Source organism: Brachyspira sp. (assembly GCF_029258575.1).
In the GTDB taxonomy this organism is placed as follows: Bacteria; Spirochaetota; Brachyspiria; order Brachyspirales; family Brachyspiraceae; genus Brachyspira.
In genome coordinates this window covers 1-57,671 of sequence record NZ_JARHYI010000154.1, presented here as the reverse complement: position 1 = coordinate 57,671, position 57,671 = coordinate 1, and the positions used below count along the sequence as shown (strand labels likewise).

Genomic DNA, 57,671 nt, shown 5'->3' with positions numbered 1-57,671 from the left:
AATACAATAAAAAATATAATACTAAATTCGGGACTTTTAATATTGATAAAAATTATATAGAAAATCTATGTGCCAGAATAGAAATGGATATGGAAAAATTCAATAATTCAATAGGTACTCTCGGAGGTGGAAATCATTTTATAGAGATAGGGGAGTCTTTAAATAAAAGTTATTTTCTTACAATACATTCTGGTTCAAGAAATTTCGGAAAAATGATTTGCGAATATCATATAAGAAAAAATAAAAAAAGAATAGAAGAAGCAAAAGATTTTATTAATAGTGTTCATAATATAGAGGATAAAAATACAAAAGAATATAATGAGTACAGCGAAATAATAAAAAGCGGTGATTATATATATGGCAAAGCTATGTTTGATTACTGCATAGATATGGTAACAGCACAGTATTATGCAAAGGTAAATAGGGAAACTATGCTTCAAATTATAAAAGATGCTCTTGATATAAAAACAGATTATAGCTTTTCATCAGTACATAATTTTATAGATTTTGAAGATTTTATCATAAGAAAGGGAGCTATAAGAAGTTATAAGGGAGAAAAGATGATAATACCTTTTAATATGCGTGATGGTATACTTATATGCGATGGTAAAAGCAATGATGATTGGAATTATTCGGCACCACATGGAGCAGGCAGAGTTTTATCAAGAATGCAGGCGAGAAAGCAAATAAATATGAAAGATTTTGTTGATTCTATGAAAGGCATTTATTCTAGCAGTATTTCAAAAAATACATTAGATGAAGCACCGCAGGCTTATAAAAATTCAAAGAAAATAGAGAAACTTATAGAACCTACAGCGGAAATAATAGACAGATTAAAACCTATACTCAATATAAAATCATCTTAAAATATTGATTATACATTATAAGATTTTGTTACATAATATAATGTTATATATTTTATCATCAAAATTTGTGATTATTTGGTAAAAAATCATATTATTGATGATTAAAGATAAAATTAATATCAAAAAATGTATACAATTATAAAAAAAATTATTATACTTAATATAAGACTTTATAATTTATATATGTGATACAAGTATACATAATATTATAATATCAAAAAATTTTAACAATCTGGAGTCTTTATTATGAAGGATAAAATTTTCGGTGTATTACAAAGAATAGGAAGATCATTCATGCTTCCTATAGCTGTACTTCCCGTAGCAGGTCTGTTTCTTGGAGTGGGAAGTTCATTAACTAATACCACAATGCTTGAAACTTATAATTTAATGGGTATTTTAGGTCCTGGAACTATTGCCTATGATATATTATCGGTATTGAGTGAGGCTGGTAATATAATATTTGCCAATTTACCTATTATATTTGCTATGAGTGTAGCTATAGGTATGGCAAAGAAAGAAAAAGAGGTTGCTGCTTTATCAGGTGCTATAGCATTTTTTGTAATGCATGCTTCTATAGGTAAGATGATAACAGTTATGGGGGGAGCTGATAAACTTTTAGCTGGTTCTACTACTAATGTTGTTGGTATATTATCGCTTCAAATGGGTGTATTCGGTGGTATAATAGTTGGACTTGGAGTCGCTGCTTTGCATAACAGATATTATACTATAGAACTTCCTCAAGTATTATCATTTTTCGGCGGTACAAGATTTATTCCTATAATATCTTCAATAGTATTTTTAATAGTTGGTATATTGATGTATTATGTATGGCCTCCTGTACAGGTTATAATGAATAAATTGGGAGATTTAATAGCTGGTTCTGGTTATGTGGGTACATTATTTTATGGTATAATAGAAAGAGCATTGATACCTTTCGGACTTCATCATGTATTCTATACACCATTATGGCAGACTTCTTTGGGTGGTACTATGATGATAGATGGTACATTAGTAGAAGGTGCTCAGAATATATTCTTCGCTCAATTAGGCTCTCCTACAACAACTTCATTCAGTGTTGAAGCTACTAGATTTATGACTGGTAAATTCCCATTTATGATATTTGGGTTACCAGGTGCTGCTTTGGCTATGTATAGAACTTCTAGAATTGAAAAAAGACAGGTTGTAGGTGCTTTACTTTTCTCAGCAGCTTTAACAGCAATGCTTACTGGTATTACTGAACCTATAGAGTTTACATTTATATTTGTAGCTCCTATATTCTATGCTATTCACTGTTTACTTGCTGGTGTATCTTTTATGCTTATGCATATACTTAATGTTACAGTAGGTCAAACTTTCTCAGGTGGTTTAATAGATTTATTTTTATTTGGAATAATACAAGGAAATGCTAAAACTAATTGGGTATGGATTGTAATAGTAGGTGCTGCTTACTTCTTTATATATTATTTATTATTCTCTACTTTAATAAAGAAATTTGACTGGAAAACACCTGGAAGAGAACCTGATAGTGAAGAGCCTAAATTGTATAGAAGAGCTGATGTAGCTGCTGCTAAGGCTGCTGCAAGTGGTGAAGCTGTTGATACTAATCCTTTATTCCAATATGAAGAAGCTCCTTTAATCACTGCAGGACTTGGCGGTAAGAAAAATATAAGCGATGTTGACTGCTGTGCTACAAGACTTCGTATAACAGTATTTGATCCTAGTAAAGTTAATGATGCTTCATTAAAGGCTAGCGGTGCTGCAGGAATCATTAAGAAAGGAAACGGTATACAGGTAATATACGGTCCTAAAGTTACTGTAATAAAATCAAAATTAGAAGATTATTTACAGGATCCTATAAGTGATCAAGATATATCAGATAATGGAGATTTAGAAACTAAAAAGGAAACTTCAGATAATAAAAAAGAAGAGAAAAAAGAAGTTTCAAATAAAGTTGCTTATAAGGTATATGCTCCTATAAATGGTAAAATAGTAAAATTATCAAATGTACAAGATGAGGCTTTCTCAAGCGGTGCTATGGGTAAGGGTGTTGCTATTGAACCTACTGAAGGTAAAGTATATGCTCCTTTTGACGGTGTAATAGAAACTGCTTTCCCTACTAAACATGCTATAGGTTTAACTTCTGATAATGGTGTTGAATTATTGATACATGTAGGTATGGATACAGTTAAGTTAAATGGAGAACATTTTACTTCACATATAGAAGAAGGACAAAAAATTAAGAAGGGTGATTTATTATTAGAATTTAGTATTGAAGGTATTAAAAATGCAGGATATCCTGTTATAACACCTATTATAGTTACAAATTCTGATGATTATTCCAATATAGATGAAACTAATTCTAGTTCCATAAATGTTGGAGATGATTTACTCGATATAAAAAATTAAAAAATAACTAATTTATAATAATAAAAATGAGGCTTAATTAATTTTAAGTCTCATTTTTTATGATTTTTTTTAAATTTCATATTAACATAGTATTTTTTAGTAAAATTATGTATACAAAAAATATACTTGACAATAAAAATAAAAAATTATACTATTTATTGAGTTTTATTCGGAGAAATATATATGAATGATAAAAAGAAATATCTATTAATGCTAAAATTTTTAATTCCTTTTTCTATTTTTATAGCGATTATTGTTACAGGATTGATTTTATATTTTATACCTCGATATAAGAATGAATTTTCTTTGGATATAAGAGGAGGTATATATGAAAATAAAACTTTAGTTACAAGCTGGATTAGTTATTTTAATTCGCAAATAGATGTTTTAAGTTCTTATTGTATGTATGAAACAGATTATACTCAAATGCTTAATTCTTTTAAGGAACTTAAGAGAAAAAGAAATGATATCAAAAATATATATTTTGCTGATACTGTTCCATATAAAGACGGAGGTACATTAGTAGTAGTATTTGGAGATAAATTAGTAGATTTTGACCAGACTACAAGAGAATGGTATATTGAAGCTGTTAAAAATCCTTCTTTATCATATACAAGTTCTCCTTATGAAGATGCTCAGACAGGAGATATTGTTATAACTATATCCAGAGCTATTATGTCTAATGGTTTACTTAAAGGTGTAATAGGTATAGATATATCATTTACAGGAATATCTCAATTACTACTTTCTGATAATGAAAGTAAATTTTTTATAGCATTGAATGACGGAAGATTTATCACTCATAGTGATAATAATTTGTTATTTAATGAACAGAGAACTATTTATACAGAATTTAATGCTCCTCAGCTTGACAGTGTTAAATTAGGAAAAGATAAGTGGACAGCCGTTTATAAAATAGATGATACTCCTTGGCTTATTGTAGGAAATGGAAGCAGTAAAAGACTTAATTCTAGAATATTTACATTGTCTATTATAATGGTAATAGTAGCTTTAGGTTTCTTGTGTATTCAGTTCTTACTTGTAATGTTTAATGTTAATCCTTTATCTCAGACATTGGACAGGGCTATAGAGGTTATTAGAAATATGTCTGATAAGCATTTCAATGCCAATTTTGATGAAAAATTATTGAAAAAATCTGATCAAACAGGTGTTTTGGTTAATAGTATTAAAGATATGCAGAAATCTCTTGGAAGTTCTATTCATTTTATTCAAGAATCACTTCATTTTATTAATAATGAAATAGATACTGTATCAGAAGGCACTATGAATTTATCGTATAGAAGTACTACTCAGGCTTCATCTCTTGAGGAATTATCAAGTTTAATAGAATCATTATCAACATCTCTTGATGAAACTAATGTTCATTCTGATGATGCTAAAAATATGAGTACTAAAGTTGTAGATGCTACAAAAATAGGTGTTGAATCTTCTTCTGAAATTATAAATAGTATGAATGAAATATTAGAATCGAGTAAAAAGATAGCAGATATGACTAAACTTATACAATCAATTGCCTTTCAAACTAATATATTAGCTTTGAATGCTGCTGTAGAGGCGGCACGTGCTGGAGAGCAAGGTAAGGGATTTGCTGTTGTAGCTAGTGAAATACGTTCTCTTGCTCAAAATGTAGATGAAACTGCTAAAAATATAACTGATACTATTAATGATGCTTTAAGTAAAGTAGATATAGGAAATCAGGCTGTAGAAAAATCATCTAAGATACTTGGTGATATTGAGGCTTTGGCTCAAGATATGCTTACTAAATTGACTTCAATATCTGAACGTGCTGTTGTGGAGGCTGATAGTATTAATCAGATAAATATTTCTGTGATACAATTAAATTCTATAACAGGTGAAAATAGTACTTTGGCTGAATCTAATGCAAGTTCTACTAAAGAAGTGAGAAGTAAAATAGAGGATATGGTTACTCAGATTAATAGTTTCAAATTTTAATTGAATTTTATAAAAGAAATGGCTTTAATTAGTCATTTCTTTTTTATTGTTTTCAGCACAAAATATATAATGATATAATAAATATTATAGTAATATTTTATTATATTATTATAATTTTCATACCGTTTCTAATTGTAACTTTTTGCAATGCAGTATCATTATATCTTATTATAGAATAAACTCTTTTCTCTTTCAAAACATTAAAAGCATAATCTTTACAGACTATAGCAGTTTCTGTTACTAATCCCATATGCCAATAATTTTTATTAAATAAATATCCTATTTCAAGAAGTGCATCATTATCATTTATTTTTTTATCTATTTTTTACATATTTTTACATAGTAAGTTCAGCTTTTCCTATAAATTCATTATTTTCTTTAACTAATAAGCTCATAAAACAAAACCATAACTTTTATATCTTATTAATTGATTTTCAAAGCATTTTTTACCTCTTCATCACAAAAGCATGTTCATAAGCATATATTGTTTCTTTATCCTGAAGTATAAAACATAATCCTTTATAGTCATCTTTACTATCATTTTTTATTCTCTTAGAATAAGTATTTCACTTTCTAATATTTTTTCATATTAATAGAGCCAAATTAAATAATCATAGAAAAATCTAATAAAAACTATGTAGGGGAGTGTAATAATTAAAAAAAAAATTATTTTTTTCTTTTTTAGGTATTGACAAAGTACTGAAATATGTTAGAATATACTAACAAATGTTAGAGAACATTAATGATGTCAACAACTTTGTATCCCTAAATTGATACAATATATTTTATAACCTTCATTTAATTAAACTGTGAGCCCCTATTAAATAATAGGGGCTTATTATTTTAACAAAATAACATATATAAATTATTTTTTATAATTTGTAATATTTTAGAATTTCATTATGATATAAAAATATAGTATTAAAATATAATTTGAAAGGAATAATAACTATAGTACTTCTTGTATTCTCAAATGCATTTATTATAATGACTTGGTAGTGAGATAAAAAGTTTTCCTAAATTATCATTATCTATGATAATATTGATAAGCTGGAGTATTGCATTATTTGAATATTGTTTTCATGTTCCAGCAAATAGAATAGGTTTTCAAGGAAATGGAGTAGCTTTTTCTCTTATTTAGCTTAAAGTATTGCAGAAAGTGATTACATTAAGTATATTTAGCATTTTACTTTAGTATTTTTTAAGACTAAAACTTATTTTATATGATTTTTATGTTTTATATTGCATTATTTTTTATAATGGCAATGTTCTAAAAATTTGTAAATTCATTGCTATAAACTTTGCCAATATATGAATCGCATACTATTATCATGTCTGATACATTTAAATTTATAAAAATTTTAGTTATAGGCTTTAGAGAATGATATGATTGTCTTTATATTTTTATTATATCAGGTATTATTATAATAAATATAAAAATGGCAATTATATTTTTAATAATAGCTTTTATCTTTATATAATTGCCTTTTATATTAATTATCTTACTTCATGTTTTTTTACTCTAGCATTTGCAATATGCTGATTTTCCCATTCATTCTGTATCAAATTAATTCTTTTTTGTACAGTATTTCTATTTATATTTGCCCTATTTATAGAAGCTAATGTAACCATATTAGGTTTTTCTTCCGATACAAGTTTCATAACGGCAACACCATTATCCAATCTTATAACATCACTAATTTGATTTGTTTGAAGAGAGAAAGCATGCATATAAAAAGCTTCTGAAGCAGAATCTGGTATTATAGCACCCTCTACAGTATTTAATCTTCCTTGATTATAAGAAAATGCCTGAGCAGGTTTATAATATTTAATATATCCATTACCATTTAAAGTTTGTAAATTATTAATGCCTGATACTGCAGCTTTCAATACTTCAGCTTGTTTTGTTTTTTCAGCCTCTAAAAGTGTATTTATATTAACATTTAGATATTCTCTTTTTAATACTTCTTTATTAACATCTGTATATTTTTCAGGTATTCTGATATCATTAACTAATACAATATAGTAATAACCATTAGCATATATAGGTTTTAAAAGATTATTTCCTTTATTATCAGCAAAAATTTTATTAGCAAAATCTTCAGAAGGCATTTGCATTCTTGTAATATATCCTAATTTATAATTATTAGTATCAATACTCTTTTCCATAGCACTTTTTTCAAATAAAGTTATATCATCTTTTAGAGATTTATGTAAATTATCAGCTACACCGCCACTTTCTAATATTATCCAAGAAATATCAGCCTGAGCAAAATTAGTTTTATTATCATTAAAATATTTTTCCAAATCTGCATCAGATATATCAGTAGATTGAACTATTTCTGCAGCATTTATATAAACCATTTCAATATCTCTTCTTGTAAGATTCTTTTTGTATTCTCTTTGCACTTCTAAAGAATTTAATTTTACAGAAGCAAATAATTCTGAAGAAACAGTCTGTGCTAATATATTTTCTTTTAAATCTTTTTCTATTTTTACCTTTTCAGATTGAGAAGAGTTTTTAATGAACGATTCATAAGCCATTTGATTATAAACACCATTATTATCTATGAATTCACTTTTCATAGCTTCAACTATAAAATTATCGCTTACATCAATATTTTTTTTTGCTATATCATTCAATAAAATTGATGAAACTGCTATTCTAAATGCTAAATTATCTATATAGTCATACATCTCATTATTAATTTGTATTCCTAACTGTTGATAATTAGTTTCTATCTGTTTAAAAGCTTTTCCATAAGGACTGGTACTTGTATAGTATATAGGTTTTCCATTAACTGAACCAATTGTAGGAGTTTTCTGACTTCCTCTAGTATCTACTACTAAAAAATAAATTATCAAAAGTATTGAAACAGCGGATACTCCAAGCCATTGTAAAGTTTTTACTACTGTGCTTTTCTTTTTAGGTACAAATTTTTTATTAGATGACATTTGTATATCCTTAATTTTTAATTAAAAAATTGATTATAATCTAATAATTATATAAGAAGAGTTTAAAAAATTCAAGTTTTTATAAAATTAAATTTCTTAATTATTATGATAGATAAATTATATAAAAATAGCTGATAACAAAAATTAATATAGTTATCAGCTAGCTTTTTATAAATTAATAATTAGGTGCTTTTGAAGTTATTTTTACATCATGTACATGACTTTCAGCCAAACCTTGATTTGTTATTCTTATAAATTCAGCCTTCTCCTGAAGCATTTCTATATTTTCAGCACCTATATAGCCCATTCCAGCTCGTATCCCTCCAACTATTTGATATACAACATCAGAAACATGACCTTTATATTCTGTAACCCCTTCAATTCCTTCAGGTACAAATTTAGATTTATTTATAACCTCACTTTGGAAATATCTGTCCTTACTTCCATGTATCATAGCACCAACAGACCCCATTCCTCTATAAGGCTTATATTTTTTTCCATCTATTATAATTACCTCCCCCGGAGCTTCATAAGTAGATGAGAAAAGCCCCCCAGCCATAATAGCATCAGCACCTATAGCAAATGCCTTTACAATATCTCCAGAATACTTTATTCCTCCATCAGCTATAGCACCTACCTTATTTTTTTTAGCTATATCAGAAGCATCGTATATAGCAGTAAGCTGTGGCACCCCAACTCCTGCAATGATTCTAGTTGTACATATAGAACCAGCACCTATTCCTATTTTTATAGCATCCACTCCAGCATCAATCAATGCTTTAGCTCCATCAGCAGTTGCTATATTTCCAGCTATTACCTCAACTTGTTTGTATTTATCCTTAATTTCTTTTATAGCATTTAATACATTTTTGGAATGTCCATGAGCCGTATCTATAACTATTAAATCAACTTTTGCTTCTATAAGTTTTTCTATTCTCTCATATCTATCTTCAGATATTCCTATTGCTGCAGCAACTACTAAAGAACCATCGATTGACAGTGTAACATTTTCTTTATTTTCTATATCTTTAAAGTTTTTTACTATCTCAACTTCTTTGACTTGTTGTTCTAAAGGCATATTCTTATGTATTACTCCCAAACCACCACATAATGCCATAGCAATTGCCATTTTAGACTCTGTTACAGTATCCATTGGTGAACTTATTAATGGAATGTTTAATGTTATTTTTTTTGTGAGTTTTCTTCTTAAAGAAACATCTTTAGGAAGTATATCAGATTCTTTTGGTACTAATAATACATCATCAAATGTTAATGCTTCTCTTATTTTAATAGACATAATTATTTTCCTTTTTGTTTAGATATGAATTGAATAAAAAATATTTTAATTAGCCATTCTATAGTAAAAACTTCTTAATTGCAATTCTTTTTTGTATTAAATATCAATATTTTTGAAAAAAAACTATAAAAGGTGTTATATGTTCATTAAAATATAATAATGTAAGTATTTAATAATTTTTTATTTTTAAGTAAAATATATTTATAAATCAGAAAAACAATATTACGCTATAAAGAAGGTTGTGGATAAAATGACTGTTGCTATAAAAGATAATAATTTATTTGATGTATATAAAAATTATTTTAATTATGATCATTTTAATTTAAATTGTTTTGCAGGTATAAAAAGAAGTCAAATTTTTTCATCTTAATTGATGAGGCAGGGATGGATATGTAGTATTTTTAAATTATTATGATGCAATTTATAATTCATCACATGATTATATTGTTAGTTTTGATTTATTGATACTTTATTATTTATTAGAAAGAATTATTTTTATAGAGAAATGCGAATAGAGGCTATAATTTTTGAATATTTAGTTCTTTTATTGATTATACTAAAAAATTAATAGTTTAAAATAAGAAAGAAGAGGGAGATAATAATTTTCCCTCTTCTTTTTTTATTAAGAAATAATTGTTAAAAACGATTAATAATTTTCAACACGTACTTCAAAGAATTTCTTAGCATGTTTACAAACAGGGCAAAGTGCAGGAGCTTCTTCGCTTTCTACTATGAAACCGCAGTTTCTACATTTCCACTGAACTTTAGTAGCTTTTTTGAAAACGCTTCCGCTTTTTACAGCTTCTCTTAATTTAGCATAACGTTCTCTGTGATCTCTTTCAACATCACCGATTAATTTCATAGAACGAGCTATTTCTTCAAAACCCTCTTCAGTAGCTTCTTTAGCCATTCTTGGATACATATGTTCATACTCTTCATTTTCACCTTCCCAAGCAGATTGTAAGTTTTGAAGAGTATCACCTATACCATTAAGGTATTTGAAGTGTATTTTAGCATGTTCTCTTTCATTTTCAGCAGTTTCAAGGAAAATAGCAGCAATTTGCTCATAACCTTCATTTCTTGCTACGCTGGCAAAATAAGTGTACTTATTTCTAGCCATAGATTCTCCAGCAAAAGCTTCATGTAAATTTGCTTCAGTTTTTGTACCTTTTAAATCCTTCATTTTAATTCTCCTAAAAAAATATAAATAATTAGTTTAAACTAAATTATTTTGCAAGTTTGATTCTTTCAAGAACATAATCCCAATTTACTAGATGATCAACAAAAGTAGTTAAGAAATCAGGTCTTCTGTTTTGATAATCTAAATAGTAAGCATGTTCCCAAACATCGCAAGTTAAAACACCATGTATTTTGTCAGCTACAGGGTTCATAGCATTAGAATATTTTCTAACTTCTAATTTACCATTATTCATAACAAGCCAAACCCATCCTGAACCGAATTGAGTTTTACCGCCTGTAGTGAAAGCTTCTTTAAAAGCATCAAATGAACCGAAATCTGCTTCAATTTTTGATTTTACTTCAGCAGGTATAGCTACGTCTTTTTTTAGCATTTTGAAGAATTCTTCATGGTTATAAACCTGTCCTGCATTGTTAAATACAGCTTGTTTATCAGCATTGTTATATGATAAAGTTATTAATTCTTCAATGCTTTTACCCTGTAATGATGCATCTTTAGATACTAAATCATTAAGAGTTGTTACATAAGTATTTAGGTGTTTTCCATGGTGGAAATCTAAAGTATTAGAAGACATATGTGGTGCTAAATCTTCTTTTCCATATGGAAGTTTCATTAATTCAAACATAATTTTACTCCTTCATTTTTTATTTTAATATAAACTTCTAATATAATAAACTATTTTAAATTAATGTCAAGTAGTTATTAAATAATATTGATAACTTATTGATAAAAATTACTATTAAATGAGTTAAAGGCATACCAAATTAATGGCATGCCTTTAATTATATTGATAATTAATTATAAAAATTAATTAGTTGTTTCAGTATTTTCTGTTGCAGGAGTTTCTGTAGTAGTACTAGGATCAGCAGCCTCGTTTTCATAATCTCTGTAAACAGCTCTTGGTTCTCTGCTTAATACTTCATCTTCAGTATTACCATAAACGAAACCTAACTCGTCATAGTATTTAGAATATGTAGTTCTGAATCTGTCAGAAGTAGTGTATAATATTTTATGATATTTAGTGATTAACAACTTATATTTAGCTGTTTTAATACTTTCATCTTCAGTTTTTAATGTAGTTAAATCCCAAAGGTTATTGAACATTTCATTCAAGAAATAAACTTTACTTACATCACTATTTTGATTGATAGTAGCTAAGTTATAGTTAACACCAGCTAAATAAGTGTTTAACATGATCATTTTTTGAGTATCATTTTCACCTGTAATTTCATTGTCTAAAGCTTTTAGTAAATGATATCTGCTTTTTGCATAGTAACCTGCTGTACCTTTGAAAAGATTAAAAATACCTGCATAAAGATTTAATTCATAGTCTGATTGTTTTAATTCATTAGTTTTACCAAGTATTTCATAAATAGGCTTTATTTCATTATAAATTCTAAAAGATTTATCTAATTCATGAAGAGCCATATCCACATTATTATCATTAGCGATAGGTTTAGCAACTAAATCGTAGAAATAAACAGCATTGTAGAACATTTCATTAGTATCAGTAAAATTAACATTAGTATAACGCTCTAGTATTTTATTAGCTTTATAAAGTACTCTAAATAGATAATCTTCTCTTATTTTTGTAAGATTAGTTTGAAGAAGATTATATTCTTTGTCAAGAGCAACGTCATCAGTATTTCTTAAATCAGTAAATGAAGGGGCAAACGATTTTATTCCATCTACTGTGTTAGTATCTCCTGCAGCATTCTGATTTTCAGTAGCAGCAGTATCAGTAGTTTGTTCAGTAGCAGCAGTAGTATCTGCAGCATTTTCATCCTGTGCGTATGCTGGGCTTAAAGCTAGAATCATTACGCTTAATACAAGAAATAATTTTTTCATGTATAACTCCTATAAATTTTTATTATAATTGTGTAACCACATATAAATGTTGCCTAAAGTTTTATAAAGCAGCATTTTAGGTTGAGTATTTGTATTAATTAGGGTATTGACTGCTAAATCTAACTCATCAATAGTCCATACAATACTTTCATCTGAAATAGAACTTGGAAGAATATAATCTCGGTTTTCTATTTCAAGATATTTATCTTCTAAAGACCTTTTTAGAATATTAATCATTTCTTTAATAGTATCAACAATCTCATATTCGCCTTCACATAATAGTGTTGTTAGTGAGGCTATTTGAGAAGGGGTATTATTTAAAGCAGCGCCCATAAAAGATAATAATACTTTGTGTATATTATCGCTTGTATTTGATTTTTTGTCAAGTACATATTTTACAGCTTTGGATACACTTCCATAAGAATTTTCCAATACAAGGGCAGTTTTTTCTTCATTTAGTCTTAATCTCTTCATTAATATAGATCTTAATGTATTTTCGGATAAAGAAGAAAATTTTAATTCCATCATACGAGATCTCAGAGGTTTCATACCATCCTGTATCAACTTATTGGTATCAGATGTTATTAAAATAAATATATTATTATCCGAAGGCTCTTCTAAAGTACGCAAAAATATATTAGGAGCTCTTTTATCCATTAATTCTATACCTTCTATAATAATTATTCTCTTACTTGATATTCTCGGCTTTCTATATGTTAATTCTATAATATTTCTTACCGTATCCAATGGTATTACAGTATGTATGATATTATAATATATTTTTTTTAAAGCATTGAAGAAATCTCCTTCTATTGAGATTTTCTTTTTAGTACCTTTATTTTTTGCTATATTTAAAGCCTCTTTGGACTTATTTCTAAATATTGAATCTATAAACTCTACATTATCTGCATTTAATTCATTTAATGTATAATTCACCGCCAAATAATAAGGCTCTATTAGGGCATATCTTGATGTTTCTTTTTTGTTTCCAAGCATATATTCTTTAGGTTCACTATTTGGATAATTGTCATAGCTGTCAAATAGCATAGATTCCACTTTATATAGTATAGAACGGCAGGCAGAGTAAAAATTATTAAATAAATGCGGTAACTTATATTCCAAATATTGATTGAAATAAATCTCAGCATTTCTAAATCTCTCATCAGTTGCGGCTACTATAACATCAGGATGTTTATATTGATCTATCATTTTGCATGATTTGCATTCATCGCAGTATGTTCCATTGCCACTTTCACATAAAATTGCTTTAGCATAATTTAAAGCACTTTCAAATTTGCCTACTCCTTCATCTCCATAAAATAAATAGGCATGATGAAGTCTGCCACTTTTGTATATACCTGACATTATTTTAAGCGGAGTTGTTTGTCCTAATACTTTAGCCAATATTAACCTCTGATATATTTTTGAATTTATACATATATAAAGCATAAATAAATTTATATCAAGAATAATTTTTTTAGTATTTTAAATTATAAGTATATTTATGACGATATTTTACTGTTATCTTTTATTTTTTTTTATAAAGTTAACAATATAAATTCAAGGAATATTGTAATGGGTTTAAATGATGATATGTTAAATGAAAGAAAAGATTTTAATGACGGTAATGATGAAAATAAAGTTTTTGATATCATTCAAAGAATAGATAAATTAGAAAAAAATATAGAATCTATTTCTAAAGATATGCCTGTAGAAGAAAAAGAAAATTTTATAAAAGATATTTTAAAAGATGAAGAGTTTGTAAAATCATTATTAGAAACTTTAAATAAAAATGATTTAGAAAATAATGCTATTTCTGATAAATTAGAAGAATTGTATAATATCATAGATGAGAAAATAGAAAAAAATAATGCCAGTTACAATAATATAATGCTTGAGCAGAATTTGAAGAATTTTAAGGAATTTTCAAATATAAAAAAGAATCATAAAGATTTAGAAAGTTCTGTAAATGAAAATTATATTAAATATAATGATATTAGTGATAAATTAAATTCTTATTTAGAAGAATACAAAAAAGAAATAAGTAATTTGAATGATAAATTAGAAAGCAGTAGAGAAGAACAATTTAAATCTATAGAAGACTCAAAAGAAGTATTGAATAATCTTAAAGAAGAACTTTATAATAATTTAGATGAAAAGATAGATGAGAAAATAGAGAAAAATAATGCCAGTTACAATAATGTGATGCTTGAACAGAATTTGAAGAATTTTAAAGAGTTTTCAAATATAAAAAAGAATCATAAAGATTTTGAAAATTCTGTTAATAAGAATATCAATAATATAATTAATGATTCTATAAATAGAAGTAATATAAAATATGATGAGCTTATAAATGGAATTAATGATAAATTGGGTTCATATGCAGATGAGTATAAAAAAGAAATAGATAATTTGCATACTAAGTTAGAAGAAAGTAAAGAAGATCAAATAAAATTATTAAAGAAAGAAAAAGAAGATTTAAGTAAAAATTATGATAATATTATTAAGGATATAAATGAGAAAATAGATAGAAATAAAAATAAATATGATGAAAAAATTTCTTCTGTAGAAAATCAATTCGGTACAGTAATGTTGGATCAGAATTTAAAGACTTTCAATGAAATTGATGATTTGAAAAAGAGTCAATCTGCTTTGGAAGAAACTGTAGAAAAAGTTGATAATGCTATAAGTTTGAATAATATAAAATATGATGATTTGATTAATGATGTTAATGAAAAATTATCAAATCAATCAAGTAAACATAGAAAGGAAATAGATAATTTAACTAATATATTGAATGAGAGTAAAAAAGAGCAAGCTAAATTTCTAGAAGAAGAAAAAGATAATTTTAATAGATTTAAAGAAGAATTATCAAGTAGTGTAGATGAGAAAATAGAAAAAAATAATACTAATTATAATAATGTAATGCTCGAACAGAATTTGAAGAATTTTAAGGAATTTTCAGATATAAGAAAGAATCATGAAAATTTGGGAAATTCTATTAATAAAAATATTTCTGATATTAATAATTCTATATCTGATATTAATAATTCTATAAATGAGAACAATTCCAAATATGATGAATTAATTAACAATATTAATGATAAATTAAATACTTATTCAGATGATAATGAAAAAAATAAAAAAGAAATAGATAGTTTGAATACTAAACTAGAAGAACAAAGTAAATTTCTAGAAGAAGAGAAAGATAATTTTAATAGATTTAAAGAAGAATTATCAAGCAGTGTAGATGCCAAGATAGATGAGAAAATAGAAAAAAATAATACTAATTATAACAGTGTGATGCTTGAACAGAATTTGAAGAATTTTAAAGAGTTTTCAGATATAAGAAAGAATCATAAAGATTTAGAAGAGGAGATTAGTAAATTTCTAAATAAAGATAATTCCCAGTTTGATGAATTTACTAATATTATATATAAAAAGCTTGAAAATCAGGAATTGAAAAATGATGAGTTTATCAAGTCAGTAAATGATCTTTTAGATAGCAATAATATAAAGTATGAACAGTTATTGAATATTGTAAATAAAAAATCTGAATCATATAAAAAGAATACTAATTCTAATAAATCACATAATTCATCCAATGATGATTTGATTAAATGTATCGAAAATAGGGAAGTTGTATATAATAATAAAGGATTAAGCAGCAAAATTAATGATATAACTATATTATCTATTTCAGTTTTAGCTGTTATGATAGCTGTATTTTTAGCGTATAAATTATTATAATAGTGTATTAATTTATGGATAGTTTTTTGGATAATAAATTTCAATTAGATAAATTTTTATATGAAAAAGAATATTTATCATTAGGGTACAAATATATATGTGGCATTGATGAAGTTGGAAGAGGCTGTCTATTTGGAGTTGTTACGGCTGCGGCAGTTATAATGCCTTTAGAACTCAATGAAGATATTGAATTGATTAAAGAAAATATAGTAGAAGAAATTGATGATTCTAAAAAAATTACCGCAAAAAAAAGAGAAGAACTTTATTATAAAATTATTGATAAAGCTTTATGCTATAGTGTTTATTCTGTTGATTCCAAAACTATAGACGAAATTAATATTTATAATGCTTCTAAATTGGCAATGACTAAGGCAGTTGAAAATTTAAGTATAAAACCTAATATGCTTTTAATAGATGCTATAAAATTAGATACTGATATAAAGCAATGTTCTATAATTAAAGGGGATTCTAAATCTTATAGTATAGGATGTGCAAGTATAATTGCTAAAGTAACTAGAGATAAAATGATGAATGAACTTCCTGATTTTTATCAGAAATATAAAGTTTCTAAAAATAAAGGATACGGCACAAAAGAACATATTAAAGCTATAGAGATGTACGGACCTAGTGATATGCATAGATATTCATTTGAGCCTATAAAATCCAATTATAATAAAAAAAGCGAAGAAGATTTATTATTATAATGCACTTGTTTTTGATAAATTTTATGATAATATATTTTTATGATTAATATGCCTAAAGAAAATAATATAAAATTAATAGTAACAGATTTGGATGGAACATTTTTAAATGAAAATAGTTCTATCAGTGATTATAATAAAAAAGTTTTTCAATCTTTAATGAAAAAAGGAATAGAAATAATACTTTCTACAGGAAGACCATTTAATGGTATGAAGCGTTATAAGAATATGATTGAAAATGATAATCATTCTATAGTTTTTAACGGAGCTGTAATAGCAGATACTAATGGTAATTTTATTTATAATAAAGTAATGGATTCTTCTACATCAAAATCAATTTGTGCACTTTATAATAAATATGATGTTTATCTTCATGTCTACAGTGGAGGAAGATATATAGTATCCGAACCAGATTTTTATTATAAGAGATATATTGAAAGAGAAAAAATTACAGATGCTATTGTAGGACTTGATAATGTTAATGATTTTGAGTTTAGTAAGATGGTGTTTATAGGGGATAGAGATAAACTTGAAAAACTTCAAGATGAGATAAGAAATAATTTTAATGTTCATACTTCATTTTCTCATACGAATTTTCTTGAGGTTTTAGCTTATGGTATAAATAAAGGCAATGCTTTGGAATGGTTATGCAATAAAAAAAGAATAAAAAGAGAAGAGGTAATAGCTTTTGGAGACAATTATAATGATATAGAAATGATAGAATATGCTGGTATTGGTGTTGCTGTAAAAAATGCGGAAGAAGAAGTAAAAAGAAAAGCTGATTATATATGTTTAACTAATAATGAAGACGGTGTAGGACGATTTTTAGAAGATTTTTTTTCATTGAAGTAAAAATATATATTTAGATTTTTTATAGTTTGAGTATTGACTTTTTTTTCTTTTATGTTATAATTTTTTCAATGTCTATGCGGGAATAACTCAGTTGGTAGAGTTTCTGCTTGCCATGCAGACTGTCGCGGGTTCGAGTCCCGTTTCCCGCTCATTAATAAGCCCCAATAGATATTTTTTTTCTATTGGGGTTATTTTTTTTATTTTTTAATTTTAAAAAGGTATATTAAAATGGATATTAAAGATTTACAATTTGAAACTTCAACTGATGAAAAAGATTTAGTTACACTTAAAATTACTATTTCTAAAGATGCTTATGATAAAGAATTAGAAAAGCAAATAGAATACTATAAGCCTAGAGTAAATGTTAAAGGTTTTAGAGTAGGACATGCTCCTAATAATATCATACTTTCAAGATATAGAGAAGCTTTAGAAGGTGCTACTAATGAAGTTTTTGTAGAAGAGGCTTGGAATACTTATCATGATGAAAAAAATGTTAAGGCTTTAGGTACTCCTAAACTTCTTAATTTAGAGAAGAAAGACGACGGACTTTATCTTGATTATGAATATTATCCTATACCTGAATTTGATTTGCCTGATTTAGCTTCTATAAATGTTGAAAAAAATAAATATGATGTTGATGATAGCGTGATAGAAGAAGCTTATAAACTTTCCCTTCAAAGATTTTCTCATTTTGAAGAAAGCGATTTGAAATCTGAAATAGGCGACAGAGTTTCTGTAAAAATAGAATTTGATGATGAAGCTAATAAAAAATATAATAAAGAACTTACAGTAGTAGCAAGTAAAGATGAGAATGAGAGTATATTTGCTAGAAATACTATAGGTGTAAAAAAAGAAGATAAAAAACTTCTTAAAACATATATTGACGGAACTGAAGCCGATTTTATAATGAATATAGTAAAAGTAGAAAAACCTGATATGAAAGATGATTCAAAAGATGAAGAAAGACAGAAGGTAAAAGAATCATTGAAAGAGCATTTAGTAAAAAGAGCAGAAGAGAGAGCTAATAGAGAACTTATAAATGAAACTTTATTTGATAAATTAATAGAATTAGTTAACATTACTCTTCCTAAAGGATATTTTGAAGAACAGCTTGAGATATCTTTGAATGAATTTGAAAGATCTATGTCAAGTAGAGGAATGACTAAAACAGATTTCTTAATGTCAGTTGCTAAAACAGATGATGATATCAAAAAAGAATATGAAGAGAATGTTAAAAAGCAAATAACTTTTGATATGATTATGGCTAAACTTTCAGAAACTTATAAAGATTCTATAACTGTTAATGAAGATAAAGCTAAAGAATATGCTAATAGAATGTATCAATATCAAAGTTATATGGGACTTTCTAAACTTCCTAAAGAAGAACAGCAAAATATAGTTAATTATATAATGCGTGATGCTCATACTAGAGCTACTTCTGAAGCTATAATGGACTATGTTAAAGAGCATGTTAATGTTTCAGAGAAGGCTTCTGTTAAGTTCCAGCCTGAAGAAAGTGATGTTTGGGGCGGATATTAATAAATATATAATTTAATAATTAAGAGGTTAATACAAAATATGGATAAAAATTATATGACTATACCTTATGTAATAGAGCAAACAAGTAGAGGAGAACGTTCCTACGATATATATTCAAGACTTTTGAAAGATAGAATAATATTTTTGGGCGGAGAGATTAATGATGATGTTGCTAATGTAGTTATAGCACAGCTTTTATTTTTGGAATCAGCTGACCCTGAAAAGGATATTTCTTTATATATAAATAGTCCAGGAGGAGTTGTTACTGCTGCTTTGGGTATGTATGATACTATGCAGTATGTAAAACCAGATGTTGCTACTTTATGCGTTGGTCAGGCCGCTTCTGCAGGTGCTTTGCTTTTGGCAGGAGGTGCTAAAGGTAAAAGATTCGCTACTGCTAATTCAAGAATAATGATTCATCAACCTTCAGGCGGTTCTAGAGGTATGGTTACTGATATGGAAATACAATTAAAAGAAACTATTCGTTTGAAAAGCATATTAAATAATATTATGGCTAGTCATACTGGTCAGGATATTAAGAAGCTTGAAGCTGATATGGATAGAGATTATTTTATGAGTGCTGATGAGGCTAAAGATTACGGCATCATTGATAAAGTTTTTTCAAGCAGAGAATAATTAATATTTAAAATATAAAGTAGAGCTAATATTCTTTTTATTAAGTTTATTAGCTTTTATTTTTTTACTTTTTATTTTTATTTTTTATTGCAATAGTTATATTTTAATATAGAATATATAAACTTAATTAGAATTATTAATATTGGAGAGATATGTCTAAAAAAGGTAATGATAAAAAAGAAGTTTGTTCTCTATGCGGAAGAGAGCTTAAAGAATTAAGCAGATATATTGAAGGAAATGAAGGTTATTTATGTTTTGATTGTTCTTCTATAGCAAATGATTATTTTAATATGAATGTTCAGAAGAAAAAATCAAGAGAAAAAGATTATGAAATAAAGATATTGCCTCCAAAACAAATAAAATCTTTGCTTGATGAATATGTTGTGGGGCAGGATTATGCCAAAAAGGTATTATCCGTAGCAGTTTATAATCATTATAAGAGAATAACGCAGAATTCTGAAGATAAGAATGAAGTTGAAATAGAAAAATCTAATGTTCTTTTAATAGGACCTACAGGAAGCGGAAAAACATTATTGGCTAGAACTTTAGCTAAGGCTTTGAATGTACCTTTTGCTATTGCTGATGCTACCACTGTAACAGAAGCTGGTTATGTTGGTGATGATGTTGAAAATATTCTTCTTAGACTTATACAGAATGCTGATGGAGATATAAAGCTTGCTGAAAAAGGAATTATATATATAGATGAAATAGATAAAATTTCTAGAAAAAGCGAATCGCGTTCTATAACTAGAGATGTTTCAGGAGAAGGTGTACAGCAGGCTTTATTAAAGATTGTTGAAGGGACTGTTGCAACTGTTCCGCCTCATGGTGGAAGAAAGCATCCTCATCAGGATAATTTACATATAGATACATCGAATATACTTTTTATATGTGGTGGGGCTTTTATTGATATAGAAAAATCAATTGCTGAGAGAACTTCTAAAAAGGGTTTAGGTTTTGCTGCAGAAGTTAATTCTATGGATAATCTTAATTATGATGAGATAATGAAAAGTATTGCTACTGAAGATTTGGTTAAATACGGGCTTATTCCTGAACTTATAGGAAGACTTCCTGTTATAGCTACTTTAGAAGAGCTTAAAGAGGAAGAGCTTTTAAAAATATTAAAAGAGCCTAAAAATGCTTTAACCAAGCAGTATCAGAAATTATTTTCTTATGATAATATAGAATTAAAAATAGATGATGAGGCATTAAAATCTATAGTGAAAAAAACTATGGAAGAGCATACAGGTGCTAGAGGATTAAGAGCATTATTTGAGAGAGTTATGCTTGATGCTATGTATGATATGCCTAGTGATGATAAAGAAAAACAGATATTTGAACTTAATAAAGAATATGTTAATGATAAATTAGGTATTGAGGCTGAATAGTATTTTTATCAATATTAAAATTTTATCATGTTAAATAAATAATAATTAATTAAATTTTATTATAGGGGTTTTGAATGTTACCAGTAAATGATTTAAGAAAAGGCGATGCTATAATTTTAGACGGAGAAACTTATTTAGTAGTAGATGCTCATTTTCACAGAGCACAGCAGAGAAAGGCAAATGTTAAAACTAAATTAAAAAATATGCTTAAAGGCAATATGATAGAAAAAACTTTTTCATCTACTGAAAGTGTTGAAGAGGCTGATTTATCATATAAAAAAGCACAGTACATTTATGAAGAAGGCGATAGTTATGTGTTTATGATACTTGATAACTATGAACAAGTTCATGTTAATGCTGATATATTAGGCGATAGCAAATATTATTTATTAGATAGCAGTGAAGTAGATTTACAGTATATTAATGATGAAGTTACAGCAGTTCGTTTCCCTATACATGTGGTATTAGAAGTTACTTATACAGAGCCTGGATTTAAAGGTGATACTACAGGTTCTACATTAAAGCCTGCTAAACTTGAAACTGGTATTGAAGTAAATGTACCTTTATTCATAAACATAGGAGATAAGATAAAAGTTGATACTAGAGATGATAGTTATGTTGAACGTGTAAATAAATAATGTTTTACATATTATATATTATATTGGCTTTCATCATATTCGTAACTATATTTTTGATAAAGGCAAATTTTATATTATATATTGCAATAGCTTTTTTTATACTTCATATTATATTTACTAGATCTGTTATTATAACAATAAAAAAGCTATTGTATTTATTTCCTTATTTTCTTGCTATATTTATAATTCAGGCTCTAAATTCTAGAGGGGAATATTATAATTTATTTGGTTTTTATATTGATAAAGTGGGTGCTGATTTTACAATCATATATTTTATGCGTATAGCTTCTGTTCTTTATTTTTTATCAATTTTTTTAATCATTATAAAAAAGCTGAAAATACCTAATGGAATGTTTTTTGATGAGATGATAAGAATAGGTGTTTTTATGAAAATAGTAAAAAAATCTTTCTTTGTTGAGTTTAATAAAATCAGAGATAAAAATAAATCTTTTAAGGATAAAGTTAATTTAATAAAAGATTTACTTGAGAATGTTTATAATGATTCTTTTAAACTTTATCCTTATGATATGCTCATTTCATATTATAGAAATTCAAAAAAATAAGTTTTTTATTTTATTTTCTTTACAACCCCGCCCTTTATATTTTCTGCTTTATTTTGTATTAAAGTTATCATATTTCTTTTTATTTTATTAAAAAATTATAGCTTCCCGCCCTAGTGTTGAGTAAATTTGTTATCTATATTAACGCACGCTGAATGCATTTTTTTATTTTTAATTAATTTATAATACAGTTTTGATTATATTATAAATTTTACTAAACGTGCGTAAAAGAGATTATAAATCTAATAACAACTAGGGTGGGGCATGCTTTTTTTATTTAGCTTGTAAATATTGTATAGCTTATAATTTAAAGTTGATTTTTAATCTAATGGGTGGGGTATGTAATTGATTTTAACAAAAAAGGAAATCAGTATAACCGACTTCCTTTTTATATAAATTTATTTTTATTAATTATTTTTCTAAATAAGAATAATGGAATCTGTATTTAGCTAGAGGATCGAGTTTATAATCTTTAAGCTGTTTAGATACCATCAAAGCATTTGCTCTGTAATGTATAGGTATTATAGGCATATCATACATAAGTATTTTTTCAGCATCATGAAGAGCTTTCATTCTTTCTTTAGCATTGACTATATGTTTAGAGCTTTCAAGAAGTTTATCATATTCAGGATTATTGTACCCTGGATTACTTGGAGCATAGCTGAAATATAATTCAAGCATAGTCATAGGATCATTATAATCACCAGTCCATCCACTAAGCACCATTTGATAGCTTAAATCCCTAAAACTCTGTAATATAACAGACCATTCTCTAGGAACTATAACAGCATCAACCCCAATATTTTTCCACATCTGCTGTATAGCTTCTACCATAACAACATTTCCATCATTAGCTACCATAACTTCTATAACAGGATAATTCTCTCCATTAGGATAACCAGCTTCAGCCATTAATTTTTTAGCTTCTTCTATATTTTTCTCATAATCATTGCTTTGTACACTAATGTAATCTCCTCCATTAGCTCTAAACTCTCCCTCATAATCTCTTATTAGAGGAGGTACAAAAGCACCAGCAGGCTTCTGTCCTGATTTATTTATAGAATCAACTATATAATTTCTATCAATAGCAAGTGCCAATGCTCTGCGTACTCTTGAATCACTGAGAGCTTCATTTGTGAGATTCATTTCAAAAAATACAGTACCATAAGCCTGATTCATTACTATTAATCCTTCTTTCTGTAAATTATCTACTTCTTGAGTAGGAACTAAATTAGAAAAATGTATTTGTCCGTTTCTCAAAGCAGCTAATGCCGTATTTTTATCAGCTATCATTGATACAGTAATTTTTTTTGCAATGATTTTATCTTTATCATAATAGTTATCATTTATTTCCATTACTATTTTATCATCTCTAATTCTTTCAGTCATTTTATATGGACCATTTCCTATATAGCTTGCAGGAGTAGAAACCCAATCATCTCCGTATTTTTCTATTATATCTTTTCTCACAGGTACAAACATATCGGAAAGTTCCAAGAAATAGGCAGTTGGATTTTCTAATGTGATTTCTATAGTGTAATCGTCTATCTTTTTTATTCCCAATTCTTCAACACTAACTTCTCCTTTTGATATTTTTAAAGCATTTTTCACAGGGGCCATGAGCGAAGCATAAGGAGCAGCAGTTTTTGGATCAATAAATCTTCTATAACTGTATACAAAATCATCAGCAGTAAGAGACATTCCATCAGACCATTTAGCATTCGTTCTCAAATAAAATGTATAAGTAATACCATCTTCACTCATTTTGTAATTTTCAGCAATTGCACCTACTATTTTCCCATCTTTATCTTTTTTCATAAGTCCTTCAAAAAAGTGTCTTATATAAACTGTGCCAGCACTAGCTGTATTAAGATGAGGATCTATAGTTGCAACTTCTCCTCCTAAAGATATTACTATAGAATCATCTGAAGAAGATTTTTTAGATGAACAAGATAATATTAAGAATGATAATACAATCATTGATATTATAATTTTTTTCATTTTTATATCTCCTAAATATTTATTTAATTTTTTATATATGAATAATGAAATCTATATCTACCAAGCGGATTAAAAACAGCATCTTTTAATTTCGGACTTATCATAAAAGGATCCATTCTATAAATTATAGGTATTATAGGCATATAATCAAATAGTATATCTTCAGCTTCATGTAAAAACTTCATTCTTGTTTCTTGATTATTTGTTTTAGATGCTTTTTCTATTAAATCATTATATTCTTTACTATTAAATCCCGTATGATTTACTGAACTTAATTCTGAGAAGAAATTAAGCATTGCCATAGGATCACTATAATCTGCAGTCCATCCTGTTCTTGCCAAATCATAATTTTTTTCTGCCATAGCCTGATATGTAACATTATATTCTTCAGATTTTATAGTAACATCTATATTTAAATTCTTTTTATACATATCCTGTATAGCTTCGCATATAGTAGTAAAATAACCTGGAGTTGTTCTTATTTCTAATACAGGGAAATTTTCTCCATTTGTATATCCAGCCTCTTCCATTAATTGCTTCGCTTTTTTGATATTTTCTTCATAATTATCATAATCTATATAATTACCTCCATTTTCTCTGAAGTCTCCATTATAATCATCCATATTAGGAGCTACAAATGCACCTGCAGGTATCTGATTCATTTTTGTTATATTTGATATTATATATTTTCTATCAAATGCAAGCGATAGAGCTTTCCTAACATTTTGATTGGTTAATACACCTTTAGATGAATTTATTTCAAGAAAGTAAATTCCATAAGCAGGCTCTTGAAGTATATATTTTTCTTTTATTAAGGCAGGTATCTCAGCTATAGGAGCCTCTACAACAGAAAATTGTAAATCTCCTGATTTCATAGCAGCCAAAGCAGTATTAGAATCGTCCATTATAAGTACATTTATCTTTTTTGCAATTATTGAATCTTTATCATAATAATTAGTATTAACTTCCATTACTATTTTTTCATCTATTTTTCTTTCTGTCATCATATATGCCCCATTAACAATATATGTTTCAGGGCTTCTGCTCCATTCATCACCGTATTTTTCTATTATATCTTTTCTAACAGGAAAATATGGGCTACTTACTGATATATATTCCAAGAAATAAGGAGTAGGATTTTCCAATACAATTTCTAAAGTATATTCATCTATAGCTTTTACTTTTAATTCATCAATTGGTAATTTTCCGCTTAATATCAATCTTGCATTCTTTATAACATTAAGCATATGAGAATAAGCTGCCGCTGTTTTAGGATCAGCTGCTCTTTTTAATGCATATGTAAAATCATAAGCAGTAACAGGCATTCCATCAGACCATTTAGCATTAGTTCTTATATGAAATGTATAAGTTAATTCATCTTCAGATATATCCCAGCTTTCAGCCATTCCAGCTACTACATTATCTTTATTATCTCTTTTAGTTAATCCTTCAAAGAAATGAATCATATATATGGAACCAAAACTTAATGAATTAAGAGTTGGATCCAATGTTCTAGGTTCTCCTCCTAGATTTATAGATATTTCATTGTTTTTTGTTATGTTGTTTTCTTTAGCACATGAAATTATGTAAAAGATTAGAATTGAAAATAATATTATATTCTTTTTCATTTATAAATCCTCATATATATTTTATATAATTTATTAATTTTATAGATTTTAGAACTATTATATACATTTTTTTATCTATTGCTAGTATTATATTATTTTTTATTATAAGTTTTTATTAATGCTTAATGATATGTGTACATTATACCCCTATATGGTTTAATTGATATGTTTGTTTATATTGTATTTTTATAATTCTTTTTATATCATAAATAATCATTAATATTAATCATATTATTTTTTATAGTAGTATATTTAAAAAACTATAACAAGTTTATTTGAAATATATAATATTTACAATTTGGCATAAAATATGTATAAATTGCTTTATTATATTATAAAGTTTGTATAAAATATTCCTTTATATTTTTATTTTATGTTTTAATATATAATTTTATCACAATAATTCTTATATGAATGTATTCATAAGTATAATAAATTTAATAATAAAAAAGACATTTTATTATTAAAAAAAACAAAAAAAAATAATTGTATATAGAAAATCAATTGACAATTAAATTTTATTTTACTATACTAGAGTTTATTAAAACAACGATTAATTTTTTAAATATTTAAGTGGGGAGTTTTTTATGGATTTTAAAGCATTATACAAACAAAAATTAACAACAGCAGATGAAGCTGTTAAAGTTATAAAGTCTGGAGACTGGGTTGATTATGGCTGGGTAGTTGCTACAGTAATAGAATTAGATAAAGCTTTAGCAAAAAGATTGCCTGAATTAACTGATATTAATTTAAGAGGCGGTATATTAATGTGGGAGCCAGAGATTTTTAAGATAGAAAGTCCAGAGAAACATATAACTTGGAATTCATGGCATATGTCAGGTTTAGAAAGAAAAGCAGTAGACAGAGGATTCTGTTTCTATGATCCTATTCGTTATTCAGAAATGCCTAGATATTATAGAGATTTACCAAGAGGAATAGATGTAGCAATGTTCCAAGTATCAGAGATGGATGAGAACGGCTATTTCAATTTTGGTCCTAATGCTTCACATATGCAGGCTTTAATAGAAAGAGCTAAATGCGTAATAGTAGAAGTTAATAAAAATATGCCAAGATGTTTAGGTTCTGCTAATATAGGCGGAGAGGCAGTTCATATAAATCAAGTAGATATGATAGTAGAAGGAAACAACCCCCCTATAAAAGAGATGCCTGCAGGCGGAGCTACAGAAGTAGATAAAACAGTAGCTAAACTTATAGTAGAAGAGATTCCTAATGGAGCTTGTTTACAATTAGGTATAGGAGGTATGCCTAATGCTGTAGGTTCATTAATAGCAGAATCTGATTTGAGAGATTTGGGTGTTCATACAGAGATGTATGTAGATGCTTTCGTTGATATCTCTTTAGCAGGAAAAATTACTGGTTCTAAAAAGAATATAGATAAGGGAAGACAAACTTATGCATTCGGTGCTGGTACTAAGAAATTATATGATTATTTACATAATAATCCAGAATGTTTATCAGCTCCTGTAGATTATACCAATGATGTAAGAGTAATATCTTCTATAGATAATTTCATGTCAATAAACAATGCTGTAGAAGTAGACTTATTTGGTCAGGTAAGTGCTGAGTCTACAGGATTCAAACATATAAGCGGAGCAGGTGGACAATTAGACTTCGTATTAGGTGCTTATTTATCTAAAGGTGGTAAGAGTTTTATTTGTTTATCTTCTACTGTAACAGGTAAAGACGGACAATTAAAATCAAGAATAGTTCCTAGCTTTGCTAATGGTACAATAGTTACAGATACTAGATCTAATACTCATTATGTAGTAACAGAGTATGGTAAAGTAAATTTAAAAGGTTTAAGTACTTGGCAGAGAGCAGAAGCTTTGATTTCTATAGCTCATCCAGATTTAAGAGATGGCTTAATTAAAGAGGCTGAGAAAGCTAGAATTTGGAGAAAAAGCAATAAATAAATTTGAATATTGAATATCATTTTTATATACTATTAATTAAATAATATTGTTATAAGGAGAAGCAAATGTTTAAAACAACAGAAAAGCATGAACAACTTCGTGCTAAAATTAGGGCATGGGCTGAAGAAGTAATAACACCTATAGCCCATGAGTGTGACCAAACAGGTAAGTTTCCAACAGAAGCTGTGAAACAATTAGGTAAAGCTAAATTAGATATAATGGGATTGCCTTTTGACACTAAATACGGCGGTGCAGGATTTGATAATATTGCTTATGCTATAGCAGTTGAAGAACTTTCAAGAGTTGATGGTACTATGGGCGTAATTTTATCAGCTCATTGTTCTTTAGGAAGTTATCCTATTTTTGCTTTCGGTACAGAAGAGCAAAAGAAAAAATATTTAGTTCCTCTTGCTGAAGGTAAGAAATTAGGTGCTTTCGGTTTGACTGAGCCTGAAGCTGGTTCTGATGCAGGTGGTACAGAAACTACTGCTGAATTAAAAGGTGATCACTACATATTAAATGGTGAAAAAATCTTCATCACTAACTCTATAGAAGCAGAAACTTATGTAGTATTTGCTGTTACTACTCCTGGTATCGGTACTAAAGGTATCAGTGCTTTCATCGTAGAAAAAGGTTGGGAAGGTTTTGAGTTTGGTGAAAAATATGATAAATTAGGTATTCGTGCTTCTGCTACAGCTCAATTACTATTTGACAATGTAAAAATTCCTAAAGAAAACCTACTTGGTAAAGAAGGACAAGGTTTTAAAATTGCAATGCAAACTCTTGATGGTGGTCGTATAGGTATTGCTGCTCAGGCATTAGGTATTGCTCAAGGTGCTTATGAAGCTGCTATAGCTTATTCTAAAGAAAGAATACAGTTTGGTCGTCCTATCGCTCAGCAACAAGCTATTGCTTTCAAACTTGCTGATATGGCTACTAAATTACGTGCTGCTAGACTTCTTATATATAGTTCTGCTGCTATGAAAGACAGACATGAGCCTTATGGTACTGAGTCTGCTATGGCTAAATTATACGCTTCTGAAATAGGTTTGGAAGTTGTAAACCAAGCACTTCAAATCCATGGTGGTAATGGATTCATCAAAGGTGCTTATATAGTAGAAAGAGCTTATCGTGATGCTAAGATTTGTACTATTTATGAAGGTACAAGTGAAATACAAAAAGTTGTTATTTCTGCATCTATACTTGGTAAAATGCCTAAATCTCCTGTTGCTGTTGCTGGTCCTATGGTTAAAAAAGGTCCTATCACAGGTGAAAGAAGAAATATCATCTTCAAAGAAGGTTCAGCTCAAGATAAAGTTGATGCTTTAGTAGCTGCTCTTAAGAAAGACGGAATAGACTTCTCTGTAGGTATCGATATCAATACTCCTATTATCAATGCTGAAAGAGTAGTAAGTGCTGGTAAAGGTATTGGTGCTAAAGAAAATATGAAATTAGTTGAAGATTTAGCTAAAGCTGCTGGTGCTGCTATAGGTTGTTCACGTCCAGTAGCTGAAGAATTGAAATACTTACCTATCATTAGATATGTTGGTATGTCTGGTCAAAAATTCAATGGTAACTTATATATAGCTTGTGGTATTTCTGGTGCTAACCAACACTTGAAAGGTATTAAAAATGCTTCTATTATTGTTGCTATCAATACGAAAGGATCTGCTAAAATCTTCAAAAATGCTGACTATGGTATCGTTGGAGATGTGAAAGAGATTCTTCCATTACTTACTAAGGCTCTTGATACAGGTGCTAAGAAACCTGCAGAAGTACCATTCAAGAAAATGAAGAAAATTACTCCTAAGAAAACAATCGAAATACCTAAAATCTATGTATGTTCTGGTTGTGGTTATGAGTATAATCCATTCATTGGTGATCCAGAAGCAGAAATAGCTCCAGGTACAGACTTTACAGCTCTTCCAGATGAATGGATATGTCCTGAATGTAGTGAAGAAAAATCTACTTTCATTAAAGCTTAATAAAATATATGCAATAAATTAAGAAGGAGGCAAAATAATGCATTGCGTTAGAAAAGTTACTGATGATTTATATTGGGTTGGAGCGAATGAACATCGTTTAGCTCTATTTGAAAACGTTCACCCTTTAACTAAAGGTGTTTCATATAATTCTTATCTTTTAATGGATGACAAAACTGTTCTTTTTGATACAGTTGACTGGGCTGTTTGCAGACAATTCCTAGACAATATAGCTCATGTTCTTAATGGTAAAAAATTAGATTATATGATTATTAACCATATGGAACCAGATCATGCTGCTTCTATAGAAGAAGTTTTGCTTCGCCATCCAGAAACTCAAGTTATAGCTACTGAAAAAGCTTTTATGTTTATGGATCAGTTTGGATTTACTATTGCTGAAGATAAAAAAATCCAAGTTAAAGAAGGCGATTCTAAAAAATTCGGTAAGCATGAAATATCTTTCGTTGGTGCTCAAATGGTACACTGGCCTGAAGCTATGGTTAGCTTTGATACTACTAATGGAGTATTATTCTCTGCTGACGCTTTTGGTACTTTCATTTCTTTAGACGGAAGATTATTCAATGACGAAGTTAATTTCGATAGAGATTGGTTAGATGAGGCTAGAAGATATTATACTAACATCGTTGGTAAATATGGTCCTCATGTACAGCATTTACTTAAAAAAGCTGGCGGTATTATTGACAAAATTAAAATGTTCTGTCCTTTACATGGACCAGTTTGGAGAAGCAATTTAGGTTATATACTTGATAAGTATAACAAATGGAGTACTTATGAGCCTGAAGAAAAAGGTGTATTAATCGTTTATGCTTCTATGTACGGTAATACTGAAGATATGGTAGGTATTTTAGCTTGCAGATTAGCTGAAAGAGGAATTACTAATATATCTATGTATGATGTATCAAAAACTCATGTTTCTTACTTGATTTCTGATACTTTCAAATTGAGCCATATTGTTTTAGCTTCTGTTACTTATAACTTGAACATATATCCTCCTATGAAAGATTATCTTCATGACATGGCTGCTCTTAATGTTCAAAAACGTAAGTTCGCTATAATTGAAAATGGTTCTTGGGCTCCTAAATCTGGTTCTTTGATGCAGGAATTTGTTGAAAATAACTTGAAACAATGCGAAGTTTTAGATGCTCAGATTTCAGTTTCTTCTTCTTTCAAATCAGCTAACGTTGGTGAGATGGATGCTTTAGTAGATGCTTTAGTAGAATCTATTAATAAATAATCTTAGATTTTAATATCTATATCAATAAAGTCCGATTCAGGTTTCAAACTTGAATCGGATTTTTTATTAAATAATTTTTTAATTTTTACGAAAATAAAAATAATATAAAAAATAAAGTTTGAAATATGTAATTAATATAATTTTAAGGAAATAATTTGTTATGGTGAGTATTAAAAGACAAAGACAGATTAAATTATTCTTTATATTATCTATTATATTAATTGCATTAATATCTATATTCCTTATAATAGGATATTTTCCTTACGGTTTGCATAAAAAAAATATGTCTGAAATTAAGATGCCTAAAGATAATATTGCTTATGTAAGTGTAAAAAGTTTAGATAAAAGTATACTTAAATTTTCTGATTCAATATATGCTTATAGAATATCTCATGATGAATCTATGTATGATTTTTCTATTTTACTTAGAACTGTAGATGCTTTTTCTCAAAAAATAAAAACAAATGAAAATTTTGTAATTAGATTGGCTTCTAAACCTATATTAAAAAGAAATGCTGCTTTACTTTTTTGGGGATATAATGGTAATTTAAATAATGCTGAAATTTTTTATTTATTTGATGTAGGAAAATTGAATGCATTTATACTAAATTATTTTTTCAATTTAAAAGAAGTTAATATAAATAATACTATATATGAAGTAAAGAAAATTAATTATAATAAAAATAAAATATATGCTTTAGATAATGGAAATCCTTATTTGTTTTTCACATTTTATAAGGGGCTTTTAATATCATCTAAAAATTTTAATCATATTAAAAAATTAATTGACTTCTTAACTTCAAATATAAATGGTCTTAATGAAATACAATTATTAAATAGAGTAGGAAGTCAGTATGATTCTGATATTGCTTTTTATATTAATAAAAAATTATTTGATTATAATAAATGCGAGGGATCTTTATTATTTACACCATTAAATTATTTTGTTAATGTTAATAATATATATGGAAATGTGAAAATAAATAATGATAATGGTTTAATGGATATTTTTGTAGATTATGAATATGGCGGTTCAGATAGATATTCGCTTTATAATTTAGACGGGCAGATAGATATACAAAATTATTTATCTAAAGAAAGTACTGTTATGTATTTTGGTTTAAAATCATATTTGGCGGGGCTTTACCCTATAATATACAATGATTTGAAAATTAATCATAATAATAAACTTTCTTCTGAATTATATAATCTATTTACAAAAATGAATGATATTTATTCATTTGGAAGTATTATAAATGATTTATACGGAGAGATGGCTATTGCTTATATAGAATCAAAAAAATCTGAATTGATTTACCCTATTATTATTTGTAATATTGAAAATGATACTTCTTTACTTCCTAAATTGGAAATAAAATTATTAGAAAAATATCCTGATTTAATAAAGAAAGAGAGAAATTATAATAATAAATTTATATATTCTTATGATTTAAATAATGGAAATAAACTTCATTATACTTTTATAGATAAAGTATATTTTGCTAGTGAAGATGAAAGAGCTATAGAAACCGTAATAGATAATAGTTATGAAAAAGAATCTTTAGATAATTATATAAAATCTCAAATTTCTAAAAATATAAATCCTGATTATATATTCACTATACAGCTTTCTAAATCTCAAAATATATTAAGATATTTTAATATACCTCTTAGAACTTGGAGTTATCCTAATACTATTATAGTAGGATCCGCTATCAATTCTAATTATACTCATATTAATATAGATTTTAAAGCTAATTTTAATAGTGTAAATAAATAGTTATCTGAATTATAATAGTTGATAAATATGATTATTTATATATAATTAATTATTATTTTTTTGGAGTGAAATTTATTTTATGTCAATAATTGATAAACTGTCATTGGTTGAAAATACATATGAAGATATAGTTCAGAAACTTAATGATGCTAATATAAAAGATAATAGAGTAATACAAGATTTGATGAAAAAAAAGTCTGAAATAGAGGATATAGTAGAAGAGTATAAAAAACTTAAAGTAGTATTGAAAGAAATAGAAGAATCTAATGATATTATTAATAATCCTGATACTGATAAAGAGCTTAAAGATATGGCATTGTTGGAAATAGAGGAGCTTAATAAAAAGAAAGAAGATATAATAAATGATCTTAGACTTCTTTTGTTACCTAAAGATAAAAATGACGGTAAAAATATCATTGTAGAAATTAGGGTAGGTACTGGAGGAGATGAATCTGCATTATTTGTGGGAGATTTATTTAGAATGTACACACGCTTTATAGAGAGAACAAATTTAAAAATGGAAATAATAGATACAAGTCCTACAGAGCTTGGTGGATATAAAGAGGTAATATTTTCAGTATCAGGAAAAGATGCCTATAGAACATTAAAATTTGAAAGCGGTACCCATAGAGTTCAGAGAATACCTACTACCGAATCAGGGGGAAGGATACATACATCTGCTTCTACAGTTGCCGTTATGCCTGAAGCTATGGAAAGCGATGTTGTTATAAAAGATGAGGATATAAGAGTTGATATATTTCGTTCTAGCGGACCTGGTGGGCAGTCGGTTAATACTACAGACAGTGCTGTGAGGATTACACATTTACCTACGGGATTGGTTGTGCAGTGTCAGGATGAAAAGAGTCAGCATAAAAACAAGGCAAAAGCTTTAAAAGTTTTAAGGGCTAGAATATATGAAAAAGAAGAGGCTGAAAGAAAGGCTAAAGAGGCTAAAGAAAGAAGGGAACAGATTGGCTCTGGAGATAGAAGTGAGAGAATAAGAACTTATAATTTCCCTCAAAATAGAGTTACAGATCATAGAATAAATGTTACTTTATATAAGCTGGATAGATTTATGGACGGTGAGATTACAGAGATAACTGATGCTTTATTTAAAAAAGAACAAGAGGATATGCTCGCCTCTTATTCGGATTAATTATTTTTTGGATATTTTTTATGATGAAAGATATTGAAGATATTTTAGGCGAAGAGAAAATTATTCTCGATATTCATGATGATGATCCTATTATTAGATATATAAATAGTTTTGATAATGTTTTATATTCTGATTATTTCTATAGTACAGATTCTGATTCTTGTATTGGATTATTTGCTTATATTAAAGATGATAAGTATTTATTTGGGGAATTCGGTTTTTTCAAAGAGAATAGAGAGGAATTAAAATTTGTAGTTAGTGATTATCCTGTTCATGCTACAGTTACTAATTATGAACTTACTAATGATAAATTTAATGATATACTTAATTTACATAATATATTTATGGAGCAGTTTTTTTATTTGCTTGGAAAAAATAAATTGAGCGATATTAAAGCTATGTCTTTAAAAAAGATATCTTTAGATGAGTATATAGAAATTTTTCCGCATAGATATATAAATAATAGAATTAAAATGAATAAAAAAAAATACCATCAAATTTATTTTGATGGAATATATGAATATTTATCCTATAGATGTAGCTACTGCGGTTCTACAGATTTTTATAGAATAATAAATAATGATATTAATAATTTGAAGAAGATAGATATTGATGAATTATATGATAATAATATTCAAGATGGTTTATATATTTGTGGTGCATGCAATTTGATATCAAGAAGTCCTAATAATATTATGGATTATATTTAAATAATTTTTATATGATAAGAGGTAAAAAATGAGCTTTTTAATATTAGCTGATAAATCTTTTAATAATGGGTTTTCTAACAAATTTGATGATATCTTTAATGATAAGATTAATATTTTAAAAGATAAATTAAACTGTGATGTTAAATATATAGAAAATAATGATATTGAAAAGATAGATAATTATTTGAATAATATATATAAAGAAAGTGAAAATTATGATAATATAATTTATATACCATGTAATATGCCTTTATTTAATATAGATGAAACTGTAAAGCTTAGTAAAATACATGAAGATAATATATCTTATTTCAGTTATGGAGAAAACTATCCTTCTGGAATAATTCCTTTTATAATAAGAAGAAATGCTTTTGAAAAATTATTTAATATTATAAAAACAAAGGATATTAAAGTATCTGAAAATGCTATAAGTAATATTGTATTTGTTGATCCGAATTTTTTTGAAATAGAAATATTAATATCTGAACATGATATGAGATATTATAGACTTTCTCTTTTTGCAAATAGTAAAAGAAATTCTATTTTGATAGAAAAACTTATTAATTATAAGAATTATGATGAAATGGTAAAGGTAATAGAAGAAAATCCAAGTATTAGAAGAACATTACCTTCATTTATAGAGATAGACATAAATAATAAGCAAAATGTTATTAGTAAGTATTTATTAAAAAGTCAATTTTCAATTTCAAAAGAAGAAAAGAATATTACATTTGAAGAGTTTAAAATTATTTATGATAAGATTTATGATTTTTGTGATGATTTTCATATGTCTATAGGAAGTTATTATGAACCTCTTTTAAATAAAGATATTTTTGATATATTAGATTATTCTACTAGAAATAAAGATGTTAATATATATTTAGAAACTAATGCTTTACTTCTTGATAGTGAAACGGCTAAGAAATTATTATCTATGCAGTCTGATAGAGATAATTTGCATGTTATTATACATTTGGATGCGATTGATGAGAATGTTTATAATAGTATATATGATAATAGTGATATGAAAACTATTATATCTAATATAGATTATTATTTGCTTAGAGAGCCTAAAAATACTTATTTGCAAATAGTAAAGCAGAAGGATAATTTTGATTATTTGTCTTCATATTATAAATATTTTGATAAGTATAAAAAAATAGAGATTATAATGCAGAAATATTATACTTATAGAGGCATTGTAGAGGATAATAGGGTAGGGGATATGGCACCTCTTATTAATATAGGATGCTGGCATTTGGCTAGAGATTTATTTATAGATTCTTATGGGGATATTTATATTTGCCGATTTGATATAAATAGAGAAAAAAAGATAGCTTCTATATATGATGAGAGTTTGGAGAATATATGGAAGTCATTAGAAAATTATTTTATAGATAATGCTTGTAAGAAATTAGATTTTTGTAAAAATTGTGATGAATGGTATTTATATAATTTTTAATTATGGGAAATATATTAGTAAAATATTTAGAATTTGTTTTGGCTTGCTATGTAGTAAGATTTTTATCAGTTAGATTTGTATCGGAATTTCAATTTGTGAAAAAATTTTATTATAGAAGAGAGATACTTCCTGGTGTTAGAAATTGGAATAATAGAATGAAAATGCTTTATTATATTGAGTTTTTTTCTTTTATACAAAGTGTATTAGTAGCTTTATTTTTTATAGTATTTTTTTACTTTATTCCTTTAAAAGATCATGTTAAACTTATAATATGTTTTTTGATGTATTCACTTCTTATTATTGCTGATAAGGTAAGATTTTCTATAATGCTTACCAATTATCCACATTCGCTTTTAATGATGGATACAGCTATATTTTTATTTATAAGTCTTTTGCAATTTATAGTTATGGCGTTTATGAATGCTACATTACATTTTTAATTTTGTTCTATAGTAATAGAAGCACCTATATCCATAGAATGTGTTTTTCCTTTATATGTTACTTTTTCAGATATAATGGAATTGTCTATAAAAGCATTTGACATATTAACTTCTTCAAATATAATGCAGTTTTTTAATATAGAATTTTCTATTTTAGAATTTGTTCCTATATGTACATAAGGACCTATTACAGAATTTTCTATTTTTACATCTTTATCTATAAATACAGGAGGTATTATAGCAGTATCTTTTATACCTTTACTTAATATTTCATGTTTAATTATATTTCGGTTTGTTTCTATCATAGTAGATTTTTCACCACAGTCATACCAACCATCTAATTTGAATGTTTTAAATAAAATACCTTTTTCTATCATATATTGCAAGGCATCGGTAAGCTGATATTCATTTTTTGTTTTTATATTATTTTTTATAATGTATTCTATTGCTTCAAACAATTCTTTTGTATTAACGATATTGTACATACCAGTAAGAGCCAAATTACTTATAGGTTCTTGAGGTTTTTCTATCAATTTTGTTATTACTCCATTTTCATTAAGAATGGCTATTCCAAATCTGCTAGGATTATCAACTTCACATACTCCAAGAGCATTTTCATTTTTACTCACTATATTAGATAAATTCAATTTGAATATAGTATCTCCAAGAATAATAAATATTTTATCATCATTATTTATATAATCTTTTGTGAGATATATAGCATGTGCTAAGCCCTTATATTCTTTTTGTTCTACAAATGTTAATTTAATATTTTTGTATTTATTAGTTAGATATTCTATCATATGGTCTTTTAAATATCCAACTATAAATATTATTTCATCTAAATCACCTATTGAAGATATTTCTTTCATTATAAAATCTATAATAGTAGCCCCTGCTATTGGTAGTATTGGTTTTGGTTTTGTAATGGTATGAGGTCTTAATCTAGTACCTTCCCCAGCTGCTGGTATAATAACTTTCAATTTTTAATCCTTAAAAAAAATCTTTTATATATAATAATATATATAAAAGATTTTTTAAATCAATATTATTTTTTTATTTTATTAATTGTATCAATAGAGAATTCGATAATTCTTCATTAGAACCATTTAAATATTTTACTAATTCCAAAGCAAAAAATACTGTAGTAGCAGGTCCTTTTGAAGTTATAACATTATCATTACATACCACCAAATCTTTTTCTACATACTCTCCACCTTTTACCATACTTTCACAGCTAGGATAGCAAGTATATTTTCCTTTAATTACTCCAGCCTCTCCTAAAACTATAGGAGAAGCACATATTGCAGATACTAATTTTTTATCTTCATACATAGTTCTAAGTTTTTCTATAATTCTCATATCAGATTTTAAATTATTCATTGCTCCCATTCCACCTGCAAGTGCTATAGCATCAAAATCATAATTCATTATTTTTTCTAAACTAGTATCAGCTTTAACATTAATATTATGAGCTCCATTTACTTCTAAATTATCAGTTAAAGAAGCAGTTACAACCTCTATATTTGCTCTTCTTAAAACATCAATAATAGTTATAGCTTCAATTTCTTCAAAACCTTCAGCCAATGGAACTAAAACTTTTTTTGACATAATTAATAAACTCCTTTTATAATAATTTAATATTATAATATTTTATATTTTCAATATTGCAAGTTACTGTTTTACAAGTTTAATTTTTCTATAGCTTTTTCATATCCTAAATCAGAAGATTTTTTTAAATATTTTTGAGCTTTTGAAATATATTTTTCTTTTCTTTCATTTTCTTTTTCATGATCTGAAATTATGGTATATAGTTTATATAAATCATAGTATGCTATATAATCTTCTAAATTAAATTCTAAAGTTTTCTTTAAATATTTAATAGCTTTTTTATATTTTTTCTTTTTTCTATATATAACAGACATCAAATAATAAGCATCTGAATATGCTTCATTTTTTATAAAAACTTTTTCCAAATCTTCTATTGCCTTATCATATTCTTCTTTTGCTATATAAATTTCTGCTCTGTAATAGTATACATCGCTATCATGGGGATATATTTCTATAGATCTATTATATGTATCTATAGCTTTATCATATTCTTTTATATCATAATATATTCTAGCCAAATTATGATAGGCGTCTAAATTATTATTATCCAGTTCTATAACTTTATTCAAATCATCAATAGCTTCATTATATTTTTTATTTTGAATATTACTCAATGCACTATAAAAATATTTATTATCTTCACTAATCATATTATATACTTTCCTAATTTTATATTATAATTATCAATTATATAAAAAATAATAAGTGAATGCAAATTTATTTTAACATATATTATCAATTTTATAGCTCTTTTATTAATTTATAAGCCTCTTCAAATCTTCTTTTTATCTCCTTCCAATTTTTTTCTTCCATTAGATTTTTAGGACATAACCAAGAACCGCCACATGCAAATACATGTTTGTTTTGTAAGTATTCTTTTACATTATTAATACTTACTCCTCCCAAAGGCATAAATTTTACACCAGTATGCTGATAAACAGGAGCTATATTTTTTATCCAGTCTATTCCTCCAAAAAGTCCTGCATGAAAAAATTTGATATATTTATGTCCGTAAACTAAACATTGTTCAATCTCAGAAGGTGTTGCAGCACCTGGTATATAATCATAATTTTTATTTTTAGCATATTCCAGCATTACAGGTTGGAAGCCCGGACTTATTATTATATTTGTACCTAAATCCAATATTCTATCAACTTGTTCAGTATTCAAAACAGTGGCAGCAGCTCTTGGAAGTGATGGATAGTCTTTAGCTAATATTTCTAAAGCCTTATATCCATATTCAGTTCTAAGTGTTAATTCTATAGAAGGAAGAAACTCCAAACAAAGTTCTGCTATATTTCTTATTTCTTCTTCATTTTCTACAACTACTACAGGTATTATTTTATTTTGTATATATTGTTCTAACATATAAAAAAACTCCGTGAAATATATTAAATTAATGTTTATAATTTATCATATTTAACTGTTAAAATAAATATTAGAATTATTAAAACATATATTTTCTATAATATTTCCTAAATATTTAATATCATTTGGAATTTCTCCATTTTCAGCCCATTGTCCTATTATATTGCATAATATTCTTCTAAAATATTCATGTCTTGAATATGATAAAAAACTTCTTGAATCTGTAAGCATTCCTACAAATAAACCTAATGAACCTGTGTTTGCAAGAATTGTAATTTGTTCTTCCATACCGTCTTTATTATCTAAAAACCACCAAGCCGAACCGAGCTGCATTTTTCCTTTAATTCCTTCTTCCTGAAAACATCCCATAAGTGCGGATATAGGATAATAATCTTTATGATTAAGACTATAGAAAATAATTTTTGGAAGTCCACTTTCATTATCAGCATTTTTCAATAACAATGAAAGTTTTTCTATTATATTAGAATCTCCTATAGAATCATATCCTGTATCTGTTCCTAATTTTTTGAACATTATTTCATTATTGTTTCTCATTGCTGAAATATGTATCTGCATAACTAAATTTGATTCTTTATATTTTTTTATTAATTTCATTAGTATATAAGTTTTATATTTTTCTATATCTTCTAATGTTAATGTTTCTTTTCTTATAGCCTTTTTAAAAATATCATTAATATTTTTTTCATTCTCTAAATTGAATGGAACTCTTGATAATGAACAATCACTTGATACACATCCTAAACTTTTGAAATAATCAATTCTGTTATATAATGCTTCAATTAATGATTCTATATCAATTATCTTTACTGAGCTTAAATCTGATAGTTTTTTTATATATTCACTGAAGTCAGGCATTTCTATATTTATATATTTATCAGGTCTGAAAGAAGGCAGAACTTTCGTATCTATTTTTCCTATTTTTGCATTTCCTTCATTTATTAATTTATGATATTCTAAATTATCAGTAGGATCATCTGTTGTTCCTATAGTGTGAACTCTAAATTTTTTTAGAATATCTTTAACAGTCATATTCTGCAATTTTTTATTAGCTTCATTCCATATAATATCTGCATTATCATCATTGATTATTTCATAAATATCAAAATACCTCTGAAGTTCTAAATGACTCCAATGATATAGAGGATTTCCTATTAAATTTGGTATAGTTTTTACCCAAGCTCTAAACTTATCATAATCAGATGCATTTCCTGTTATAAATTTTTCTTCTATACCATTAGCCCTCATCATTCTCCATTTATAATGGTCAGCATAAAGCCATATTTCTGTTATATTTTTAAAAGTTTTATTCTCAGCAATTTCTTTTGTATTTAAATGGCAATGATAATCAAATATAGGGCATTTTTCTGCAAAATCATGAAAAAGAGTTTTTGATGTTTCATTATACAGCAGAAAATCTTTATCCATAAAAGTTTTCATAATGTTATCCTTTTGTTTATGTATATAATAAAAATATATTTTTAATTATTTGCTCATTTTTTCTATTGCTTCCCATAATCCTTGTAAATAAACAGCTCCTAATGCTCTGTCATAAAGTCCGTATCCAGGCATTGATACCTCGTCCCAAATAGCTCTTCCATGATCTGGTCTGAATGGTCCTTCAAAATCTATATCATAAAATGCTTTCATAATAGCAAACATATCCATAGATCCGTCGCTTGATAAATGAGCTGCTTCTTGGAATTTTCCAGGAGCAGTATGCTCTAGATTTCTTACATGGGCAAAGAAAATTTTTCCTTTCAAACTTCTTACTATATCAGGTATATCATTTTTAGGATTAGAACCTAAAGAACCTGCACATAATGTTACTCCATTACAAGGGCTATTAACACTATTAACCATTCTTAAAATATTTTCTTTATTTACTATAATTCTTGGAAGTCCGAATACAGGCCAAGCAGGATCATCTGGATGTATAGCCATTTTTATATCATATTTTTCACAAGTAGGTATTACAGCATTCAAGAAATATTGTAAATTTTTAAATAACTTTTCATCATCAATACCTTTATACATTTCAAAAAGTTCTTTTAATCTGCTAAGTCTTTCAGGTTCCCAGCCTGGCATTACAAAACCGTTAGAACTTGAATCAATTTGTTCAAACATTTTCTGAGGATCTATTTTATCTATTTCATCTTGGTCGTATGATAAAACGGTTGAACCATCTGGACGCATTTTTGATAAATCGCTTCTAGTCCAATCAAATACAGGCATAAAATTATAACATACTAGCTTAATTTCAGATTTACCTAACACTTCTAAAGTTTTTATATAATTTTCTATATATTTATCTCTGCTAGGAAGACCTATTTTTATATCATCATGTATATTCACACTTTCTATACCATATATTTTCAAACCAGCATCTTCAACTTCCTTTTTTAAATTTTGTACATCTTCTTCTTTCCAAATATCCCCCACTTTACTATCATATAATGTTGTTATTACGCCTTTTATTCCGGGAATTTGTCTAATTTGTTTCAAAGTTACAGAATCAAAATTCTTTCCGAACCATCTTAAAGTCATTATCATAATAAAAATTCTCCTTAATTAATATATTTTTTCAAGCATTCTCTAACAGCATTTTCACTGCATATCATTTCAGCAAAATATCCTTCTATTTTATTACCTAGATTGATTTTTTCATCATATAAATCAACAGCAAATATTATTTTATTAGATAAAATAGGTTTTAAATTATTTCCTATAGATTTAGTATCTTTAAATTTTATATTTTTTATATAAGTTTGTAATTCTTCAAGCATAGGATCAGGACTTATATTCATTTTCTTTCCATTATCATCTATACCCATTAAATATCTTAACCAAGCAGCTATGGTTAATGGTATGCCTATTAAAGATGATGTATCAAGCCCATTTTTTATATAAGATTTTAATGTTTCTCCGTATCTTATAGGTATTTTCTGAGAAGTGTCTGCTGCTATTCTTTGAGGAGAATCTGGTATATAAGGATTTACTAGACGCTCTTCAATTACTTCATTTATAAAAGCTCTTGGATTTAAAATTTTAGGATCATCTACTACTTTCATACCTTCATCATATCCTATTTTTTCAACTAATTTTTTGAGCATAGGATTCTTCATCTCTTCATATATAAAATCATAATTGAGTAAGCATCCGAATACTGCTAAAGCTGTATGTAAAGGATTTAAACAGGTAGTAACCTTCATTTTTTCTGAGGTTTGAACAGTTATTCTATCGGTTAGGTATACTCCTGCTCTTTCTAATGCTACTCTCCCATTTGGAAATAAATCTTCAATTATTAAATATTCTGATACTTCAGCATTGACAAAAGCAGCCATATCATTATGTCCAATTTTGAATACCGCCATATCATCAAGTCCTATTTCCTGTAATTTTTTGTATATAATTTCTGAAGGTCTTGGAGTTATTTTATCAACCATGCTTAAAGGAAAACCAACCTTTTTATTGTCTTCAAGGTATTTTATAAATCCATCATCTGCAAAACCTTTTTTTATCCATTCTTTTGCTATATCAGTAATAGATGATTTTAATTTATCTCCATTATTAGAGCAGTTATCTATACTAAGCATAGCTATAGGGTAAGCTCCGTTTTTATAACGTTCTAAGAGCATTGCAGTAGCTATACTCATTATATTTTTTGCTTTTTTAGGTTCATTATTAACATCTTCTTTAACTGTACTATTATAATTACCGTTTAAGTCTTTTATTGAATATCCTTTTTCAGTAATAGTAAAACTAACTATTTTAAGGGAACTTGATATAAATATTTTTTTTAATTCATCATAATAGTTTATGAAATCGGCATGCAGTATATCTGTAATGCTTCCTATAACTTTTTTATCTATATCTCCGCTACTAGTTATGAATGCTGATAGTGTTAGATTATCAAAAGGCTTATAAACTTTATCAATCATTTCATAATCATTATCCATTCCAGCGGCATGCGTATCAACAGCAATTATTCCAGTATCTATAATATTATCATTTAGAAGACTATCAGCTATTCTGGCAATAAAGCATCTGAATATATTTCCTGCTCCGAAATGTATCCAAGATGGATTTTTATTAGTATTTTCTCTTATTTTGTTTATATCATATTTAGGAATTTGTATCCCTGCATTTTCCCAGAAATCTATATTATTTAAATTATTAATATTTAACTTAATCATTTTTATGCCTTAATTTTAATTTAAAAGTCCAGCTATTTTAGGTAAAAATAAACTTATAGATGGGACAAAAGTAACTAATAATAGTATAATTACTAGCACAGCAAATATAGGAATCATTTTAGGTATTACATCTTCTATTTTTTTACCTGTTAAAGAACATCCTACAAATAAAGCATTACCAACAGGAGGAGTCATCATTCCTATGCATAAATTAAAAGCTAATATTGTACCAAAATGTACAGGATGAATTCCTATGCTTTTTACTATAGGAAGAAATATAGGTGTAAATATTAATATTGCAGGAGTTATATCTATAAAACATCCTACTATTAACAATATAACATTTATAATTAAAAGAATAATTATTGGATTAGAAGATATTGATAATAGAGCAGTTGCCACAATTTCTGGTATATGTGAATAAGAAAGTATCCATGACATTATAGATGAACAAGCCACCAAGAATAAAGAAATACCTGAAATAATAATAGTATCTTCTATTATAGAAATTAATTTTTTAAAAGTTAAACTTTTATAAATTAAAGATAATATTAAACTATATAATGCAGCTATACCAGCACCTTCTGTTGCAGTAAATACTCCTTTAACTATACCCCCTATAACAATGACTATCAATAATAAACTTGGTATAGCTTTCCAAATTATAATTAGGCTTTCTTTTATAGTTATCTTTTCTCTTGTAATTTTGGTTTTATTTTTAATAGATGTTAATATACATACAAGCATAATACCTAATCCCATTAAAATACCTGGTATATATCCTGCGAAAAATAGAGCTGATATAGATGTGCCTCCGCTTACAAGAGAATATACTATAAATATATTGCTTGGTGGTATTAGCAAACCAGTTGTACATGAAGTAATGTTTACAGCTGTACTAAAAGACATATCATAATTATCTTTTTCTTCAAGCGGTATTATTATTTTTCCTACAGCAACTTCTGCTGCAACTGCTGCTCCTGATAGTGCTCCAAAGAACATATTTGCTATTACATTAATATGCCATAAAGGATTTGGTAATTTTCCAGTAAATAATTTTGAAAAATTTATTAACCTTATAGCAAGTCCTCCAGTATTCATTATAGAACCTGATAATATAAATAATGGAATAGCTAATAAAGGAAATGAATTTAATGAATTAATCATAGCCTGCACTGATGTTAACATTGACATGTCTAAAGGTAAATGCATTATCATTACTAAAAAAGAAGATAATGCTATAGTTATTGATATTGGAAGACCTAGCAGTAAAAATACAGCAAATGTTATTATTAGTATAATAATAGATATTATCATTGTTGTTCTCCTTTATTAAGTAGATTTAACAACATAAAGTATAATTGATAAAAAGTGGTTATTATTCCGCTTATTGGAGCTACTATATAAACCCACCATATTGGTATTGTTAATACAGATGATAATTGTGTTTTTGTTATTAGTATCAATTTAAAACCACCAATAGTCAAAACTAATACAGAAAATATTAATACTAATATATTTATTAATATATTAACTATTTTTTTTAAATTCCCTTTAAATTTATCTAAAATCAAAGTTAAAGCTATATGTCCTTTTCTTCCAAAAGTATAACTAGCACCAAATAATCCTAGCCATATTAATAGGAATCTAACCAATTCTTCTGTAAAAACAAAAGGATGCTTTAATAAATATCTAGAAAAAACTTGAAGGCATATACAAACCAGTATAGATGAAACTATAAAGAATAATAAAATAAATAGGCATTTATCTATATAAGATTTTATTTTATTTAAAAATGTCATTTTTCTTCCTTAAATAAATATTTTTATTTTTCCATGCTTTTTATAAAATCTAATATACCTTTTAGTTCTGGGTTTTTTGTATATAAATCTTCATGCATTTTTAATACAGAATTTCTAAATAAAGTTGTATCAGGTTTTACTATTGTAACACCATATTCTTTAACAGCTTTTTCCATATTCATTTCTTCACTTTTTTTCCATATTTCAGAGAAAAATTCTTCGGTTTCTCTAGCAGCATCTCTAAACATTTGTTTATCTTCTTCAGATAAAGAATTCCAGAAAGGAGCACCAACAGTTAATATATCTGAAATTCTCATATGTTCTGTTAATGAATAATATTTAGCTACCTCAGCATGTCCCGTTTCAACAAAAGAAGGAAAATTATTTTCGGCTCCGTCTATTACACCTTGCTGTAATGATGTGTATACTTCACTATAATTTATAACTACTGGACTTCCACCAAGAAGTTTTATCATTTCTATAGAAGTAGGTGAATCCTGAACTCTGATTTTTAAACCTTGTAAATCTTTTGTAGTATTTATAGGTTTTGATTTTGTATATATATTTCTTGAACCGCTTTCCAATGCCATTAATGATATGAATCCGTCATTTATTGTAGATTCAAAATATTTAGTTATCTCTTGGTTTCTCATAACATTTGTATAATGTGTATAGTCTTTAAATATATATGGTAAATTTAAAGCTAAAAACATAGAGTCAAAACTTTCTAATACAGCAGCATTTATATGTGCAAATTGTATCACATCAGATTTTGCTAGTTCCAAAGATGCCTTTGAATCACCTAATTGCGAAGATGGATATATTTCTATTATATATTTACCAGCACTTTTATTACTTACTATTTCAGCAAATTTTTTATCTGCTATATCTAATGGATATCCATCAGCTTGCGGATGGGACAGCTTTAATACTCTAGTTCCATTCTTATTGTTAGAAGAATTACTGCAAGATATAATTAATCCCATAATAAATATAGATAATATTAAAAATATTTTTTTCATGTTTTTCCTCCGATTGTTTCTTATTAACATACTAGTATTTTAGTAAAAATATTTATTGTTGTCAATAAAATACTTGTTTTTTTAAAAAAAAAATTTGACAAAATAATTTTGTTTATCTATATTATATTTTTATAATATTTATAAAAAAGGATTAATAATGATAAATATATTATGTTATGGAGATAGTAATACATTTGGATTTGTTCCAGTTATTATGGAAAGGTATGCTGTGAATGAAAGATGGACAGGTATACTTCAATATATATTAGGTGATAAATATAGAATTATAGAAAATGGATTATGCGGAAGAACAACAATGTTTAATGATCCATGTAAATCATCAAGAAATGGACTTCATTCTATAGATGCCACTTTGGAAATAAGCAAACCTTTAGATTTAGTTATAATATCATTAGGGACAAATGATTTGAAAGTGAAATATTCTGCTCCTTCAAATACAATTACACAGGGAATAAAAAGAATAATTTCAGCTATAAGAAATTATGATTATGAAATAAAATGCAATGTGCCTAAAATTTTAGTATTAGCACCTCCTCCTTTAGGAGATAAAGTAGAATCAGTTAATAATTTTTCAGAATTTGATAAAAACTCTATATCTGTATCAAAAGAATTATCATCAAAATATAAGTTATTATCAGAACAGGAAAATGTATATTTTTTTGATTTGGGAAGTATTATTAAATCTAGTGAAGAAGATCAAATACATTTTACTAAAGAATCTCATAAAATAGTTGCCGAACATTTAGCAGAAAAAATAAAAAATATTTTTGAAAAATAATATCTTGAAGTTTATTACTAAATAATATATCCTTAATAAACATTTTTGTAATTTAATATTTATTAAGGATATATTTTTAAATTATGCCTAAAGCCAAGAATAATAATGCTGATAATTTAATAATATTAGATAGAGAAATCAATGAACCTATAGGGGATTATGCTGTAAGATGTTTAGAATACAATATTATAAATATGAGTTTATTGCCAGGTACTTTTATTAGTGAAAAAATCGTTAGTGAGGTGTTATCTATAAGCAGAACTCCTATAAGAGAAGCTTTTTCTAGGCTCGAAAAGTTGAATTTAATCGAGATATATCCTCAGAAAGGAACTATGGTATCATTGATAGATACTAGTATAGTTGAAGAAACTAGTTTTATGAGAATGGTTCTTGAAAAAGAGATAATAAAAATTGTTTGTAATAATCATACAGAAAAAGATTTAAAATTATTAAATAGAAATATAGAACAATATGGAAAGCATATAAATACTAATAGATTCTACGAACTTCTTAAATTGGATAATGAATTTCATGAATTACTATTTTCAATAGCAGATAAAAAATTAACTTTTAATTTAATAAAAGATTTTATAAAACATTTTAACAGAGCTAGAATATTTAATATAATGAAAATGGACAGAAGAAGGACATTAATGGAGCATAAAAATATACTTCTTTTAATAAAAGAACAAAATATAAAAAAATTAATACCATTAATGGAAGTACATTTAACTCATGTTAAGGATGACATGGATTTTTTAAAAACTAAATTTCCTGAATATTTTAATTAATTTATCTTTTAACATCTAATCCATTTTCAGACTTCATTAAATTTATTACTTCATCTTTTGTAGTCAAATTCCAATCGCCTGGTATACTATGTTTTATACAAAATGAAGCAGCTGCAAATTCTAATATATCCTGATAATTATCAAAAAGATGTATACCTGATAATATACCTGCGGCAAATGAATCTCCTGTTCCTATTCTATCAATAATATTTTTTATATAATATTTTTTTGATTTGTATATATTTTTATTATTATATAATAAAGCTGATATATTATTATGGTTTGAATCTATAGTTTCTCTTTTTGTTGTTATTACAGTTTCTAATGAATATTTATTAATGAGTTGATCCATAATTGTTATATAATCCTTATCAGAAATATCTGAATCTACATCAATATCACTTTCTATACCTAATATTTTTATGGCATCATATTCATTGGCAAATACTATATCAGAATATTTTACAATTTCAGGCATTACATCTTCTATTTTTTTACCATATTTCCATAACTTTTTTCTATGATTTATGTCACATGAAACTTTTACATTTCTTTTTTTAGCTTCTTTTACTGCATATAATGTAAGATCTGCTGCTGTTTTACTTATAGCAGGTGTTACTCCGCTTATATGAAAATATGAGGCATCCTTAAAAACCTTATCCCAATCAAAGTCTTCTATTAATGCCTGAGAAATTGAAGAATATTCTCTGTCATAAATAACATTTGAGCTTCTATAATTATTTCCAGGATCTACAAAATATATACCAAGTCTTTTTCCTTCCCAAGATATTGCAGAAGTATCTACGCCATGACTTAAAAGCAATTCTTCTACTTTTTTTCCTATTGTATTATTAGGCAGTGCAGTTACATATCTACTTTTTAAACCAAAAATGGAAGCTAAAACACAAATATTAGCTTCAACACCTCCAAATGTAGCATTAAGTTTTGATGATTGGAATAGTCTTTCATTATCTATTGATGATAGCCTTAACATTATCTCTCCAAATCCTACTATATATGACATCTTATTACCTCTTTAATCTATTTATTAATATACTAGTATACCAATATATCAGATATTAATATGATAGTACACTAAATATCAATTGTCAAATAAATATTGAAAAAAATTATTGATAAAAAACTAATAATGAAAAAACAAAAAAAGCCTGAATATTTATATATTCAAGCTCTTATATGATTTTAGAAAATGATTATAGATTTTCTTTTAATATACTGATAATTTCTTCTTTACTTAATACCTTTCCGTAAGAAAGCACTTTATCGTCTAGAACTAATGCAGGAGTAGACATTACTCCATAAGAAGCTATTTCTGCCATATCTTCTACATGTTTAATAGCTAAATTGAGTTTTGCTTCTTCTATAGCTGCTATAGTATTTTCTTCTAATTTTTTACAATTAGAACAACCTGTACTTAATATTTTAATTCTTGCCTCTGCAGGCGTTTCTTTATTATTTTCCTCTTCAACGAAGGGATTAGTAGGTGCTCAGCCGCATCCGCTACCGAATAAAATATCTTTTAATGACATATTTCCTCCTTAAAATAAAAACTAAAAAACTATCTTATTATATTTTAACAATTTATAGTTTTTCTTTTAAAATATTTATTATTTTATTTTTATCCAAAACTTCCCCATAGGATATAAGCTCATCATTCACTATAAGGGCAGGTAAAGTCATAACACCATAGTAGGACATACTGCTTTTACTGTCTGTATATTTTATTTCTAAATCTAAATCTAGATACAATATAGCTTTTCTTAAATTATCAAGCATATTTAATGAATCTTCATTATCATTTCCTAAAAGAAGTATTTTTTCTACCTCTCTTTTTATACCCTCCTCCTCTAGAGGGTCAGGCATACAGCCTCATCCAAATTGTATTTTTTCTATAGCCATAATATAGCTCCAACTGTTTAAATACATATTATAGGTATATTAAAATAATTGCAAATTTAAAATTAAAAAAATTATATAGTATCTAATTAATTATACTAATATATTTAATAAAAATCTAATAATCATTATACCTAAAGCTAATATGCTGGCAAAAAATACTAATAAAGGTATTTTACAACTCTTTTAGTATAATAATAAAGGAAGTGATAAAACAGCAACAGCCATCATAAATGAATAAAATAGCATCGATTCCAGCTCCTTTTTGTCGTTTGCATTTTTACTCTCCTTGATATTATATTTTTTACATTTATATTTCTTTTGTATAGTAATTTAATAACTCTTTGCATTCTCTAAAGATTTTTTATTAATTTTGTAATAAGTTCATTTACCTTCTTTTCTTGATATTAGTACTTTAGCATAACATAATATTTTCATATGATGAGATAATATATATTGTACTATTTTCATCAGTTTATCGATAAATATAATTATGTTTTTTGATTTTTTATATTATTGAAATAATAGGTACAATGATATAATATATTTTTATTATATATAATATGGAGTTTAATAATATGCAGATTAAGAATTTTGGAGGCGGATATTTACTATATGAATTAAAAAATAAAAATGGTATGATATTAAAGCTTACAGATATAGGTGCCTCAATAACAGGTGTATTTTTCAAGGATAAAAACGGTAATGAAGTGCAGGCAGCATTTGGAAGCGATGCTTATTCATTTTATTTAGAGCCTCATGATTATATAGGTGCTTCTGTTGGAAGAGTAGCCAATAGAACTATAGATTCAGAATTTATACTTGACGGTAAAACATATAAATTAACTAAAAATGATAATGGAAAGCATCATCTTCATGGAGGTGCTGAAGGAATATCTTTTAAAAAATTTGACTCAAAATTATTAAATAATAATTCTATATCATTTACATATTTTTCCAAAGAGGGCGAAGAAGGATATCCTGCAAATGTTAATATAGAAATAGTATATACTTTGACAGATGATAATGAAATATTAATAAACTATTTTGCTGATGCTGATGCTCCTACACCTTTAAACTTTACTAATCATGCCTATTGGAATCTTAACGGAGAGGGTACTATATATGAGCATGATTTATTTATAGATTCTTCATTTTATTTACCTGTAACAGATGAATGCGTATCAACAGGAGATATTTTGAAAACAGAGAATACTCCTTTTGATTTTACTAAGACAAAGAAAATAGGTGCTGATATAGAAAAGACAAACGGATATGATAATTGTTTTATTTTTAATGAAAAAAATATATTATCTAATACAAACAATGAAGAAAATAATTTAAATAAATTAAGGGCTTCATGCTATAGCGAAAATACAGGAATATATTTGGAGCTTTATACCACAAAACCTGCTATGCATTTCTATTCTGGAAATATGCTTAATAATAGAGCAGTTAGAAATACTGTTTTGAATAAGCATAATGCTTTTTGTTTTGAAACAGAGTTTTTACCTGCGGCTATGAATTTCCCTCATTTTCCAAGTATTATATTTGATTCTAATAAAAGCTATAATCATAAAACTATATATAAATTATCATTAAAATAAAAAATATTTTGGAATAGATTATGGATAAGAATAAAAAGTCAATTATAATAGAACATTATATTGAAAGGGTAAAAGATTTTAATATACCTGAATATAAGGTATTGGATTGGGAATCTGAAGAAGCTCAGTCAGCAAGATTTAAAACTTTATTGGATCATTTTGATATAAGGAAATCTATACTTCTTGATGTAGGCTGCGGTTTGGGGCATTTAGCCGAGTATTTAGACAGGCAGAATATTAATCTCTATTATATAGGTGTAGATATAATGCCCGAGATGATTGATAGGGCTAAGCATAAAATTTTTAAAAATATTAATCCTCAATTTATGACTATAGACTTCTTTCAAAATTCTGATATAGAAGATGATTTTGATTATATATATTCTTCAGGTATATTCAATCTTAATCTAGGTAATAATGAGGAGTTTTTAAGAAATGCTGTTAGCGATTTTTTGATTGCTGCTAGGAAAGGTGTATGTTTCAATTTGCTTGATATTTCTTGCAAAGAAAAATACGGAGATAAATACTATTATTATAAAAAAGATGAAGTATTTAATATGATTTGCGATATAGTAAAAGATTTGGATTTAAAATGCAAAATAAAAATATCTGACGAATATTTATCGAATGATTTTTCTGTGTTTATAGATATGCTTTGATTTTCTTTTTTTATAAAAAATAAAAAGGCTGTTAATTTTTTTATTATCAGCCTTTATTTTATAATTTTATTTGTTATTTTTATCTTCTTTTTATGGTTCCATTGTTTTGGTAAATTTCATTTATATGAAAACTTTAGCTGATAAAAATATAAAAGAAACTTTGTATTTTTATAATGAATTTGAAAATGTTGATAAGTTTTTATAGTATAATTGATACTAAAAATGCTTTCAATGAAGGTTTAAAAAATTATCAGCAATAAAAATATAAGGAAGCTATTGATTTATATACTGAATCTATTAATTTAGATAAATATCATAAATCACCTTATTTGCATAGGTCTTTGGCAAAATCAAGATATTAAAATAAAAATACTATTTATAATTTTCACTTGAAAAATATATGAATTTGCAATATAATTTTTTAGATTAAAAATATGTAAACTAAATTTAGTAGTATCAAACTACGGAGTGTTAAACATGGAATATAATTTTACTACCATTGAAAAGAAATGGCAGAAATTTTGGAAAGATAATCAGTCTTTCAAAACGGTATCTAAACCTACAGACAAAAAATATTATGTGCTTGAAATGTTTCCATATCCATCTGGTAAAATACATATGGGACATGTTTCTAATTATACTATAGCTGACTCTATAGCTAGATACTATAAACTGCTAGGATATGATATTTTACATCCAATGGGCTGGGACGCTTTCGGTATGCCTGCTGAAAATGCTGCTATAGATAATAAAACTCATCCTGCAAAATGGACTTTGAAAAATATAGCTAATATGAAAGAACAGTTAAATTTATTGGGCTATTCTTATGATTGGGACAGAGAGGTTACCACTTGTCTTCCTGATTATTATAAATGGGGACAATGGTTCATATTAAAGATGTATGAAAAAGGACTTTTATATAGAAAAGGCGGAGATGTTAATTGGTGTGATCATTGTAATACAGTACTTGCTAATGAACAGGTTACTGTTGAGGGTACTTGTTGGAGATGCGATGGAGAGGTTACTAAAAAGAAACTCGAGCAATGGTATATAAAAGTAACTGATTATGCTGAGCAGTTGGATGCTGATTTGAAATTATTAGAAGGTTATTGGCCTGATAATGTTATAGCTATGCAAAAAAACTGGATTGGAAGAAGTGTAGGTGCTTATGTTCATTTTACTTTAGATGATGGCAAGGATTTTCCTATATTTACTACTCGTCCAGATACTATTTATGGTGTTACTTATATGGCTATAGCTTGGAATTATGAAGGGCTTTTGGATATGTGTACTGCTGAACAAAAAAATGTTGTAGAGGAGTTCATAAAAAGGGCTGCTAAAATTGACCAAAAAACAGATTATGAAAAAGAAGGTGTATTTACTGGAAGATATGTTGTTAATCCGTTTAATGGTGAGAAGGCTCCTTTATATGCTTCTAATTTCGTTTTGGCTGAATATGGTAGTGGTGCTGTAATGGCTGTTCCTGCCCATGACCAAAGGGACTTTGAATTTGCTAAAAAGTATAATATTCCTATAAAAGTTGTTATACAGAATGCAGATAATTCTTTGAAACCTGAGAATATGACAGAGGCCTATACTGAGGACGGTAAGGTGGTTGATTCTGATATTTTGAATGGACTTTCTTCAAAAGAGGCTATAAAAAAGGCTATAGAGTATGCCTCCGAAAAAGGTTTCGGTAGAGAGCAGGTTCAATACAAACTTAGAGATTGGCTTATATCAAGACAGAGATATTGGGGCAATCCTCTTCCTTTTGTACATTGTGATAAATGCGGTGTTGTGCCTGTGTCTGAAGGCGAACTTCCTATAACATTGCCTATGGATATAGAGTTTACGGTTGGAGAGAACCCTCTTAAAAAATCTGCTTCATTTGTTAATACTGCCTGTCCTAAATGCGGTGCTCCTGCAAGAAGAGAAACTGATACTATGGATACATTTACATGTAGTTCTTGGTATTATGCTAGATATACAGATGCTCATAATGATAAAATGCCTTTTGACTCTAATATTACCAATGCTTGGATGGGGGTTGACCAGTATATAGGTGGTATTGAACATGCATGTATGCACCTATTATACTCAAGGTTCTGGTACAAGTTTATGAGAGATATTGGTCTTGTTAAAGGAGATGAGCCTTTCAATAAACTTCTTACTCAAGGTATGGTTTTGTCTAACAGCTATGAGGCTAAAGAATTAAAGAAATTCTATACTCAGGAGCAAATGAATAATAAAGAGTATGAAAAAGACGGCATTAAGAAAGAAGATATAATAGTAAAAATGGAAAAGATGTCCAAATCTAAAGCTAATGGAGTTGATCCTGCTGAGATTATAGAGCTTTTCGGTGCTGATGCTGTTAGAATATTTGTGATGTTTGTTGCTCCTCCTGAAAAAGATAAAGAATGGTCTGATGAAGGCGTTAAAGGTTCTGCAAGATTTTTAAATAGAATTTGGAACTTATTCTTAAAGTACAAAGATGAAGAAGCTTTCAAAAATGGAAAATCATTTGATTATAATAATCTCTCAAAAGAAGGACAAAAATTATTCAGAAAATACAATAAAACTATAAAGAAAGTTACAATAGATATAAAAGACAGATTCCATTTTAATACTGCAATTGCTGCTTTAATGGAGCTTTTGAATGATATGTCTTCTATAAAATTAGATAATAATGATGATTATGCTATGTTTAAAGAGGTTATAAGAGGGTATTTAATACTTCTTAATCCTATAGCTCCTCATATTACAGAAGAGCTTTATCAGATATTAAACTTTGGAAAAATGATACTTGAAGAAAGTTGGGTTGATCATGATGAACAGTACTGCAAAGATGATACATTTGAACTAGTATTTCAAGTAAACGGAAAGATAAGAGACAGAATAGAAGTTGATGTTAATATAAGCGAAGATGATGCAAAAACTCAGGCATTAGTTAGTGAAAAAGTTAAAGCATTTACAGACGGAAAAAATATTATAAAAGTTGTTTATGTCAAAGGAAAGCTTGTAAATATAGTTGTAAAATAAAATATTTCTTATAAAAAATAAAAAAGAAGAGTATGAAATAAAATTTCTGCTCTTCTTTTATTATTATTTAGATTATTAATTTTTTATGAATTAAAATATTTTTTATTTCTTTAGATAAATGTTCGGCTATTATTTTATGCGATTCTTTATTAAAGTGTATTTGATCTTCTTCGCTAGCCTGTACTATGCTTCCTAAATCAAAAAAATGAACTTTTTCTTGTTCAGCAAGTAATTTATATTTTTCAGCTAATTCTTTAGATATTTTTACAGAGTTTTCATTAAATCCTGAAAAATCATTAACTATATCAACTTTATTTCCTATTGGAGGCGGAGCAAGCAATAAAATTTCAGGTTTTTTATAATTCATAGGGTCTTCGCTATTTCTAATTTTAAATATAATTCTTCTAATTCCTTTAGCAATTAAATTAGAAGTAGTAGAAAAATGTGCCTTTACATCATTCGTACCTAAAGATAGTATAACTAAATCTAATGGCTTATGAGTTTCTAATGCTATTTCTATATATGCTATTCCATTTCTTCCAGGTTCAAATGGATCATCGAATACTGTTGTTCTTCCGCCTAAACCTTCTTCAATAATTCTATAATCATTACCCAAAATATTTTGTAATATTCCTGTCCATCTTTCATTTATAGAATATCTCTTATTCGCCTTTGGTATTGAACCAAATGTGTTGCTGTCGCCATAACATAATATATTTATCATATTAATATCCTGCTTAAAATAAATATTTGTTTTTAATGATATTAATAAAAATATATTTGTCAATATTAAGCATTAATATGTATTTCAAATTAATATAGAGTTTTTATTTCTTTGTTTATATTTTATTTTATGTGTTTTTTTAATTTATTTGACTATCAAGTAAATTATGATATATTAATATAAATTATATTAAACTATATGAATTATTAGGGTGATGTTATGAATAAAAATATAATAGCTGTAATAGGATATTGCAGAATATTTAATTATGATGATTATAATAATATTTTAAATTTATCCTATAATTTAGGAAAATTAATAATAGATAATGGATATATTCTTGCAAACGGATGTTTTGGAGAGGCAGCAGAAATGATTTTTAAAGGTGCTGCAGAATCTGAATTATATAATGATTCTTCTATTATAAAAATTTCCTCTAATTATAATAGTAATATTGAAGATTCATATATTGGATTGGAAGCGAATATTATAGCTGATGCTTTAATAGTGATAGGAGGATCAGCGGAAACATTAATAGAAATTTCATTGGCTTGGAAGTTAGGAAAACTTATTATAGTTTTGGGAGATTATGGCTGTGTTGGAAAATTGGCAGGTACTTCTTTAGATGATAGAAGAGATGATATTATTCATAAAGCTCATTCTCCTGAAGAAGCTTTAAAAATATTAAATAAAAGAATAAATTGTTATATAAAATTTGATAATAGTATACCATATAAAGATGCAAAAACAAAAATAGCTTCCTATTTTAATATTAATGAAGATGATTTGCTTTATTTGGGTGAAGGTAAAGAGGGAATAGTTTATACAGATAAAAAATTTGTCTATAAAATTATAAAAAATCCAAAATATTATTTTTTATATAATATACATTTTAATTTTATATCATTATCAAATAAAATAAAGAATATGAAAGAAAATTATTTATATCCTTTTGAAATTTTTTATAATTATATGGATTTAATAATTTATTATGAATATAAGCCTAGTAAAAAAATAACTGATAAAAGTCTTAATCTAAAAATGAAGGATTTTCAGGAATTATTAAATAAGTATTATTATTCTAATATAATTTTTACAGGATTAAGACCTGAAAATTTATTATGTTATGAGAATGGAGAATTATTTATATGCGATATAGGCT

50 protein-coding genes and 1 tRNA gene (1 of these 51 running past the window's edge) are annotated in these 57,671 nt (G+C 26.8%); 28 read left to right on the top strand and 23 right to left on the bottom strand.

Annotated features, from left to right (window positions below; translation table 11 throughout):
• From Q1J76_RS12300 to Q1J76_RS12290, 3 genes are all read left to right on the top strand, one after another.
• A protein-coding gene (locus tag Q1J76_RS12300; protein WP_300370930.1) for an RtcB family protein crosses the window boundary here: on the top strand, window positions 1–866 show its 3' portion. It extends 397 nt beyond the left edge of the window; only the last 866 of its 1,263 coding nucleotides appear in the window; the start codon falls outside the window, past its left edge; the stop codon is at window positions 864–866.
• 246 nt (window positions 867–1,112) lie between these two features.
• Complete coding sequence (locus Q1J76_RS12295; protein ID WP_300370927.1) at window positions 1,113–3,272, top strand: PTS sugar transporter subunit IIABC; 2,160 nt, start codon at window positions 1,113–1,115, stop codon at window positions 3,270–3,272.
• 183 nt (window positions 3,273–3,455) lie between these two features.
• Window positions 3,456–5,246 (top strand): methyl-accepting chemotaxis protein, encoded by a 1,791-nt coding sequence (locus Q1J76_RS12290; protein WP_300370922.1) that lies wholly within the window; start codon window positions 3,456–3,458, stop codon window positions 5,244–5,246.
• Between the two features lie 100 nt (window positions 5,247–5,346).
• On the opposite strand, the gene Q1J76_RS12285 is transcribed toward Q1J76_RS12290, so the two are convergent.
• Window positions 5,347–5,496 carry a GNAT family protein gene (locus Q1J76_RS12285; RefSeq protein WP_300370919.1) on the bottom strand — a complete coding sequence of 50 codons (150 nt, stop codon included), beginning with the start codon at window positions 5,494–5,496 and terminating at the stop codon, window positions 5,347–5,349.
• 783 nt (window positions 5,497–6,279) lie between these two features.
• Here Q1J76_RS12285 and Q1J76_RS12580 point away from each other — a divergent pair.
• Window positions 6,280–6,387, top strand: coding sequence for a DMT family protein (locus Q1J76_RS12580; protein WP_367182155.1), 108 nt, complete (start codon window positions 6,280–6,282; stop codon window positions 6,385–6,387).
• Between the two features lie 356 nt (window positions 6,388–6,743).
• Here Q1J76_RS12580 and Q1J76_RS12280 read toward each other — a convergent pair whose 3' ends face one another.
• The 6 genes from Q1J76_RS12280 to Q1J76_RS12255 all read right to left on the bottom strand — a co-directional run bounded on the left by Q1J76_RS12280 (window position 6,744) and on the right by Q1J76_RS12255 (window position 13,948).
• A complete protein-coding gene (locus Q1J76_RS12280) occupies window positions 6,744–8,201 on the bottom strand; it encodes a peptidylprolyl isomerase (RefSeq protein ID WP_300370917.1) in 1,458 nt (485 codons plus the stop codon).
• A 175-nt stretch (window positions 8,202–8,376) separates the two neighbouring features.
• Window positions 8,377–9,498 carry an IMP dehydrogenase gene (guaB, locus tag Q1J76_RS12275; RefSeq protein ID WP_300370914.1) on the bottom strand — a complete coding sequence of 374 codons (1,122 nt, stop codon included), beginning with the start codon at window positions 9,496–9,498 and terminating at the stop codon, window positions 8,377–8,379.
• A 646-nt stretch (window positions 9,499–10,144) separates the two neighbouring features.
• Window positions 10,145–10,681, bottom strand: a complete 537-nt coding sequence (gene rbr, locus Q1J76_RS12270; RefSeq protein WP_300370911.1) for a rubrerythrin — start codon at window positions 10,679–10,681, stop codon at window positions 10,145–10,147.
• A 43-nt stretch (window positions 10,682–10,724) separates the two neighbouring features.
• Entirely contained in the window at window positions 10,725–11,321 is a 597-nt protein-coding gene (locus Q1J76_RS12265) for a superoxide dismutase (protein ID WP_300370908.1), read from the bottom strand.
• 182 nt (window positions 11,322–11,503) lie between these two features.
• On the bottom strand, window positions 11,504–12,544 hold the full coding sequence (locus Q1J76_RS12260) for a hypothetical protein (protein WP_300370906.1): 1,041 nt from the start codon (window positions 12,542–12,544) through the stop codon (window positions 11,504–11,506).
• A gap of 9 nt (window positions 12,545–12,553) precedes the next feature.
• Complete coding sequence (locus Q1J76_RS12255; RefSeq protein ID WP_300370904.1) at window positions 12,554–13,948, bottom strand: DNA polymerase III delta subunit-related protein; 1,395 nt, start codon at window positions 13,946–13,948, stop codon at window positions 12,554–12,556.
• A gap of 171 nt (window positions 13,949–14,119) precedes the next feature.
• Here Q1J76_RS12255 and Q1J76_RS12250 point away from each other — a divergent pair, with 171 nt between their 5' ends.
• The 9 genes from Q1J76_RS12250 to Q1J76_RS12210 all read left to right on the top strand — a co-directional run bounded on the left by Q1J76_RS12250 (window position 14,120) and on the right by Q1J76_RS12210 (window position 22,611).
• Complete coding sequence (locus Q1J76_RS12250) at window positions 14,120–16,294, top strand: coiled-coil domain-containing protein (protein ID WP_300370901.1); 2,175 nt, start codon at window positions 14,120–14,122, stop codon at window positions 16,292–16,294.
• 14 nt (window positions 16,295–16,308) lie between these two features.
• The gene (gene rnhB / locus Q1J76_RS12245; protein WP_367182154.1) at window positions 16,309–16,998 is read left to right on the top strand and encodes a ribonuclease HII; all 690 of its coding nucleotides are present in this window, start codon (window positions 16,309–16,311) and stop codon (window positions 16,996–16,998) included.
• Between the two features lie 39 nt (window positions 16,999–17,037).
• On the top strand, window positions 17,038–17,847 hold the full coding sequence (locus Q1J76_RS12240) for a Cof-type HAD-IIB family hydrolase (RefSeq protein ID WP_300370897.1): 810 nt from the start codon (window positions 17,038–17,040) through the stop codon (window positions 17,845–17,847).
• Between the two features lie 76 nt (window positions 17,848–17,923).
• Window positions 17,924–17,996 (top strand) — tRNA-Gly (locus tag Q1J76_RS12235).
• 79 nt (window positions 17,997–18,075) lie between these two features.
• Window positions 18,076–19,386: a trigger factor gene (locus tag Q1J76_RS12230; protein WP_300370895.1), complete on the top strand. Its 1,311-nt coding sequence runs from the start codon at window positions 18,076–18,078 to the stop codon at window positions 19,384–19,386.
• A 39-nt stretch (window positions 19,387–19,425) separates the two neighbouring features.
• On the top strand, window positions 19,426–20,022 hold the full coding sequence (clpP, locus tag Q1J76_RS12225; RefSeq protein WP_300370892.1) for an ATP-dependent Clp endopeptidase proteolytic subunit ClpP: 597 nt from the start codon (window positions 19,426–19,428) through the stop codon (window positions 20,020–20,022).
• A gap of 152 nt (window positions 20,023–20,174) precedes the next feature.
• Entirely contained in the window at window positions 20,175–21,410 is a 1,236-nt protein-coding gene (gene clpX, locus Q1J76_RS12220; protein WP_300370889.1) for an ATP-dependent Clp protease ATP-binding subunit ClpX, read from the top strand.
• 74 nt (window positions 21,411–21,484) lie between these two features.
• Window positions 21,485–22,048, top strand: a complete 564-nt coding sequence (gene efp, locus Q1J76_RS12215) for an elongation factor P (RefSeq protein WP_300370886.1) — start codon at window positions 21,485–21,487, stop codon at window positions 22,046–22,048.
• Window positions 22,048–22,611: an energy-coupling factor transporter transmembrane component T family protein gene (locus tag Q1J76_RS12210; protein ID WP_300370883.1), complete on the top strand. Its 564-nt coding sequence runs from the start codon at window positions 22,048–22,050 to the stop codon at window positions 22,609–22,611. Before efp ends, Q1J76_RS12210 begins: the two co-directional genes overlap by 1 nt.
• 408 nt (window positions 22,612–23,019) lie before the next feature.
• On the opposite strand, the gene Q1J76_RS12205 is transcribed toward Q1J76_RS12210, so the two are convergent.
• Together Q1J76_RS12205 and Q1J76_RS12200 are read right to left on the bottom strand one after the other, a co-directional pair.
• Entirely contained in the window at window positions 23,020–24,609 is a 1,590-nt protein-coding gene (locus Q1J76_RS12205; protein ID WP_300370880.1) for a peptide ABC transporter substrate-binding protein, read from the bottom strand.
• Window positions 24,610–24,632: 23 nt separating this feature from the next.
• Window positions 24,633–26,237, bottom strand: a complete 1,605-nt coding sequence (locus Q1J76_RS12200; RefSeq protein ID WP_300370877.1) for a peptide ABC transporter substrate-binding protein — start codon at window positions 26,235–26,237, stop codon at window positions 24,633–24,635.
• Between the two features lie 587 nt (window positions 26,238–26,824).
• Here Q1J76_RS12200 and Q1J76_RS12195 point away from each other — a divergent pair.
• The 8 genes from Q1J76_RS12195 (at window position 26,825) to Q1J76_RS12155 (ending at window position 36,956) form a co-directional block, all read left to right on the top strand.
• Window positions 26,825–28,171 (top strand): butyryl-CoA:acetate CoA-transferase, encoded by a 1,347-nt coding sequence (locus tag Q1J76_RS12195; RefSeq protein ID WP_300370874.1) that lies wholly within the window; start codon window positions 26,825–26,827, stop codon window positions 28,169–28,171.
• A 65-nt stretch (window positions 28,172–28,236) separates the two neighbouring features.
• Entirely contained in the window at window positions 28,237–30,156 is a 1,920-nt protein-coding gene (locus Q1J76_RS12190) for an acyl-CoA dehydrogenase family protein (RefSeq protein WP_367182151.1), read from the top strand.
• Between the two features lie 37 nt (window positions 30,157–30,193).
• Window positions 30,194–31,408, top strand: a complete 1,215-nt coding sequence (locus Q1J76_RS12180) for an FprA family A-type flavoprotein (protein ID WP_300370871.1) — start codon at window positions 30,194–30,196, stop codon at window positions 31,406–31,408.
• A 160-nt stretch (window positions 31,409–31,568) separates the two neighbouring features.
• Entirely contained in the window at window positions 31,569–33,188 is a 1,620-nt protein-coding gene (locus Q1J76_RS12175; RefSeq protein WP_300370868.1) for a hypothetical protein, read from the top strand.
• A gap of 79 nt (window positions 33,189–33,267) precedes the next feature.
• Window positions 33,268–34,344 (top strand): peptide chain release factor 1, encoded by a 1,077-nt coding sequence (prfA, locus tag Q1J76_RS12170; RefSeq protein ID WP_300370865.1) that lies wholly within the window; start codon window positions 33,268–33,270, stop codon window positions 34,342–34,344.
• Between the two features lie 20 nt (window positions 34,345–34,364).
• Window positions 34,365–35,054 (top strand): hypothetical protein, encoded by a 690-nt coding sequence (locus Q1J76_RS12165; RefSeq protein ID WP_300370862.1) that lies wholly within the window; start codon window positions 34,365–34,367, stop codon window positions 35,052–35,054.
• Between the two features lie 28 nt (window positions 35,055–35,082).
• Complete coding sequence (locus Q1J76_RS12160; RefSeq protein ID WP_300370859.1) at window positions 35,083–36,516, top strand: spiro-SPASM protein; 1,434 nt, start codon at window positions 35,083–35,085, stop codon at window positions 36,514–36,516.
• Window positions 36,517–36,611: 95 nt separating this feature from the next.
• Window positions 36,612–36,956, top strand: coding sequence for a hypothetical protein (locus Q1J76_RS12155; protein WP_300370856.1), 345 nt, complete (start codon window positions 36,612–36,614; stop codon window positions 36,954–36,956).
• Here the strand turns inward: Q1J76_RS12155 and Q1J76_RS12150 are convergent.
• From Q1J76_RS12150 to Q1J76_RS12105, 10 genes are all read right to left on the bottom strand, one after another.
• A complete protein-coding gene (locus Q1J76_RS12150; RefSeq protein ID WP_300370853.1) occupies window positions 36,953–37,939 on the bottom strand; it encodes a sugar phosphate nucleotidyltransferase in 987 nt (328 codons plus the stop codon). The two genes, Q1J76_RS12155 and Q1J76_RS12150, sit on opposite strands and share 4 nt — an antisense overlap.
• A 73-nt stretch (window positions 37,940–38,012) precedes the next feature.
• Complete coding sequence (locus Q1J76_RS12145) at window positions 38,013–38,567, bottom strand: DJ-1 family glyoxalase III (protein WP_300370850.1); 555 nt, start codon at window positions 38,565–38,567, stop codon at window positions 38,013–38,015.
• Window positions 38,568–38,638: 71 nt separating this feature from the next.
• Window positions 38,639–39,217 carry a tetratricopeptide repeat protein gene (locus Q1J76_RS12140; RefSeq protein WP_300370847.1) on the bottom strand — a complete coding sequence of 193 codons (579 nt, stop codon included), beginning with the start codon at window positions 39,215–39,217 and terminating at the stop codon, window positions 38,639–38,641.
• A 91-nt stretch (window positions 39,218–39,308) separates the two neighbouring features.
• Complete coding sequence (locus Q1J76_RS12135) at window positions 39,309–39,935, bottom strand: bifunctional 4-hydroxy-2-oxoglutarate aldolase/2-dehydro-3-deoxy-phosphogluconate aldolase (RefSeq protein ID WP_300370844.1); 627 nt, start codon at window positions 39,933–39,935, stop codon at window positions 39,309–39,311.
• Window positions 39,936–39,986: 51 nt separating this feature from the next.
• Window positions 39,987–41,393: a glucuronate isomerase gene (gene uxaC, locus Q1J76_RS12130; protein WP_300370841.1), complete on the bottom strand. Its 1,407-nt coding sequence runs from the start codon at window positions 41,391–41,393 to the stop codon at window positions 39,987–39,989.
• A 45-nt stretch (window positions 41,394–41,438) separates the two neighbouring features.
• Window positions 41,439–42,506, bottom strand: coding sequence for a mannonate dehydratase (uxuA, locus tag Q1J76_RS12125; protein WP_300370838.1), 1,068 nt, complete (start codon window positions 42,504–42,506; stop codon window positions 41,439–41,441).
• 14 nt (window positions 42,507–42,520) lie between these two features.
• Window positions 42,521–44,146, bottom strand: coding sequence for a mannitol dehydrogenase family protein (locus Q1J76_RS12120; RefSeq protein ID WP_367182158.1), 1,626 nt, complete (start codon window positions 44,144–44,146; stop codon window positions 42,521–42,523).
• An 18-nt stretch (window positions 44,147–44,164) separates the two neighbouring features.
• The gene (locus Q1J76_RS12115; protein ID WP_300370830.1) at window positions 44,165–45,466 is read right to left on the bottom strand and encodes a TRAP transporter large permease; all 1,302 of its coding nucleotides are present in this window, start codon (window positions 45,464–45,466) and stop codon (window positions 44,165–44,167) included.
• Window positions 45,463–45,951 carry a TRAP transporter small permease gene (locus Q1J76_RS12110; protein ID WP_300370827.1) on the bottom strand — a complete coding sequence of 163 codons (489 nt, stop codon included), beginning with the start codon at window positions 45,949–45,951 and terminating at the stop codon, window positions 45,463–45,465. The genes Q1J76_RS12115 and Q1J76_RS12110 overlap by 4 nt, the downstream gene beginning before the upstream one ends.
• Before the next feature lie 23 nt (window positions 45,952–45,974).
• On the bottom strand, window positions 45,975–46,973 hold the full coding sequence (locus tag Q1J76_RS12105; RefSeq protein ID WP_300370824.1) for a TRAP transporter substrate-binding protein: 999 nt from the start codon (window positions 46,971–46,973) through the stop codon (window positions 45,975–45,977).
• 157 nt (window positions 46,974–47,130) lie between these two features.
• Here Q1J76_RS12105 and Q1J76_RS12100 point away from each other — a divergent pair, with 157 nt between their 5' ends.
• Both Q1J76_RS12100 and Q1J76_RS12095 read left to right on the top strand, forming a co-directional pair.
• A complete protein-coding gene (locus Q1J76_RS12100; RefSeq protein ID WP_300370821.1) occupies window positions 47,131–47,772 on the top strand; it encodes an SGNH/GDSL hydrolase family protein in 642 nt (213 codons plus the stop codon).
• Window positions 47,773–47,855: 83 nt separating this feature from the next.
• Entirely contained in the window at window positions 47,856–48,563 is a 708-nt protein-coding gene (locus Q1J76_RS12095; RefSeq protein WP_300370818.1) for a GntR family transcriptional regulator, read from the top strand.
• 1 nt (window position 48,564) lies between these two features.
• Here Q1J76_RS12095 and Q1J76_RS12090 read toward each other — a convergent pair whose 3' ends face one another.
• Entirely contained in the window at window positions 48,565–49,587 is a 1,023-nt protein-coding gene (locus Q1J76_RS12090) for a sugar kinase (protein ID WP_300370815.1), read from the bottom strand.
• 190 nt (window positions 49,588–49,777) lie between these two features.
• Entirely contained in the window at window positions 49,778–50,011 is a 234-nt protein-coding gene (locus Q1J76_RS12085) for a thioredoxin family protein (protein WP_367182157.1), read from the bottom strand.
• Between Q1J76_RS12085 and Q1J76_RS12080 the strand changes: the two genes are divergently transcribed.
• A complete protein-coding gene (locus tag Q1J76_RS12080; RefSeq protein WP_300370812.1) occupies window positions 49,929–50,126 on the top strand; it encodes a hypothetical protein in 198 nt (65 codons plus the stop codon). The two genes, Q1J76_RS12085 and Q1J76_RS12080, sit on opposite strands and share 83 nt — an antisense overlap.
• 39 nt (window positions 50,127–50,165) lie before the next feature.
• On the opposite strand, the gene sec1 is transcribed toward Q1J76_RS12080, so the two are convergent.
• Complete coding sequence (sec1, locus tag Q1J76_RS12075; protein ID WP_300370809.1) at window positions 50,166–50,483, bottom strand: thioredoxin-like selenoprotein Sec.1; 318 nt, start codon at window positions 50,481–50,483, stop codon at window positions 50,166–50,168.
• A 575-nt stretch (window positions 50,484–51,058) separates the two neighbouring features.
• On the opposite strand from sec1, the gene Q1J76_RS12070 reads away from it, so the two are divergent.
• From Q1J76_RS12070 to leuS, 3 genes are all read left to right on the top strand, one after another.
• Window positions 51,059–52,087, top strand: coding sequence for an aldose epimerase family protein (locus tag Q1J76_RS12070; RefSeq protein ID WP_300370806.1), 1,029 nt, complete (start codon window positions 51,059–51,061; stop codon window positions 52,085–52,087).
• Window positions 52,088–52,107: 20 nt separating this feature from the next.
• On the top strand, window positions 52,108–52,746 hold the full coding sequence (locus Q1J76_RS12065; protein WP_300370803.1) for a class I SAM-dependent methyltransferase: 639 nt from the start codon (window positions 52,108–52,110) through the stop codon (window positions 52,744–52,746).
• A gap of 477 nt (window positions 52,747–53,223) precedes the next feature.
• Entirely contained in the window at window positions 53,224–55,785 is a 2,562-nt protein-coding gene (gene leuS, locus Q1J76_RS12060; protein WP_300370798.1) for a leucine--tRNA ligase, read from the top strand.
• Window positions 55,786–55,852: 67 nt separating this feature from the next.
• Here the strand turns inward: leuS and Q1J76_RS12055 are convergent, their stop codons facing one another.
• A complete protein-coding gene (locus Q1J76_RS12055; RefSeq protein WP_300370795.1) occupies window positions 55,853–56,509 on the bottom strand; it encodes an SGNH/GDSL hydrolase family protein in 657 nt (218 codons plus the stop codon).
• A 219-nt stretch (window positions 56,510–56,728) separates the two neighbouring features.
• Here Q1J76_RS12055 and Q1J76_RS12050 point away from each other — a divergent pair.
• A partial coding sequence (locus Q1J76_RS12050) for an SLOG cluster 4 domain-containing protein (protein WP_300370793.1) occupies window positions 56,729–57,671 on the top strand: 943 nt, incomplete at its 3' end.

Bases quoted from the DNA above. Each gene is read 5' to 3' on its own strand.
- rnhB (WP_367182154.1), top strand. From the start codon at position 16,309: ATGGATAGTTTTTTGGATAATAAATTTCAATTAGATAAATTTTTATAT.
- efp (WP_300370886.1), top strand. From the start codon at position 21,485: ATGTTACCAGTAAATGATTTAAGAAAAGGCGATGCTATAATTTTAGAC.
- Q1J76_RS12160 (WP_300370859.1), top strand. From the start codon at position 35,083: ATGAGCTTTTTAATATTAGCTGATAAATCTTTTAATAATGGGTTTTCT.
- clpX (WP_300370889.1), top strand. From the start codon at position 20,175: ATGTCTAAAAAAGGTAATGATAAAAAAGAAGTTTGTTCTCTATGCGGA.
- Q1J76_RS12070 (WP_300370806.1), top strand. From the start codon at position 51,059: ATGCAGATTAAGAATTTTGGAGGCGGATATTTACTATATGAATTAAAA.
- Q1J76_RS12295 (WP_300370927.1), top strand. From the start codon at position 1,113: ATGAAGGATAAAATTTTCGGTGTATTACAAAGAATAGGAAGATCATTC.
- Q1J76_RS12285 (WP_300370919.1), bottom strand. From the start codon at position 5,496: ATGGGATTAGTAACAGAAACTGCTATAGTCTGTAAAGATTATGCTTTT.
- leuS (WP_300370798.1), top strand. From the start codon at position 53,224: ATGGAATATAATTTTACTACCATTGAAAAGAAATGGCAGAAATTTTGG.
- Q1J76_RS12115 (WP_300370830.1), bottom strand. From the start codon at position 45,466: ATGATAATATCTATTATTATACTAATAATAACATTTGCTGTATTTTTA.
- guaB (WP_300370914.1), bottom strand. From the start codon at position 9,498: ATGTCTATTAAAATAAGAGAAGCATTAACATTTGATGATGTATTATTA.
- prfA (WP_300370865.1), top strand. From the start codon at position 33,268: ATGTCAATAATTGATAAACTGTCATTGGTTGAAAATACATATGAAGAT.
- Q1J76_RS12240 (WP_300370897.1), top strand. From the start codon at position 17,038: ATGATTAATATGCCTAAAGAAAATAATATAAAATTAATAGTAACAGAT.
- Q1J76_RS12250 (WP_300370901.1), top strand. From the start codon at position 14,120: ATGGGTTTAAATGATGATATGTTAAATGAAAGAAAAGATTTTAATGAC.
- Q1J76_RS12065 (WP_300370803.1), top strand. From the start codon at position 52,108: ATGGATAAGAATAAAAAGTCAATTATAATAGAACATTATATTGAAAGG.
- Q1J76_RS12135 (WP_300370844.1), bottom strand. From the start codon at position 39,935: ATGTTAGAACAATATATACAAAATAAAATAATACCTGTAGTAGTTGTA.
- Q1J76_RS12095 (WP_300370818.1), top strand. From the start codon at position 47,856: ATGCCTAAAGCCAAGAATAATAATGCTGATAATTTAATAATATTAGAT.
- Q1J76_RS12230 (WP_300370895.1), top strand. From the start codon at position 18,076: ATGGATATTAAAGATTTACAATTTGAAACTTCAACTGATGAAAAAGAT.
- clpP (WP_300370892.1), top strand. From the start codon at position 19,426: ATGGATAAAAATTATATGACTATACCTTATGTAATAGAGCAAACAAGT.
- Q1J76_RS12110 (WP_300370827.1), bottom strand. From the start codon at position 45,951: ATGACATTTTTAAATAAAATAAAATCTTATATAGATAAATGCCTATTT.
- Q1J76_RS12145 (WP_300370850.1), bottom strand. From the start codon at position 38,567: ATGTCAAAAAAAGTTTTAGTTCCATTGGCTGAAGGTTTTGAAGAAATT.
- Q1J76_RS12260 (WP_300370906.1), bottom strand. From the start codon at position 12,544: ATGAAAAAATTATTTCTTGTATTAAGCGTAATGATTCTAGCTTTAAGC.
- rbr (WP_300370911.1), bottom strand. From the start codon at position 10,681: ATGAAGGATTTAAAAGGTACAAAAACTGAAGCAAATTTACATGAAGCT.
- Q1J76_RS12105 (WP_300370824.1), bottom strand. From the start codon at position 46,973: ATGAAAAAAATATTTTTAATATTATCTATATTTATTATGGGATTAATT.
- Q1J76_RS12290 (WP_300370922.1), top strand. From the start codon at position 3,456: ATGAATGATAAAAAGAAATATCTATTAATGCTAAAATTTTTAATTCCT.
- Q1J76_RS12265 (WP_300370908.1), bottom strand. From the start codon at position 11,321: ATGTTTGAATTAATGAAACTTCCATATGGAAAAGAAGATTTAGCACCA.
- Q1J76_RS12280 (WP_300370917.1), bottom strand. From the start codon at position 8,201: ATGTCATCTAATAAAAAATTTGTACCTAAAAAGAAAAGCACAGTAGTA.
- Q1J76_RS12055 (WP_300370795.1), bottom strand. From the start codon at position 56,509: ATGATAAATATATTATGTTATGGCGACAGCAACACATTTGGTTCAATA.
- Q1J76_RS12210 (WP_300370883.1), top strand. From the start codon at position 22,048: ATGTTTTACATATTATATATTATATTGGCTTTCATCATATTCGTAACT.
- uxaC (WP_300370841.1), bottom strand. From the start codon at position 41,393: ATGAAAACTTTTATGGATAAAGATTTTCTGCTGTATAATGAAACATCA.
- uxuA (WP_300370838.1), bottom strand. From the start codon at position 42,506: ATGATAATGACTTTAAGATGGTTCGGAAAGAATTTTGATTCTGTAACT.
- Q1J76_RS12195 (WP_300370874.1), top strand. From the start codon at position 26,825: ATGGATTTTAAAGCATTATACAAACAAAAATTAACAACAGCAGATGAA.
- Q1J76_RS12140 (WP_300370847.1), bottom strand. From the start codon at position 39,217: ATGATTAGTGAAGATAATAAATATTTTTATAGTGCATTGAGTAATATT.
- Q1J76_RS12580 (WP_367182155.1), top strand. From the start codon at position 6,280: ATGATAATATTGATAAGCTGGAGTATTGCATTATTTGAATATTGTTTT.
- Q1J76_RS12200 (WP_300370877.1), bottom strand. From the start codon at position 26,237: ATGAAAAAGAATATAATATTATTTTCAATTCTAATCTTTTACATAATT.
- Q1J76_RS12165 (WP_300370862.1), top strand. From the start codon at position 34,365: ATGATGAAAGATATTGAAGATATTTTAGGCGAAGAGAAAATTATTCTC.
- Q1J76_RS12175 (WP_300370868.1), top strand. From the start codon at position 31,569: ATGGTGAGTATTAAAAGACAAAGACAGATTAAATTATTCTTTATATTA.
- Q1J76_RS12180 (WP_300370871.1), top strand. From the start codon at position 30,194: ATGCATTGCGTTAGAAAAGTTACTGATGATTTATATTGGGTTGGAGCG.
- Q1J76_RS12100 (WP_300370821.1), top strand. From the start codon at position 47,131: ATGATAAATATATTATGTTATGGAGATAGTAATACATTTGGATTTGTT.
- Q1J76_RS12190 (WP_367182151.1), top strand. From the start codon at position 28,237: ATGTTTAAAACAACAGAAAAGCATGAACAACTTCGTGCTAAAATTAGG.
- Q1J76_RS12090 (WP_300370815.1), bottom strand. From the start codon at position 49,587: ATGTCATATATAGTAGGATTTGGAGAGATAATGTTAAGGCTATCATCA.
- Q1J76_RS12205 (WP_300370880.1), bottom strand. From the start codon at position 24,609: ATGAAAAAAATTATAATATCAATGATTGTATTATCATTCTTAATATTA.